Raw genomic sequence first — 56,073 nt, 5'->3', positions numbered from 1 at the left:
GGACGCGAAGGATCTGCTGTTCCAGGGCGTCAAGGTCGACCGCCAGACGGAGGCGACCTGCAACCGGGATGTCGCGATGCCCTTCTATGAGGGGATCGTGCGTGTACCGAAGCGGATGATCCCGCTTCTCAGGGAGGCGCTTGATGTCGCAGAGCTTGAGTAGCTTCGCCGACCTGCTCCGTGCCGTCGAGCGGTCCGCGGTCCACCTGGAGCTGCGCGACGCCTACGACATGGGGAACGAGACGGCGGGCTTCGAGGCGTGGAAGCAGGGCCACCGACTCGACCCGGCCGACTGCGCGTCGTGGTGGCGCCCCTGGCTCGACCTCGTGCAGGACGTGACCGCGAAGGGCGTGCAGATCCGCCGCGCCCGTGTCGTCACGGAGCCTCTCAGCGAGTACATCCGCTACGAGCACTCGTTCACCTTCACCAACGTGGCCGCGGGCGAGGAGGTGCGCTGGCTGCCCAGGAGCAGCTCAACGGGAATCGCCCTCCCCGAACACGACTTCTGGCTCTTCGACGGCCGTCTCGTGCAGTTCAACGTCTTCGACGACGCCGGCCGCTGGATCCGGACCGACCAGACCGAGGAGCCGGTGGCGGTCGCCGGCTGCGTCAGGGCATTCGACGCTGTCTGGGACCGCGCCATCCCGCACGAGAACTACAGCGTCTGACCGCGGACGATCAGTCGGCTCATGGCCACGTCACCTCTCTCCTCGGCCCGGGCCGCTCGCGCCAAGATCGCCGAGCGCCTGAAGCAGTCGATGCTCGATGCAGGCCTGTCGGGGCTGGAGCTGGCTGATCGCTGCGGTTGGCACAAGTCGAAGTCGTCGCGTATCGCCCGCGGCATCACACCGCCCTCGGACGACGACATCCGTGCCTGGTGCGACGCCTGCGGCGTGCCCGAGCTGGCCGCCGATCTCGTCGCGGCGTCGAGGACCGCCGATTCGATGTACGTCGAGTGGCGCCAGCTTCACCGTGACGGTCTGCGGCAGGTCCACGCGAAGACCACGCCGCTGTATCAACGCACCCGCACCTTCCGCGTCTACGCGTCCAACGTGGTGCCCGGCATGCTCCAGACCGCCGATTACGCGACGGGGTTGCTGCGCTCGATCACGACCTTCCAGGGCACGCCCGATGATGTGGAGCGCGCGGTGGAGGCGCGGCTTGCCCGCTCCCGTGTCGTCTTCGAGGTCGATCACGGCTTCGCCCTGCTGCTCGAAGAGGCGGTGCTCTACTACCGGGTCTGCGAGGACGAGGCCATGGCCGCCCAACTCGGGGCGCTGCTCTCGCTCATGGCCAGGCCCAACGTCTCCCTCGGCATCATCCCGTTCGAGGCACGACGTACGGTGTGGCCGCTGGAGGCCTTCTACGCCTTCGACGAGGACCTTGTGGCCGTCGAGACCCTCACCGCGGAGATCAACGTCAGCAGTCCGGGCGAGATCCGGACGTACCTGCGGGCCTTCCACCAGCTCTCCCAGCACGCCCTGCGCGGTGCCGCGGCCCGCACCCGCATCACGCGCGCCCTCGACACCCTCGGCTGAAATCGTGCAACCGGGTGCAACCGCGTGGACCCCTAACTGGTGATTTTCCTAGCGTCGTTGGTGTCCACCGGATCGCTCGCGGCCCTGTCGCGGGTTCCAGCACTCGGAGGGAACCTATGGCGTCGCCCATAGCAAGCACAGGGCTGAAGGCACCGCAGCACCGTACGAAGGCAACGGTCGAGGTAAGCGCGGCCAGGGACTTCGCGTCCCGACCGGAGTCCGTGAGCGAGGCCCGTGCCTTCACCCAGGATGCCCTCGCCGGCCTGGACCTCGCGGTCGACGACGTCGTGCTCTGCGTATCCGAGTTCGTCACCAACGCGGTCCGGCACAGCACCCCACACGGGGGCACCTTTCACCTGAACATCCTTGTCGACCGGGGCAAGCTCCGTGTCGAGTGCCACGACTCCGGAGGCACGAAGCCCACTCTCCTGACGCCTTCGGACGCTGATGAAGGCGGCAGGGGGCTCCTGCTCGTGCAGGCGCTGACCTCCCGATGGGGAGTGCATTCGAGGCCTACCGGCAAGTGCGTGTGGTTCGAGATCGACGGCGATCCGAGCGTGCTGCAAGGGTGCCGGCGCGCTGGGCGGGCCGGCTCGTGAACGTTGGAGAGGCGTCCACGCAAGCGTTCATCCCGGCGCTACTTCCCGTCTGCGGGGCTCTGGCAGATCTGCCCGCCGCTCTCCAGGACGCCGCCCACACCCAGGCGTCGGCCGAAGGCGCCGACCCGGGCGACGTCGAGTCGAAATTGCGCTGCGTCCTCCAGGCGCACCTCGGCGGCGATCACCAGGCGCTCGTGCGTGACCTTGCTGACTCGAAGGACAGCTCCCTCTGGACGGCGTGGAGCGACGGGCAGGACCCGGCCGAGCTGTCGGTGCGGTCCGACTGCCCTGCTCGAAAGGCCGATGGTGCCTGCTGCTCCTTCGCGCACCACCCCGGGAGCCACACCTACGACGTCACCGATCCGTGGAACCTGCCCGTCCACGAGCTCTGATTCCCGCGCCCCTGAGAGGAAGTCCGCCAATGGCCGCTCCCCCCGTCTCCTTACCGGCGTCCGGTGTCGACTGGACCGCGCTGCACAACTTCGCCACCCTGCGCGGCCAGCTCCGCGTCTCCTTCACCCCGCGCTGCAACATCGCGTGCTGGTTCTGCCATAACGAGGGCGACGTGCCGCCGCCGCTGACCCGGCAGGACCGTTCCCACCAGCCGCGGCCTCGGCAGCTCGACGCCGACGAGTACCTCGCTGTCATCGGCTCCCTGATGAACGCCGGTCTGAAGCGCGTGTACTTCACCGGCGGCGAGCCGCTGACCTCGCCGATTGCCCGACCGGTCCTGGAAGACCTGGCCGAGCCCGGACCGGACGCCTCCTACACGCTGATCACGAACGGCACCAGGCTCCGTACCCACCGCTCGTGGCTGGCCAGGACACACCTGGACAAGGTGAAGGTGTCCCTGCACTACTTCTCCGATGCTTCGCTGCGGGCCATCGCCGGGACGCGTATCGGGATCGGCACGGTGCTGGACGGCATCGAGGTCGCCCGCGAGACCTTCGAGCGGGTCGAGCTGAACACCCTGTTGCAGAGGGAGAACGCCCACGAGGTCCGGCTGATTCTCGACTTCGCCTTGGAGCGGCGGCTTCCCGTGCAGTTCATCGAGCTGGTCGGCACCGACTTCAACGAAGGCCGGGCTGCCTCTGCAGTACCGGCCGACGAGATCATCGCGTACCTGCGCACCCTCACCAGCGACGAGCACATCGAGGTCGCCGGGGTCGGTCAGGGCCGCAGGGTCTTCCGTATCGAGGGCATCGAGATCGACGTCATCCACCGCGACCTCGGCCGCCACCACGTCGGCCAGTGCGGCACCTGCCCCGTCCGGTCCCGCTGCGTCGAGGGCTTCTGGGCGCTGCGGGTCGACCACGGCGGCGGCATACAGCCTTGCCTGCTTCGCGACGACCTCCGTGCCGACGTGAACGACCTGATCGCCGACCCCGCCCGGCTCGCCCAGACGGTCGCCGGGCACGTCGCGGCTTTCACGGAGGGGACGCTGTGAGCCTGCCTCCTCCGTACCGGCCGCTGTATCTCGACGGGCCGCAGCACCCGTTCATCGTCCTCGAAGGCGTTTCCGGCATAGGAAAGTCCACGCTTGCATGGGCCTTGGCCGATCGGCTGGGCGCGACATCGCTGCACACCCTCCCGACGCCCCACGCCGGATGGTCGGCACTGATCAACGAACGCTTGCGCGCGCTGCCGCAGTTCGCCTTCTACCTGTCCGGGCTGCTGCACGCCGCCGACTCGATCCGGCTCGCGAGGGCGGTCGGCCCTGTCGTCGCCGACCGTTACGCCTCCTCGGTGGTGGCCTGCCACGCCGCCGTTCACGAGGTCGCCGTCGAGGAGGTCGCCCACCTCCTCGAACCCTTCCGGCCTTACCTGGAGACGCCGACCCGCACCTTCTACCTGAGCTGCTCCGAAGCGGCCCTGCGGGAACGCCTCGCGGTCAAGCGCGACGCCAAGCAGGACGACCTCGACCTGTTCGCCATCCCCGGCCGACTCGCACGCTTGCTGGCCAACTTCCGGACCGTCCAAGCCGCCGACTCCACAGCCGTCGCTCTCGACACTGACGGCAAGTCCCCGGACGACCTGGCCGACTGGATCACACCGCCGACCTGGAGGCCCAGGGTGCTTAACCCCGTCGACACCGACGCCGTGATCAGGGACGGCGGTGCGGTCGGCCGCTTCCCCGGCGAGATCCACGAGGGCGTCGCCTGGTGGCTCGGCGCCGGCTTCGTCGCCCTCACCTCGGCCCCGCGACTGGCCGTCGGCAGCGACGGCGGGCCGGTCACGGCCGAGTTCTTCCGCCGCCTGTGCCGCGGGGCCGTCAACGCCCACCACCACGCCTGCCGCGTCACCGCCATCGACGGCATTGCTGAGGACGTCTTCCTCGCCTACGTCCGAAGCCGACGGCCGCTCGCCAGCGCTTACCTGGCCGCAACCGATGGCCCGGACGGTACGCACCTGGTCCGGATCCGTCTCTACGACGCCGACGACCTGATGCTCCAGGAAGACACCGGACTCGCCGCCATCCGCCGGATGATCGCCGAGGACCGCGTACCGATCCCCGTCAGCGACAGCGCCCGCGGCACCATCGAGCACCTCGCCCCGACCGCTGCGGAGGCGCCCGCGTGATCGACGCAGCCGAGATCATCCGCAGCCGGACCAGCATCCTGTTCGTCACGCTGGACTCCCTGCGCTACGACACCGCCCGCACCGCCTACGACAACGGCCTGACCCCACACCTCGCCTCTCTCCTTCCCGACGGCGGCTGGGAACGCCGCCAGACCCCCGGCACCTTCACCCTTCCCGCCCACATCGCCTTCTTCTCCGGCTTCCTGCCCAAGCTGCCCCAGCCCGAGCAGCCGCCGCGGCTGTGGGAGTGCCGGCCGCCCGCGTTCAAGACCGTCCCGCCGCAGACCTTCGTCTTCGACGCCCCCAACCTCCTGGCCGGTCTTGCCCAGTACGGCTACCGCAGCATCTGCGTCGGCGGCGTCACCTACTTCTCCCGCGAGACCCCGCTCGGCTCGGTCCTCCCCGACCTCTTCGACGAGGACCACTGGCGCCCAGAGTTCTGCTCACCCGAACCCGACTCCACCCGCCACCAGGTCGACCACGCCCTTGAGATCGCCGAACACCACGACGGCCGCCCCGCGTACCTGTTCGTCAACGTCTCAGCCACCCACGTCCCCCACGGCCACTACCTCGGCGACAGCCGCGACACCGCCGCCTCCCAGCAGGCCGCCCTCGCCTACGCCGACGCCCACCTCGCCCGCCTGATCACCACCCTCACCGCGAAGAAGCGCTGGCTGATCATCCTGTGCGCCGACCACGGCGACGCCTACGGCGAAGACGGCTACCACGGCCGCGGCATCGCCCACCCGGTGGTCATGAACGTGCCGTTCGCCGCGATGGTCCGCTGATGGCCGCTAGCCTCGGCCGGTATGAGCGATGCCCAAGCCGTCCGCGACGCGTCCGTCGTCGTAGCCCGGGACCACGACGGCCTCGTAGCTCTCCTCAGCGCCCACTTCGCCGCCCACCGGGGCGACTACCTCTTCCTCCCCGGTGGCCGGAGGGAAGCCGGCGAGACGCCCGAGGAATGCGCACGGCGCGAGTTGCGCGAGGAGTCCGGCATCACCGCCACAACTTGGCGACCACTCGGCTCGTACGCCCTCACCGTCTCCTCACCCGCCCGCGTCCACCTCTACGAAGCCCCCGACCTTACCTGCGGACCGCAACAGCTCACGCCCACCGAACAGGACTTCAAACTCACCTGGTGGCCGATGCCCGACGCCCTCCATGCGGCAACGCACGGTCGGTTCCTGCTCCCTGCCGGCCCTCTGGCCCTTTTCCTGGCGGACCGGGCCACGCGCAGCTGAGCAGGGGCACGCGCCGATCGAAGGGTGATGGCGAGACTGGCGAGAGCGAGCTGCCATGACCGAAGCTGCCTTCCCTCTGGAACAGTTGCGTGCTGCAATCCGCGACATAAGCCGTTGGGCGCCCGGGCAGGACCCAAGGGACGTGGAGGCGTTGGCAGCGACTTTGCGAGCGAAGGCGGACGCGCTGGAGCGGCAGGCCGGACAGGAGCCGGTGACTGCCTCGCGCGATCGTGCCGAAGTCTCGGCCGGCCACGCCGACAAGCTGCCTGCTTCAGCCGAGTCGGGCAAGCCCGGCCGAAGACGGCAACGGCCACGGAGCCTCCACCATGAGCCGCAGGCAGTGACGTGGGCGCGGGAAAAGACGGGCCTGACGAAGCGGGCGCTTGCCCGGACGGTAGGTATCTCCGAGCAGCTCCTGGGGGAGATCGAGTCCGGGTGGCGCAGCGCAACGCCGTCCAACCTGGCCAGGATCGCCGACGCGCTGAACTGCCCGGTCGTGGTGTTGGAACGCAAACGGTGGGAGGCAGCGCCCATCAACGGCGACGGGAATGCGACGGCGGAGGATACGCCTGAGATGGATCCGCGGTCGCCACGGGCTGACTCCGACGCGCAAGGGCGTCGCTTCGGGCCATCGCCGCTCGGGCCAGAAGGCTCGGCGCTGGACGTTGGGCGAGGCGCTGGAGGCGCCAGGTGAGGACTTGGGCCGGGGAGCGGGCGTCGTCGAGGGCTCGTTGGTCGGCTGCCAGGTGAAGAAGGTGGGTGGGGTCGTGGCCGGCCGTTTCGGCGTCGATGAGGGTGGTGGCGAGGGCGGGCCAGGTCGGGTCGTTGAGGATCTGCTCGGCGTGGGTGGGGATCGTCTGGCGTATGCGTTGGGCGTGCCGTTCAGTAGCCGGTCGGGGTGGGCGGCGCTGGTTTAGCGCGGCCAGGGGGGCGGCGGCGGCTTGGTCGTAGGCGGCTTGGAGGTCGGCGAGGGTGCGGCGGGTGGCTTCGACTTGCTGGTTGTGGTGGCGGGCGGCGTGCCAGCGCTGAATTGCCATGGCGGCCAGGATGGCGGCGTCGAGGAACATGGCGATGCCCGCGCCGCCACCGCTTACCGGTTGGCGAGCGATGGCGTGGATGGCGCCTCGGAGGGCTCGGGCGTGGTGGTGGTCGGCTTGGATGCGGGAGCGGCTGGCGCGCTCGAAGTCGATGGCGGCCCGGCGGAGCTGGAGCCGCAGGTCGGCGGGGGCCTGGAGGGGCAGCGCGTCGAGAGCTTCGGCGAAAGCGGCGATGTGGGCCTGAGAGACTGCGTCCTCGGTGCCGGCGAGGTGGTAGGGGATGCGTTCGGTGGCGGCGGTGGCCTGGTGCCACGGGTTGGGCCGACGGGCACCGGCTGCCGTGACCGGTTCGGCGGCGGTGAGGCGGGCGCGGATCTGGGGGTAGGACAGGTCGGGGGCGAGGGTGGAGCCGGAAAACCAGATGGGCTGGCCTGCGGCGTTGGTGTCGCCGTCGAGCGCGACTTTGTAGCCGCGGATGTCGCCGGAAGGGAAGCGGAGAACTTCCACCTTCATGCCGCTGCCGGCCAGGAGGTGGAAGAACTCCTCGGGGCTGGTGGCCACGGCCACGACAGTGCGGATGGTGGCGCGGAGTTGCTCGCGCGGGGTGCTCCGGTGGCCGGTGCGGTGGGCCTTTTCGGTTTCGGCACGTGTGGGGCGTTTAGCGGCAGTGCGGTCTCCCCGTACGACGATGCGCAGGTTGTAGTCGCTCTCAACGGCTTCGAGTTCCTTGTCGGCGCGGAGATAGTCGTTCCAATGGCGGGCGGTTCGCAGGTCGCCGCGGATGGTGGTGGCGGCGATGTGGATGTGGTCGTCGGCGTGGCGGACGGCGACCCAGCGGCAGCCGTCCGGGTCGCCGTCGGGTGCGATGCCGGTGGTGTGGACGATGCGGCGGGCGATGTCGGCCCATTGCTCGTCGGTGAGCACGGGGTCTTCGGGGGCGGCGCGGACCGAGCACTGCCATACCGGCTTGTCCGGCACCTGCTGGCCTTTGCCACGGGCTTGGTTCAGGCGTAGTTCGAGGGAACCCGTGAGCTGCTTCATGGCCGCTTTTGGGTCCTGGTCGCGGCCGGGGTCGGGTGCGAAGCCGTCCCAGGAGGCGACCATGTGCGGGTCGGTGTGGTCCTTGGCCTTCACCGTGTCGTAGAGGTAGCCGAGCAGGCGGCGGATGGCCTTGCCTCGGGTGATCTTCGCGATCAATCAGGCCGCCTTCCGGCCGGCCGCTTGGTGCGCGGCCGTTTCGATAGCGGCGACGGCCTTGCGAACGCTGTGCACGGTGTGTTCGGCCTGGGCCAGGAGCGCGGTGTCGGCCGGATGCGGCTGGCCGCCGGAGTTGAGACGGTGGGCGATCTGGTTGACGTTGCCGCCGATCTTGGCGACCTGAGCGCGCAGAGCGACGAGTTCGTCGATGAGGTCATCGGTTTCGGTGCGGCGACCAGGCAGCGGCTGGGTGCCTTCGATGAAGGCCATGACGACTGCGCCGACCAGGTGGGCGCCGGCGATCTCCATGGCCTTTGCCCTGGCCTTGATGGCGTGGTGCTCGGCTTGGCTGTAGCGGACGTCGACACGGAACATGCGCCGGGTGCCGTCGCGGCGGCGACGGCGGGCGACGCGGCGAATGGCGGCTTCGGCGGCGGCACGCATCAGGCTCGGCGGATCGGTGGGCTCGGCGGCGGCTTCCCCCTCCGGTGCCCCCTGGCGCCGGAGATCCTCCGCCACCCCCGGGGCGGAGGAGCGTGCGTGGGACCGGCCATTGGACGGTCCAGCGCCATACCTTGCTCCCCCGCGAGGCTGGGGGTAGACGTCTCCGTTGCAGGCCGACGTACTGGGCGGGTTGCTCTCCTCGCCTGTGTCATCGTCGGCGTCGTGGTGGCGGGGCATGGGATTCTCCGGCGTCTATCGAGTGCTTCGTGGCAGAGAGGACTGGCCGCTGGGCGAGTTGGCTGGCGGGCATACGGCCTGGGTCCGGGATGGCGCCGTCTTGGGCGGGTGCATGGCGGACCGTGTGGGGCGGCCGGGCGGGGCCACCCCACACGGCCGCTTCACTCGGTACTGGGGTGGGCGCGGGCTTCGTCGCCGGGTTGGAGGGACTTGAGGGCTTCGGCTATGCGCTCGTTTCCTGCGCTGATTCCTTGGGCTTCGATGGCCTCGCGGGCCATAGCGCGGGTGACCTGGCCGGAATCCGGGTGGGCACGGCGGATGATGTCGGCGAGCTGCTTGATCGATGCCTCGGCCCTGCGTCCGCCGCGCCCCGTCTGCGAGCGCTCGCCGGAAGTGCCCTTCGCCTTCTGGCCAGCGCTTTCAGCGTCTGCCGGAACCGGTGCGTTGCCCTGGCCGGTGATGCCCGCAGAGTCCGAAGCTGTTGGGGGTTCGGTTCCGGCCGCTGTGTCTGCCCCGACTGCGGGCTCGTCCCTCGGAGCCGCTGTTCCCCGTGCGGCCGGAATCGCGGCCGGGGCCGCCGGAATCATGGTGGGAGTTCCGGCGGCCGTCGTGTGGCTGTGGCGGCCGATGAGGATGTGCATGTGGGTGGCTCCGGCCAGGGCCAGAGGAGCTATTGCCGACAGGACGGCGACCGTGTGGTCGCCGAGCAGGAGAGTGCGGACGCCGGGCTGGTTGAGGCGTACGGCATGCAGGGCGTTGGCCCACAGGCTGGCGGCGGTGGCGGTGCCGAAGAGGGTCCAGGCGTAGGCGCGGGCGGGCCAGGGCGCGTCGTGCAGAACGAGGAGGGCGCGGACGCCGTAGGCGATGAATCCATCGATGACCAGCGGGAAGAGGTAGGCCAGGTGCGGGCGGATGTGGACGGCGACGGCCATCTGCCGCAGGGAGTCGTAGGAGAGGGCTCCGCCGGCCAGGCCGAGCAGGATCAGCGCGAGCGGATCCCACCAGGACCGGCCACGGCCGGAGGTGGGCTCGCTGTGGGGCGGGGCTTGCAGGGCGGGGCGCGGACGTGCGGTGGCGGGCATGAAGACTCCAGTTAGGGACGGGCTGACAAGCGGGGTGCTCCGGGCATGCCGGAGAAGCGCGCGGCGGTAAGGGCGCACGTGGGTGCGTCAGCGCGGATGAGAGGGGGCGGCGGCTTACGCGGGGCGCAGCCCTCAGGCGGGCGTACGACGCGGCGTGGTGGGGGTCAGGCTCTGGCCGGGAGCCGACCGGCGTCGGCCTGGAGGGCGGCGCGGACCCTGGCCCTGCCGCGAGCGGCGACGCTCGCGGCTGTGGCGGTCTCGTCGGGCTTGTCGGCCAGGCCCGCGCAGGCGCGGCAGATCCCCTCGTGCGGGATCGGGCGGGCGCATGTGGCGCACTCCCCCGACCAGCGCGGCTTGGCCGGGACGACCGGCTCAGGGGCTGGGGGGAGCTTGCGGGTCAGGCGGTCGCGGAGGATCGCCGCGGCGCTGTGGACCTGGGCGGGCAGCCCGCCGAGGAGTGCTTCGGACAGGTCACGGGGACCGTAGCCTCGCTCCAGCCACTCGCTCACCAGGGGTGCCAGGGCCAGGGCCTCGACCGCGCCGAGGCGCAGACGAGGCTCGGGCCGGAGCACCCGGAACAGCGTGGCGACCGCCTCACCGATGGGGCCGTCCGACGCAGGAGCGGTTGCCGGAGGCTTCGTCCCCCCAGCCTCCCCGATACCCGTGCGGTCCTTGCCCGCCAAGGCGGTGTTCGACCGCTGGACGGGGAGGGTGGGTTCTTTCCCACGGTCCTTTACGGGGTTGGTGCCACGGTCATCGGCTGCCGCCACACCGGATCCCGGACGGGTGAGACCCGGAGCGGCGTGCGGGGTGTCGTAGACGTGGGCCTCGCTGACGAACGTCCCGTCGCCGCGTCGGACCCGGTCGACCCTGTAGTAGCCGAGGGCGGTCAGCTCCCGCAGCGCCTTCGCAACCGCCAGGCGGCCCTGCGGGCTGGTGTCGGCCATCCGCCTGCCGTCCTCCGACCAGCCGTCGGGACGGGAGAGAAGGTCAGCCAGCAGGCCGCGGGCGGTGTAGGACAGCCGCCGGTCTTGCAGCAGCATGTTGGGCAGGACCGTGAAGCCGCGCGCATGGCGGCTACGATGAATCTGCATGAGGAGCGCAATCTCCTTGTGCCGGACCCCGGAGCGTTCCAGCGCTGCCGGGGTCACCTTATTGAGTTCTTCGGTGACAGAACGTACCACGCAAAGCAGGCCCAATCGCCCTGTTCGCGAAAGCAATTGATCACGCATCAGACGGTAGCGATCGGCCGGGCCCAGTTCCCGCCTGCACCAGACGCAGGCGCCGGAAAGGGCCAGTGGATGGGCGTGATCAGCGGCGCGATCACGGCGGGAGTGGACGGGAAGTCCGGAGAGCGTCGGCCGCTCGGGGCAAGGGGACCGCGAGGGCGCGGCACTCGGCGGTCGGGACGTAGGCTGATACACAGTGCCTCCTCACTCGGGCGCCACATCGGCTGGCAGGCCAGCGGCGCCGGTAGATCGTTTGGGCGGTCGTCCGGGAGTCCTCTCGGCCCTTGGTGCTCCAACACCAAGGGCCGCTCGCGTATCCAGGCCTCGGTCAGGCTGCCTGGACGTACGTGGTGCTGGAGAGCAGGTCAGCGAGCCGGGCGGCGCTGCGCGGACTGATCGTCGTGACGAAGCCGGCGCAGACGCGTTGCAGCGCGGCCTCCCGCGCCTCGTCCGTCACCGGACGGCAGTCGGAAGCAGTGGGCTGGATCGGGGCAGGCCGCGGCTGGGGTTCGGGCATAGGTGTGTCCTCGGAGCGGCACGAGGCTGGCAGGCCGTGTGCCGTGGCGTTGAGCGGGCGGGCGGTCGTCATGCGCTCCGGCGGGTGGTGGTCCAACACCACTGGGCCGGGCGGCCGTCGGCCGGAGGTCTGGCGAACTCCGTGCGGCGGATGACAACAATGATCCGCAGAAAACGCGTTTTGCCTGACGGTACTTTCCGGGTTATAGAGCGGACCGGAACACCGCACCCTCGGACTGCCCTCTCCATGACTCCACCGTCTCTCCCATCGATCTCACGCTCCCTGACTTGCCATCGGACAGCGCCGTTGCACGCGAAACCCAGGTCCGGCTCGCGCATCGGAGCTGAAAGTGCCACGCGACCGTGGACTGGGTGAGGCCGCGAAACCGTGATAGAAGCCGACGGCCCAGCCCTGACGGGCTTCGTTCACGTTCGGTGGCTCAGGTCAGCTTCAGCGAACTGGCCCGCAAGCGATCCACCGTCACGCTCGAATAATTCCCAAGCGGCGGAGGGCAGGTGGTTCGTATGATCGCGAGCGGGATGGGGCTCGTAGCGCAGTGGTTGTCGCGCCTTCACAGCATGTGGGAGGACGCCGGTTCGAATCCGGTCGGCCCAATCCCGTTCCTGCGTGGGGTCGGCCTCTTTCCGGGATCCAGGCAGCGCTCGTTCCCGGCTACTTCAGGAGTCGGAAGCCCGGCTGTCGTACCCAGGTCCTGAGGAAGTCGGCTGAGCCGTACGCGGCGAGCCACGGATCGGTCAGCGTTGCGGCGATGCCCGGAGGGCCAACCACGATGGGTACCTGGTCCTTCCGAAGTTCGACGTTGGCGATGCCCCCGATCAAGTCCATCACTGCAGCGGTCAGCAGAGCCGTCACGACGTGGTCGACTGGGCTGTTGCAGAACGCGCCGATGTCGACGGCGTGGGTCGGTGCGAAGCCGATAAGGGGTTCCTGGTCGACCTCGTCGGCATGCTCGGCCTCGAAGACAGCCTCGTCGCCGATCCCGGGGCCCATGAGGGAGACCAGCAAGGGGCGACGTCCGTCTTCGCCCCAGGTGTCCGTGACACCGAGGCTCTCCGCGCGGATGTGCACGTCGTACTCGCCGAGCCGCGTCTCCTCGCAACGCACCGACGAGCGGACCAGGAACTCGTGGACTCGCAGGATTGCCGCGCGCGAGGGAGCCTCAGCCAATTCGATCACCAACACGGGTCCGCTCATGGCTCGGAGAGTAGTCAGGGAGGATCACCATCCCCAATGGATTACTCAGCGTGCACGCTTCTCAAAACCCGAGCCAGAGCGCGAGTCGATCGTGGCTCACCTTCCGTGATCCGTGGCTGTGCTTCACCGGTCAGATCCCGAAGAGTGCCTCTTCTTGCGGCGGGACCGGAGGGTCAAGGACATCACGGAGGCGGGTGATGTCCTGGCGCCATTTCCGCCCATCCGCAACGTCGTCCCACAGCCCTGCGATTTCCGACGACTCAGCCACCACCTGGTCCAGGGCTTCGACAGCGATCGCCCGGAGGTCTACCGGGAACTCCGGCAGCGGCTCCGACGGACCGTAGTTCGAACACGCGGGCTGGCCGTCAGGGTGCTGCGCGACGACCAAGGCTGCTGCGGCAACGGCTCGCTCGGCGTCAGGGGTTTCCAGAAAATCCGTGGCATCGGCGGCGCGTTTGAGGACTCTGCGGATCATGGGCTCTCGCTCTTCCAGGGCTGCCTCGTCCAGGTCGCCGGCGAAGTCGGCGGCGGTGTCGTTGTCGAAGGGGCCTATGTCCCAGGTGCCCACGTGATCTCCTCGCGTAGCGTTCCGGGGATCCTCGCAGTGGCCACCGACAGTCCAGCCTGGGGCGTGCCTGCGCCACACAGCAGGCGGCGGGTGGTCATCGATTGGAGCCCACGGGCCATTCCCTTGACGTCGCGCGGCGCAACGGCATCACGCATGACCGCATACGGGAGACCGCGACAGCCGTTGTCGGGGTACTCCTCTGAGTGCTCCAGCAGGTACAGCCGCATGTGCGCCAGTCAGCAGTCGGCTGCCTGGCGGTTTAGGCCGACTGCGTTGTGATCACGCACCGAAGCCGTCGTCTGGGGCGTCGGCTTCCGGAGGCGTGCACTCATGGGTGGAAACCCAGTGGCCGGCGCTGTCCAGAAGGGTGTCGGAGCCGGCATCTGTCCGGAAGGTGAAGGTGGTCCCCGTCGACTCCACCTGTAGGGCCAGCTGTCCCGACGGCTGGTGGAGTGTCACTGGATCGAAGCGGCAGCCGATCGAATCGAGCTCCGCTGTGACCTGCGCGTAGGTGAGGTGTCCGGCGGACGTGGCGAGTGACTTCGTCTCTGGGACGGGAAGTTCGATGGCGTCTCGCCAGGTCTGCACGGTGATCATCGTGACGCGGCGGCATCGGCACACGCAGAACTCGGCGTCTCCGTATGAGAACAGGTGGGGCCAGCGCCGCAGCCTGCTCACCCGGCCGATGTCCCACGGCGACCCGAGCGCCGCCGCGACGTCGTTGAGTTTCGCGCCGCAGCGCAGTGGGCCGATGGCTGCGGTGGAGCCGAACTCGGCCAGGGTCCGAAGCACGTTCACGCAGCGGAGCGTGCCATCTGGCCTGCTTCAACGTCCACCGGGTTCGATTCGCCTATCCGTATATTGCGGTGAGGTGGTTTCAGCAGGTCTCCTCGCCGATGCGTGACGGCCGGTCTTGCGACCCCCGCCTCGTCACCCCACCAGAAACGGTGCACTTTCGTCCGTACGAAAACATTTGCGGACCTGGCAAGATTTTCGTAGACGGGGATCATCTGGGTGCTGAGGTCGGCATGACGGGCAGCCTTTGAGTGTGCTCTGTTGAACTGCCGTACTTGTTACCGCCCTTGGCGGGCGTGTTGGTTCTCTCGGTCGACGGCTCTGCGGACCACAACCACGACGCGCGTTCGTAGTCGACCGGATGCCGGTGCAGCGCCGGCTGCGACCTTTTCTTCTCTCGCGGCAGCGGCATCGACTGCTCGTGCGGGTTGAGCTGAGCGTCAGGCAGCGGGAAGCGCAGCAGCAGCAGCAGCGATCTTGGCGGCGACGGCGTCGAGCGACGATTCCTTTGTGCTCAGCCCGGAATGGGACGCGAGCATGGGGCTGACGTCGTAGAGCTCGTCGAAGGTCACCCCGTGCGTCACGGGCACGACGCGATTGGTGTTGAGCAGGACGGCGAGTTCCTTTTCGGCGATGCCCTCGTTCTTGATGCTCTCAAGTAGGGATGGCGTGACCAGCACGATGCCGATGCGGGAGTTACGAAGCCCTTTGTCGATCTCGCGCATCTGCAGCGAACCGAGCGGGATGTCTTCCTCGCTGAACCACACCGTCGCGCCACTGGTCTTCAGGTGGCCGTAGAGCTCCTTCGCGCTGCCCTCACGGTCGTTCCAGGCGTGGCACAGGAAGAGGTCTCGCTTGTCCGGGTACTTCTGGGCCTGTACCGCAGCCTTCTCGGCGTAGGGCTCGACCGCCTGCCACTCGGTCGGGGTGTACGACACCGTCCTGCCGGACCTGGTGCGACGCGAGGTCCCACCTCCGGACGAGCCGTACGACGAAGACCGGCCTCCGCCGCCGCTGCTGTACGAGGAGCCCGACGGGTATGACGACCGGGAGTACGACCTTCCCCAGTTGCTGCACGCTGGGCAGTTCGCGGCTCCACTCGCGGTGCGGTGGCCTCGGGAGGGTGCTGTGCATTGCGCCATGGCCCCATGGTAGAGGGAACCACCGACACAGTGTCGTAGTTACTGCTGCTATCCGCACCCATGCCCCTCGTCACCGCTATAGCGGGTTCTGATCGATCCGGATCCGGCCCCAGTCCATGTATCGGCCGAGCTTCTTCGGTTCGCCGATCACAACGCCCGAGAACAGGAACCGCAGCACCGCGTTGCGGCGCTCGTCCGTCATCTCGTCGGCTTCCCAGGCTGCCCGAGCGCCCGTACCAGTGAGGCCGTCGAGCAGCACCATCGGTCGGATGACCACCTTGCGCTGTGCCTTGGCGATGCGGTCGGTGATCTCCTTGCGCATCTTGCGGTACTCCGCCGTGGAGAGCTCCTTCGCCGTCCACATGTCGTTCAGCTCGGCGAGCTGGCGCTGGTCGTCCTCCACCTCCTCGGCCGTGTCCTCGGCGAGGTTGCTCCTCACAAGCCGACCGTCCACCCGGAGTTCGCCGAGGAGCTTGACGGCGGCGTCGGTGACGAAGTCCTCCAGCGTCGGGGCCACGATCGCCCGGGAGCACTTCTTCTCGTCGTTCCGCCCGCGCCGATTGCACTGGTACGCGGGTCCCGCCGTCTTGGCCGTACCCGACATCAGGGTGCCGCAACGCCCGCACATCACCAGACCGCGCAGCAGGTAGTACCGCTGCGGGGGCTTGCTGAGCGCTTCCCTGTGGGCTGCCGATCGGAACGCGCGCCGGGCCCTCACCTCAGCCCACACTCCCGTGTCGATGATCGCGGGCCAGGTGCCGGGGCCGACCTCCTCGCCCTGGTGCATGCGGATGCCAGCGACATGCCGTGAGTCGAGTAGGCCGCGCACCGTTCCGGCGCTCCACGCCTTGCCGCCGGCCGTCCGGATGCCTCGCCGGTGGAGGTCCTTCGCCATCGGGGCCGCGCCTTCGCCCTTGAGGTAGCGGTCGAACACCTCGCGGACGATCTCCGCCTCGTCCTCGACGATGGCCATGCCGTCCTTGCTGTAACCGAACCGCCGCATGCCGCCCTGCGGCTTGCCCTCCCGGGCGCGGTCCTGCATCGCGGACTTCAACCGCCGCGAGGTGTCGTCGGAGGAGCGGCAGGCGTGCGCGACCTCGATGCGGAGGATGAAGCGGTCGTCCGGGTCGGACAGGTCCCGCCGGTTAGCCTCGCCGTGGAGGGTGATCGCGTGGTCGTCCGACACCTGGAGCAGCTCTTCCAGGTCTCGGGGCTGCCGCATGAGCCGGTCGGGGTGGTAGGCGATGATGTGCCGGAAGCCACGCTCCCGGGCGTCGTCCAGCAGGCGGTCCCACCCCGGACGCTTCCGCTTTCGGCTCCACGCCGATCGGCTGTTGTCCACGAAGACGTGGGCCGGATTGATGACGAACCCGCGACGCTCGGCGATCTCCCGGCAGATCCGCTCCTGACGGTCGACGCCCGTCTGATCGTCGTCGTCCGCCTGGGATATGCGGCAGTAGATCGCCGCCGGCTCACCGGCGACCGTCGTGCTGGGGGCGCCCTTGGTGGGCCTGTTGTACGGCATGCGAATGAGTGTATGAAAGCGGAGTGGCCTGGGTGACGGGGTCGCGCGAACTGGTCGCGGCGGTACGCACGGCCAAGCAGTTCCTCACGTACGTGGCCTCGGGCCCGTTCCAGTACGCCGTCGCCGAGGCCCTCGCCCTCCCCGACGCCTACTACACCAGCCTCCGCGACGACCTCCGGGCCAAGCGCGACCTGCTGGCCGACGGCCTCACCACCGCCGGCTTCGAGGTCTACCGCCCCCAGGGCACGTACTTCATCACAACGGACATCGCAGCTCTCGGCGACAAGGACGCCCTCACCTTCTGCCGCTCCCTGCCCGAACGCTGCGGAGTGGTCGCCGTCCCCAACTCCGTCTTCTACGACGACCCCGACGCCGGCCGCACCCAGGTCCGCTTCGCCTTCTGCAAGAAGCAGGACGTCCTCGCCGAAGCCGCATCCCGCCTCCGCAAGGCATGCAACGGCTGAGCGCCGCCCTTACAAGGCGGAGGTCGACCGCGCTGACGCGCGCCGGGCGGCCTTCGTCACGACGACTGTGTACATGTCCTCACGTGATCGGGCTTCGCTGCCGGGCTGCTTTCCGTGAACCGGTCCTGAGGCGGGCACTTCGTCAGCGGGCGTCCGCCTCGGGGCGCGGGAGTTCGTCGAGGTCCAGGGTGAAGGTGCGACCGTCCGCGAGGGGGATGGCGAGCTTGCCGGTGCCGTACTTGTGGGTATGCGCAGCGATGTAACCGGTGCCGGTCGGCTGAGTGTGGAGGACGACTTCCTGGGCGTACGGGTCGACCACCAGGTAGACCGGAATCCCGTAGCGGCCGTACTTGGCCGTGCAGTCGTCGTAGTCCTTGCGTGCCGAGGACATCGAGACCACTTCCGAGATCAGCAGGACGTCTTCGAAGCTGTAGCGTTTGCCTTCCCGACGAGCGTCCTCCCGAAGGATCGCCAGGTCGGGAGCCGAGTTCTCGTCGGCGGGAAAGTCGATGTAGACGTCCGAGGTGACCTTCGCGTGGCGGCCGAGAGCGAGAGCCGAGTCGATCTGCATCGACTTGATGGTGCTGGAGTGCTCTTCGCTCTGCGGGGTCATGATCACCTTTCCGTCGGCCCCGAACAGGACCGTGTACCCCTCGGGGAACTCGGTGTGCACGATCGCGTCGACGGTCATGGACGGCTCCTTCCGGTGTGTGGATCAGAATACGGCGACGAGCCCGGCGTCACCGGACTCGATGAGTCGGAAACGAGGTCGATCGCACCAGGTGCTTCAGGCCGACCGCCGAGTATGGACGACCACCCCTCGCATGTGCTCCTGATCAGCGGGCGGTACGTGCCTCGAGCCAGCGTCCCGCGGAGGTCTCATCCACCGAGTAGAACGCCTCCGCTGTCTGCTTGCCGTTCACCTCTCCGCCCCAGGTGAAGGTCATGGGCCAGTTCCCGCGGCCGTAGTGCGCGTGGATGTGCCGCGTGAGAGCGGCTAGCGATCCGCGCAGCTGCTCACGCTCAATGCCGAGCCGATCGACGAGGTCCGTCGTGCTGAATCTCCTACCGGGGTGCCCGGCCAACACATCGAGGACCGCCGTGACCCGGCCGATCGACGGCAACGTGGTGGCGGCCAGGGAACGGAGGTCTGCCACCCCCCACTCGGCATACGGCCGCTCCGCGTCCGGATCGGTGCCCTTCGTACCTCCGGGCAGGGGGCTCTCCGCTCCGGGGTCTGTGCTCCCGTCCAGTTCGGCGATGAACGCGTACACCTTCACGACGTACTCCTGCGGCACGTGAACAGGTACGAACTGCCGGTCTCGGTCTTCCACGGCCCGACCTCTCACCTAGTACGCCATCTACTCATTCAGTAGACAGTATGCATACGAGAGGATGCTGTCTCCTGTCACTTGTAGACGTAATATGCCAGGGACTTCAATGCGCCCTTTGACGAGTCCCCGACCGGGGCGTGAATCAGCTTGACGACGCCGAAGAGCCGCCAGTCCGAAGTGGCCACGCCGTCCACCTCGAAACGCTCAGTACCGCGATGACCGAGGCGTCGGCTCCGCAGGGTGACGGGCCGGGTCTGTCCCTTATCTCAACGAACGAACCAACGAGCGTTCACCCGAATGAGTGCACGAACAAGGCGTTGCCTGGGTGACCGGCTCTCCCAAACTGGTCGCCGCGGTCCGCACGACAAAGCAGTTCCTCACCTACGTCGCCTCAGGCCCCTTCCAGTACGCCGTCGCGGAGGCCCTCGCGCTGCCCGATGCGTACTACCTCGGCCTCCGCGACGATCTGCGCACCAAGCGCGACCTGCTCACCACCGGCCTGACCGACGCCGGCTTCCGCGTCCACGCCCCCAGGGCACCTACTTCATCACCACCGACATCGCCGCCTTCGGCGAGACCGACGCCCTCACCTTCTGCCGTTCCCTGCCCGAACGCTGCGGAGTGGTCGCCGTCCCCAACTCCGTCTTCTACGACGACCCCGACGCCGGCCGCGCCCAGGTCCGCTTCGCCTTCTGCAAGAAGCAGGACGTCCTCGCCGAAGCCGCCAACCGCCTCCGCAAGGCATTCAACGACTGACCCGGCGCAGGCGGATCATTGGCGCAGGGGACGGCCGTTCATGCCCGTTCGGGCTGTGAGGACGCCGCCGAGGCCCGGTGAGCAGCCCACCCCGCCCAGTCCGAAGAGCAGAGCGGTCGCGAACATGCCGCCTTCTGCAGCGCCCTGACCAGGGTATTCCGCTTTCGCGGCGCCCGCGTGCGTTCTTCGTTTCCCTGCGGAATCGAGGGACAGGCCGACGCCCCCGGCCATACGATCTGACTTTCACCATTCACAAAAGGATCCCATGACTCGCATAAACAGACGGCGTGTTTCATTGCCACGCCTCGTCAGCACCGTCTCCGCGCTGTGTGTCGCGGCCACGGGCTTCGCTCTGGGAGCGGGCACGGGAGTGGCGAACGCTGCAGCGACCGAGCGTTTGCAGGTGTCGGCCGGCTTCGATCGCACCGTGCCCGTGCGCGACACCGGAAACGGGGCGGACTACCGCCCGCTCAGCGTGCAGTTCTTCGACGTCACGGGCAACACGTTGCGCGGCGTGAAGGTGTCCGTCGACGGCTCCGGGCTGCACGGCTTCGCGGAGCTCGACCTGCCGAGCGGCTGCGCGTACACCTCTGCCGATCACCTGCACGAGTCCTGCGACCTGGGCAATGTCCGCGGGGGGTCGGGCCGGTTGGCGGTCGGCGTACGTGCCCTGACTGCAGCAAGTGCCGGGCAGACCGGCAGTGTCGCCTTCAAGGTGACGGCGGCCAACGGCACGGACGCGAGTGCGCAGAACGTCGGCGTCACGGTCGGGGACGGCCCCGACCTGGTCGTCAACGACCTCGGCAGCTCCTACAAGGTCACGCCCGGCAGCACCGCCGCGCTGCCGCTCCGATTCGCCAACGCGGGCAGCCGCGACGGCAAGGGCATCGTGGTCTTCGTCCACGACCAGTTCGGCAACGCGGAGGTGCTGGGCAACTACAGCAACTGCCTGTACGAGCACTCCGGCAACGGCCAGCGCGGCGCGTACTGCACCTTCCCCGACGCGGACATCAAGCCCGGCCAGCAGCTCCAGCTGTCCGACCCCTTCACGATATCGACCCCCGCCGGGGCGCACGGCGACGAGATCCAGTACGGCGCCGGACTCACCGACGACGACTGGGTCGGCAAGCCGGAGGGCACTGCCGGGACCGGCGGCGAGCTCACGCTGGTGCCGGTCCCGGCCGCGAAGACCACGAAGATGTACAACCCGTCCATCGACATCGACGCCGAGAACAACCTCTACTACACGCGGCTCGACACCGGCACGGTCACCGACATCGCGGGCGTCAACCGCAGCCTCAACGCAGTCATCGGCCGGCCGAGCGCGATCACCTTCGAAGCCCGCAACTCCGGGACCACCACCATCAGCGGGTACGACGAGAACGTCGGCGGCAGCGTCGGCGCCTACCTGGAGTTCCCGTCATCGGTACAGGTCAAGGAGGTACCGAAGGAGTGCCGCACGTCGCCGGGCAGTCCCGAGGAGCTGTCGGCCTACCCGCAGGGGAAGAAGCCGGTCCTGTACTACTGCGTGCGCACTGTCACCCTCGAACCCGGGCAGAAGACCGGCTTCACGTTCCAGATGGTTCCGCTGAAGGCGGAGTCCGGACAGTACGCCGGGATGTATGTGTTCGCGTCGGAGGACCAGACGGCCGACCAGCGCAACAACTCCGCGCACGTGGCGATCAACGCGACGACCGCCGCGGCTTCGCCCACGCCTACGGCCACGGCCACGGCCAACACGCCCTCCGGAGACGGCGACCAGGGCGGTGAACTCGCCGCCACCGGCTCCGGTGCCACGACCCTGTGGACGGCAGTCGGCGGCTGCGTCGTGCTCGCTGCCGGTGCCGCGACCCTGATCGGCACACGCCGACGCTCCGCGGCCCGCCGGGGCTGAGGCACCGCACGACGGGCCCGGCGGACACCGCCGGGCCCGTCGGTGATCCGGCACACGACATCCACACGACGAAGCAGTTCCTGACGTATGTGGCTTCGGGTCCGTTCCAGTACGCGGTCGCGGAAGCGCTCGCCCTCCCCGACGCGTACTACACCGGCGTCCGCGACGACCTGCGCGCCAAGCGCGACCTCCTCGACGCCGGCCTGCGCGACGCGGGCTTCCAGGTCTACGAGCCCCAGGGCACCTACTTCATCACCACCGACATCGCCGCCTTCGGCGAAACCGACGCCCTCACCTTCTGCCGCGCCCTCCCCGCCCGCGCCGGCGTCGTCGCCGTCCCCAACTCCGTCTTCCACGACCACCCCACCGCCGGCCGCACCCAGGTCCGCTTCGCCTTCTGCAAACGCCACGACGTCCTCACCGAAGCCGCAGGCCGCCTCCGGAAAGCCTTCAACGGCTCAGCGCCGCTCACCGAACCAGCACGTGTGGTGGACCACTGGGATAGAGACCTGGACACGGAGTCCATCGGTCAGAACGACTCTCCGGCGAGGGCTCAGGCTCCGAGCTGGCGTCGGCGCCGTTCGCGGGTGCAGGGCGAGTGGGGAGTGCGCGGGGTAGCGGCCGCAGGATAGGCGAGCGGATGACTCGGCTACATGCACCACCAGTGGTACATGGACTACGATTGGTACATGTCGATGAAACGTACGAACGTCTACGCGGACCCTGAGGATCTCGCGATCATCAAGGAGGCCGCTGCCCGCCGCGGTATCAGCGAAGCCGAGATCATCAGGCAAGGCATCCACCTTGCAGCCATGGCGAACCGGGTCTGGGACGAACCACTTTTCTCCCGGACCTTCGAAGGGCCTGGGCGTACTCCGTCCAAAGAGGACGTCCGCAACGCCGTGGCTGATGCCGTCCGGCGCGAGGGCGGCTCCGGAGTGACAGCGTGATCATCGTCGTGGCCGACACCTCGGGCCTGCTGGCCGCGCTGGACTCCACGCACCCCGAGCACCAGGGAGCCAACGAGGCGATCATGGCCGCCGGCCTCCTCGTGATGTCCCCGCTACTGCTCGCTGAGATAGACCACGTCGCGACCCGCGAGCTGGGACGGGAGGCAGCCGTCAGCGCGATCGACGACATCCGGCGGTGGATGCGAGCGGGCCGGATCGTCGTACCGGAAATCACCGAGGCCCACCTCTCCGCCGCACAGACCCTGCGAGCCCGGTATGCGGCGCTCAACCTCGACCTCGCGGACTCTGTGAACGTCGCCCTCGCGGCTGAATACGACACGGACGCCGTCCTCACCCTCAACCGCCGCGACTTCCGCGCGGTTCGCCCGCTCGGTCGCCACAAGTCCTTCCGCCTTCTACCTGACGACTTGCCCCTGTGACCAAAGGGGTGTGTGAAGAAGGAGTGGCCTGGATGACGGGGTCGGCGGAGCCGGTCGCGGCGGTCCGCACGACGAAGCAGTTCCTGACGTAGGTGGCTTCGGGTCCGTTCCGGTACGCGGTCGCGGAAGCGCTCGCCCTCCCCGACGCGTACTACACCGGCGTCCGCGACGATCTGCGCGCCAAGCGCGACCTCCTCGACGCGGGCCTGCGCGACGCGGGCTTCCAGGTCCACGTCCCCCAGGGCACCTACTTCATCACCACCGACATCGCCCCCATCGGCGAGCAGGACGCCCGCACCTTCTGCCGCGCCCTCCCCGCCCGCGCCGGCGTCGTCGCCGTCCCCAACTCCGTCTTCTACGACCACCCCACCGCCGGCCGCACCCAGGTCCGCTTCGCCTTCTGCAACACGACGTCCTCACCGAAGCCGCAGGCCGCCTCCGGAAAGCCTTCAACGGCTGAACGCCGCCCATCGCAGGGCCGAGGGCCGGAGAGGCCAGCTGGTTGTCGCACCGCGGGAATCGACGTACAATTTCTTGTACAAGTAGGAGGTGGACCATGAAGACCATGACGTACTCCGAGTCACGCGCGCGGTATGCCGAGGTGCTCGACTCCGTCACCGACGACCGCGAAGAGGTGGTCATCACTCGGGCCGGGCATGACCCGGTCGTCATCGTCTCCCTCGAAGACTACGAGTCCCTGAAGGAGACGGCCTACCTGCTGCGGAGTCCGGCAAATGCCCGGCGCCTGCTGGCATCCATCGACGAACTCGAAAACGGCGGCGGCACCGTACGCGAGCTGGCGACCGACGAATAAGGGCCACGCGATGAAGATCACCTTCTCCTCCCGCGCCTGGGAGGACTACCTGTGGTGGCAGCTTCAGGACCGGAAGACCCTGAAGCGCATCAACACACTCATCGCGGACATCGCCAGGAATGGGAACGAGGGAATCGGAAAACCGGAACCGCTCAAGCACGGATTCCAGGGTTACTGGTCGCGCCGGATCAATGACGAACACCGACTGATCTACAAGGCGACCGAGGACGGCGGCCTGATCGCTCAGTGCCGCTACCACTACGAGAGCTAACGGAACCCACTTTCGCGCGTCCCGTGCGCGACATGCGAATGAGTGTACGAACGCGGAGTGGGCTGGGTGACGGGTTCACCGGAACTGGTGGCCGCCGTCCGCACTGCCAAGCAGTTCCTGACCTACGTGGCCTCGGGCCCGTTCCAGTACGCCGTCGCCGAGGCCCTCGCCCTTCCCGACGCGTACTACGAGCACTTCCGCGAGGACCTGCGCTCCAAGCTCAACCTCCTCGACGCCGGCCTGGCCCCCGGCACCGACGCCCTGACCTTCTGCCGCACCCTCCCCGCCCGCGCCGGCGTCGTCGCCGTCCCCAACTCCGTCTTCCACGACCACCCCACCGCCGGCCGCACGCAGGTCCGCTTCGCCTTCTGCAAACGCCACGACGTCCTCACCGAGGCAGCAGCCCGCCTTCACGGATGGCAGCGTGGGCCTGTTGTCGGTCGCCTCCCCTATCGTGCGGGCAGCGCATCGTGGAGGGAGCAGGGGTGGGATTCTCCGGGGATCTGGTCTTTGGCCGCAGGGAGTACCCGCTGGTGGAAGCGCCGGTTTTCAGCGACCTCCATGAGGAGGTTCGGGACGGCATTCACGCAGGGTGGCCTCGGCCTGGCGGCTGGCAGACGCTGCAACTCGACCACGGGCTGTGGGAAGCAGCGGACCTTGCCGCGCTGGTCGAGTGGACCGGAGCCGCGGCCTGTTGTGCCTCCGTCTAGACAGCGACACTGCGCTGGTCACCGGGCTGGGGACCGACGGCCGGGAGTGGGATGCCTACCTGCACTTGGAGTTGGTGGCGGCCGGCGAGGCGGGAGACCTCTGGGCTGAGGAGCCCGAGGGCATGGGTGACATGAGCATATGGGTGACCACACCCGCCTACGCGGCAGCCACCCGGCGCAAGCTGGCTGAACTGGACGCCACGGTACCGGCCGATGCGCGGGCGGCCCTGGCCTGGGCGGCCAACGCGGGCTTCCCCGGCAGGGCCGACCCGGCCTCGATCGAGGCCGTTCTGCGCTCCCACGGGACCTTCGTGGAGGAGACGTTCACGACGCTTCTCGACAGGCTGGGCTTCCCTGCTGCGGTAGAGCCTGCCGGCCACCTCCGGTCTGACTGATCTCTTCTGGTCCGCCCGAGAACGGGAGGCATCGAGCGGCACCGACGGACCTCGGCAGGCGGAGGTCTACGGCAAGGTCGAGCCGACGGCAGCGCTGGCTCTCCTCGGGAAACTGGACCTCCCGGCCGACACCGAATACGTGGAAGCACTGCGCACGGTCCTCTCCGCAGGCCACACGAACCACTACCGGGACCTGCAGGCGTGGACCGCGGTCATCCACGCCCGTCCGTAGCCGCCGTGCGGATCTCTCGATGCCGAGGCCCAGAGGCGCAATGGTTCACCAAGCGAGGGGACCTGGCGTGCCCGACAGACCGCGGCTGGCGGGAGCCGGTGAGCACGACCACTACGTGCAGGTTCACTGCGAACTCCGCTACGAGCCAGTACGTATTCTGCCGGACGACCTGCCTCTGCAATGAGTCCATGAAAGTAGCGTGGGCGGATGGACCGGAACCAGCGGGCCGTCGGCGCCGTCGTCGGGTCGGCAGTAGGAGACGCGTTGGGTGGGCCCTTCGAATTCGGCCCGGCCGGAGCGTTCTCCGCCCGTTTCCCTGGCGGCGGCGACATGGAGATGTGCGGAGGCGGTGGCTGGGAGCCCGGTGAGGCCACCGACGATACGCAGATGGCGGTACACCTCGGCGAGTCCCTGCTGGAACGCGGCGGGCTGGACCTGCCGGACGTCTTCGCACGGTTCCAGCGGTGGGCGGCCGCCGATCCGAAGGACATCGGCCTGCAGACCGAGGACGTCCTGACCAACGGCGAAGCCTGGGACGCCGCAGCAGCAGCGCACTTCGCGAGCAATCACCGCGCCGCCGGGAACGGTGCACTGATGCGCGCCACGACGTCCGCGGTCCACTTCGCCGCTCAGGGCCGGCAGGCGAGTATGGACGCCGCACGCGAGATCTCCGCCCTCACCCACGGCGACCCGGCCGTCTGGGAGGGCACCGCGATCTTCCATGAGCTCGTACGCGTGGCACTGGAGGGTGAGGACGCGCTCGCCGCCGTCCCTTCCGCGCTCGCGCAGGTCCGCCCGGAGCACCGGGACCGGTACGCGGTCGTGCTGCACCCGCGCTGGCACCCGGATCAGGCCACCGAGTTCAACGGCGCCGTCTGGCCCTGCCTCGGCTCCGCGGTCTGGGCCGTACGCACCACCACCTCGTACGAGGGTGCTGTACGGGCAGCTGTGGACCTCGGCGGCGACACCGACACCGTCGCCGCGGTCGCAGGCGGCCTCGCCGGAGCGATTCACGGATTCGACGCCATACCCACCCGGTGGACCGCGGCAGTGAATGTCCCCCTTCCGGGGGCGGGAGAGCGGGTCCTCCGGCTTTCGGACCTCGCCCGTCTCGCCCTGCGCCTTGCCGACCCGTCGACCGGCTGGAACGCGTGTCTCCGGGATGTCAGGTCCACGCGGCCATGAGGTCTTCGGGCGTCAGGCTGCGGACGCCCTGTGCGGTACAGCCGCTGCGGGCGACGGCAAGGAGCGCCAGGTCGATTTCCGGATCGTTCGTACGGGTCCAGTAGCCACCGACCGTATGGGTGCCCTCGGGCAACTGCTCGTCGGTCAGGCGCCACAGGGCCTCGCGGAGCACAGGTTCGACGGCCCGGCCACGCCACGCCACGCCACGCCACGATGTCCAGCTTGCGCGAAGGGATTCGCGGACACGGTCGCCGCGCCCTCGTTCGATCAAGGGCATGCCCGGACCGACGAAGGCGAGCCAGAAGCGCAGGTGGGGGTCGTCGATGCGAGAGCGGGTCTCGCGACTGGGCCTGCTGGACAGAGATGTGTCCGCCGCGACCATACGGCGGGTGGTGAGAGGTTCGAGAGACCGTTTCACAGAGCCCGGATTGAGGTCGCCGGCTGCGCGGCCGATGAGCGTGAAGGTACGTTCTCCGAGCCCGACGGCTCCGAGGACGGTACGGGCTTGACCCTCTGCGGGGTCTCCGCGGCCAGGCTGCGCTCGCCGCTTTTTGTGAAAGTCGCCCTGCTGCAAGTCTTGGCCAGCTGTCCTTCCCCGGGGCGCCCTGGAGGAAAGGGTGTGCGAAAAAGGCGTGGTCTGCCCGGGAGGGCGGTGTCCGTCGTAGGCTGAGGCGGCCGAACACGGGAGGCAAAATGGCGCGGTATCTGATCTCCTTCGACGACGGCGCGATGGACTTCCCCCGGGAGGAACTGCCCGCGGTGGCCGAGGCGTCGCACAAGGTGGTGCGGGAGGCGCAGGACGCGGGCGTGTGGGTCTTCGGCGGTGGGCTGGAGAGCCAGCAGGCGAGCGTCGTGGCCACGGACGGGACGGTCAGCGACGGCCCGTACCCGGAGACCAAGGCGGTCATCGGCGGGTTCTCGATCATCGATGTGCCCTCACGTGAGGACGCCCTGCTCTGGGCGGCCAAGTTCGCCGCCTCGTGCCGCTGTGCACAGGAGGTCCGGGAGATCATGCCCGATCCGGCCGTCTGACAGCCGACGGCCCGCTGGGAGTTGGTGCCGATCCTGCGCCGGTGGTCCGAACGGGGCCGGCCCGGCAGCCCACAAGCCGCAACCTGTGCCTACCCGGCCTCCGGCCCTTTCGGGTGAGCCGGCGCCGTGACCGGCGGGCCGTCCGTCGTGGCGTAGCCGTGGAGGAAGGCCCGCACACCGGCGGTGACCATGGCTCGTAGCGCGTCGGGGTCGTGCAGCTCGGCCCGGTCGGTGAGGTTGTCCGCGGAGACCAGCAGCATCAGGTGGCCTGCCGCCCGCCGGGAGTCGGTGATCCGCAGCTCGCCGCGTTCTGCGAGCCGCCGCAGCCGTTCGGCGAGCGCGCTGCGGGTGCGGCCGGGGCCGGTCTCCTGCCACAGCGCGAGTGCGGCCGGCGGGATGTGCTCGGCCTCGGCGTTGATCTGGCGGATGAGCGCGAAGTGCGGGGCAAGGTCGGAGGTGAGCACTCCCAGCCAGGCCAGCCCGAAGTCGATCAGGTCCTGTTCGAGGTCGACGACCTTGCCCAGGTGGCGGTCGATGAGGTCGACCATCGTGTCGGCGACGCGCTTCGTGCTGTCCTGGATGACCGTCTGGAAGAGGTCGGCCTTGTCGGTGAAGTGGTTGTAGATGGTGCGGTTGGACACGCCCGCCGCCGCGGCGATCGCGTCCTGGCTGGCGCGGGTGTAGCCGTCCCTGGCGAACAGCGTCAGCGCGCCGGCCACGATCGCCCGCCGCTTGTCGGGCTGCCCGACCGGCTTCTTTCTCTCCGTCACGCCATCGAGGCTACTGGACCGGCTCCACGGATTGCACCGGTCATTGCACCTGTTGCACCGATCGACGTAACATCTACACCGAGCGGTGCAATGACACAGCGAGGAGTGGGTCATGACCAGGATCGGAATCATCGTCGGCACCACGCGCCCCGGCCGCCGCGGCCGCGCCGTGGCCGAGTGGGTCGCCTCGGCGGCCTCCCGGCGGCACCCGGAGGCGGAGTTCGGGATCGTCGATCTGGCCGACTTCCGCCTGCCGCTGCTCGACGAGGAGCTGCCCGCCATGGCAGGCCGGTACGCCCACCCCCACACCCGGCGCTGGGCCGAGGCGATCGCCCGCTTCGACGGCTTCGTCTTCGTCACCCCGGAGTACAACCGCTCCATCCCCGGAGCGCTGAAGAACGCCCTGGACTTCCTGTACGCCGAATGGAACAACAAGGCCGCCGGGATCGTCGGCTACGGGGTGCACGGCGGTACCCGGGCGGCAGAACACCTGCGGCTGATCCTGGCGGAGCTTCAGATCGCCACCGTCCGCAGCCAGGTGGCGCTGTCCGTGCACCGCGACTTCGCCCCGGCCGATCCGGCGGGCACGGCAGGCACGGCGGCGGGCACGGCCGGCACGGCAGGCACGGCAGGCACGACGGCAGGCACGACGGCAGGCACGGCAGGCACGGACCAGCACACCGCGCCGGGCGGGGTTGCCGCCGACCCGCACGGGCACGCCCCACTCGGCGCCCTGCTGGACGACGTCCTGGCCTGGGCCCGCGCGCTGGAGCCGATCCGCCAAGGAGTGCCGTCGTGACCACTCCCCCCATCCCCGCGGGCCCACTGCCGCAGGAAGCGCTGGACGACCTGGCAGGCGCGGTCGCCGCCGACGCGACCGTCGCCGGGCTCGGCGAGTCCACCCGCTTCGCGCACGACACCTCCACCCTGCGCGACCAGGTCTTTCGACGCCTGGTCCGCGACCACGGCTTCCGCGCCCTGGCCCTCCAGGACGACGCGGCCGCCGCCGCGCGGCTCGACGCTTACGCCGCTGGCGGTCCGGGCACCGCCGAGGCGGCGCTGGCGGGCGCCTGGCGCCCCTGGCGAACCGCCGAGACGGCGACCGCGCTGGAGTGGATCCGCGGCTTCAACCGGGCCCACCCCGCCGACCCCGTCCGCGTCTTCGGCGTCAAGCCCGCCCAGGCGAGCCCGGCCGACTACGACGCCGTGCTCGACCACGTACGCCGCACCGCCCCGGAACGGCTCGCGGAACTGGCCTCGCACCTCGACCCGATCCGCACCGCGCACGACGTCGACGAACACGTGCAGCGCGCGAGGGGCACGCACCCGGGGCGCCCTTTCGCCGAGCACGCCCGCGACGCGCTCGCCCTCGTCGCCGACCTGCCCGGCGAGGCCGCCGCGGCCCGGATGCGCCTGATCGCGGAATTCCACCAGCGCAGCGTCGCAGGACGCGCCGACTACGCGGGCGACGCCGGGGTCTGGGCGGAAACGATCACCGGCTGGCAGCGCCGCACCGGGCACCGCGTGGCCCTCTGGGACGGCATCGCGCACACCTCTGCCGCCCCGGTCACCCTCGGCCTGGCACCGGGGCGCGGCCCGCGGCCCACCGTCGGCAGCGTGCTGCGCGGCCACTACGGCACCGGCTACGTGTCGGTGGCGATCGGCTTCCACCACGGCGACCTCGGTGTCGCCGAGGTCCCGGCCCCCGCCGCCGACTGGCTCGACGCCCGCCTGGACGCACCCGGCCGCGCCGCCCACTGGCTCGACCTGCGCACGGACGGCCAGGGCCGGCGGTGGGCGGGACCTGCCACGGCACGTGTCATCAGCGGCGTCTACGAACCCGCGCGGGACGCGGCAGAACACCTCGTCGTCGACTCGCTGCCCGACGCCTTCGACGTACTCGTCCACGTCCACCGGGTGTCGCCGGTGCGATGGCTGGCCTCCTGACCGCCATGACCGCCTGCCCCCTCGAACCCGGGCGCCGCGGCCTTGCCGAGGTCCGCCACTCCCCGAGTCCACCGGCCCGCGGGAGATGTCCCCCGGCGGCGCCCGCGCGTCCGGCACCCGGCATCCGGCATCCGAGCCCCGTCAGGCGAACCCCGTCAGGCCATCCCCGTCAGGCCATCCCCGTCAGGCGATCGCGCGCAGCGCTTCCGCGGCCGACCGGCAGAGCTCCTCGTCCGCGAGGATGGTGCCGCCGTACCGGCGTTCCGCGGTCGTCACGGCCTCGAGCAGCGGCACGGCGGCCGCGGCGGGCCGGCCGATCCGCCCCAGTACTGCGGTGGCCCGCAGGACCAGCGGGCTGACGCGGTGGTCGGCCAGCGGCCGCAGCGCCGGGAGCAGGACCCCGACGGCGGTGGCGGCGTCACCGGTGACCCGCCACCAGGCCTCGGCGGCACCGACGCGGGTCCACTCGCCGGGAGCGTCGAGGAGCGGCCGGATGTCGTCGGCGTGGCGGGCGGCGAGCGGACCGAGGTCTGCGAGATGGCTCAGCACCGGGTGCCCGAAGCCCGCGCGCACCGCCGCGCCGATGACGTCGAGTGCCGTCTGCGGATCGCCGGTGAGGCGCCAGTGCGCCCAGGCGGCGGTCTGGGATCCATGCCATCGGGGCCCCGTGCAGGCGCCGATGTACTGGCGAGGGGGCCGCCGCGATCCGCGGGCGAGCGCGGCGAGCACCTCGGCCGCCGCTCCGGCGGCCGGGCCGATCCGGCCGAGGGCTTCTGCGGCGGGCCTGGCCTGCGGGGTGTCCAGCAGTGCGACGACTTCCGGCACCGCCTCCGCGGCCCTCGGCCCCCACGCGACGAGGATGCGCAGCACCTCGGGAACCCCGCGGGCGTCCGGACCTTCGCCGAGTCGCCCGCGGAAGGCCGGCAGCAGTTCCGGGGCCCAGCGCGCGGGCGGCAGCCCCGGCTTGAGGTCATGGTCGCCGAAGCTCTCCCGGTACCAGGGCAGGGCCCGGTCGTCATCCGCACCCACCAGTGCCTGTATGGCCCTTTTGGCATTCGACGCCCACACGTCCGGCAGGGACGGGTGCCGCTCGACGAAATCGACCAGCCGATCCGCGTACGGCGCAACGGCCGATCCGCCGTCGGCGAGGATGTCGAGCGCCCCGGCGGCGACCCAGTTCCCATCGTCCAGCCCGGCGACGACCATCTCCCACAGCTCCGCGGACGGCCTTCGCCAGTACCGCAGTTGCGTGGCCACCGCCGCCAGGGCATCCCGGCGCAGGCCCTCCTTCTGGTGCCCGGACAGCGCGGCGGCCAGTGCGACGGCCTCCCGTGGGTGCTCTCGCAGCCGCTCCGCGGTCTTGCTCACCACTTCATGGCGCCGGGGCCATGCCGGCACATCGGACAGTGCTTCCACACCGGTCTCGGCGAAGGCCTCGCCCGCCGAGAGGCCCAGTCCCGCGGCACCGGCAGGTGAGGCCATCGGCGCGACGGCCCACACCGCCCCTGCGCGTACCAGGGCCTCCGGGTGACCCGACCACCGCAGGAACCAGCTCTCCTCGACCACGGCCCCGGATTCCGACAGCCGCCCCAGGGCGATCAGTTGGGAGACCAGCGCCGTCCGGTCGGCCTCCGCCTCGGCCTGGTTTCGCAGCGCGTCCCGCACCTCGGCGTCCCCGCTCGCTGTCTCCCCCAGGAACCACGCGGCGCGGACGCGAACGCCCGCATCCGCGTCCGCGAGCAGCGGGACGACGTGCGAGCGGCCCGCCACGAGCGAGGCGAGGGCTTGCCGGTCCGCCGGCCGCGGGTCGGTGCGTGCCCGGTGGGTTCGCCAGGCCAGGAAGTCGAGCACGTGGCGGCGGTACGACCGGTCGAGGTCGGGAAGCACTTCGAGCAGGCCCGCTGCGATGGGAGGGAACAGCGGATCGCCTGTCGACCAGTGCAGGCGTTTCACCAGCCGCGCCCACGAGGTGCTCACGCTTTCCGGCGACCGCATCCCGCTCAGCAGCCGTGGCACCTGCTCCTGCCCGGCAGGCACCCCCTCCAGCACGTGCCAGTGCACTGCGGCCTCCCCCTCGTCCATGCCCGCCCCCTGGCCTCCGCTTCGGCGGGCGCCGGACTCGGAGTCAGGGCGCGGGAGTTCGCCGAGGTCGGGAGGACGTTCAGGATACGGCGGGCAGCCAGGCGGTCCATGGTGCGCCGGTGCGGGCGCGCGGCCGGCGGGGGTGCGGGGAGGGGACGCGCCGGAGGCCCCGCTTGCCGCTGGTCCAGGGGCCTTGGGGGCCGGCCGGACGGGGGATCCGAGGATTCGGGTCCCCCGTCGGGTGTCAGTGTGCGGGTTCGAGCAGGGCGACAGCGGCGGTGGTGTGGGCCGGCAGCAGGGCGCCGGTGAGCCAGCAGGTGGTGGCGTCCGCGAGCCGGAGGGGCGTCCAGCGGCCGGAGGCCGGGCGGTCGGGGAGGGTGACGGCGTCGATCTCGGCGGGGCGGCGGTGGCCTGTGGCCCGGTGCAGCGCCTGGCGGGCGGTGAGCAGCCAGGTGGCCGTCCAGATGTCGGGCAGGGTCCTGCCGGAGAGCCGGACGGGGTCGTGGCGGGCAAGGGTGTGGTCCGGTCCGCGCAGGGCGTCGCGGCCCGCGCTGGCGGGCAGGGCGGCGACCCCTACGGCGGCCTCGCCGGGGACGGCCGCCACCACGGTGAGCCTGCCCTCCCCTGCGTCGGCGCTGAGCGCGGCGGTGCGGCCACCGCGCAGCCGCAGCAGGTCGTGTTCGCGGTTGCCGCAGTGGCGGCAGCGCGGGCTGTGCGTGGTGTCGGCGCAGCGCACACCGAAGTGCCTGTCGAGGACGCCTGCCAGCGGTGCCCGCGGGTCGAGGGGCGGCAGCAGCGGGGCGGTGGACCAGCGTAAGTGGATGCGGTCGGAGTCGGTGAGGGGCGGGGGCGCGTCGTCGGGGACGGCGCGCATGGCGACCAGGCCGGGCGGCTGGAAGCGGGTGCGGGGGCGGCTCAGCAGGACATGGGTGGTCGGCACGGGTGGGGTCCTGTCGTGTGAGGGGGCGGGGTGCGGGTGCCCTCGCCCGGGGGCGCTCCGTGCGGGTGCGGGCCGTGCGGGCTCTGCGGGCTCTGCAGGTGGGGGCCGTGCGGGCCGTGCGGGTACGGGTCGTGCGCGCCGGGTGGGTACGCACCGCGCGGGTACGGGTCGTGCGCTCCGTGCGGGCTCTGCAGGTGCGGGCCGTGCGCACCGGGTGGGGCGGTGGTCCGCCGCCGCCCGGTCACGCCCCGGTGGGGCGGTGGTCCGCCGCCGCCCGGTGCCGGCGCTGGGGCCGGCACCTGTACGACGGCATGGCGGACCACCGCCCTCCGGCTTCGGCGCCTCGGCGCCGCCGGGGTGGTCCCCGGCAGCGCGACCGGGCGCTACGCGCGGTCGAGGAGGTCGGCGAGCAGGGCCGCGCGGAGGGTCACTCCGTGCTGGACCCCGTCGAAGTACCGGACGTTGGCCAGGTCGTCGACCTCTGCGGGGAGTTCGTCGCCGCGCGGGCCGGTGTGGAAGACCTGGACGGGCGAGCCTGCGAGCAGGGCGCGGGTGAAGCGGTAGCGCTCGGGCAGCGGCTCGCGGTCGCGGGTGGCTGCCGCGGCCGATACGTGGAAGTCGGGCAGTTCGAACGGGATCATGCTGATCGCGTCGACCTGGCGGACCATGTCGGTTGCGGATTCGGCCAGTTGCCAGCTCGCGTGGTGTGCGCGCAGGACGCCGGTGACGTCCTCGGGCAGCGTGTGCCCCTCGGGTGCCAGGAAGGTGACCCGGCTCGCGCCGCACGCGGCGACCGCGTAGAGGATGGAGCGCAGCGTCCGGCAGGCGGGGTCGCCCACGAGGCCGATGTGCGCGCCGTCGAGGGAGCCCAGTCGCCGCCGCATCATCCAGGTGTCGAGCATGGCCTGGGTGGGGTGCTCGCGCTCGCCAGTGCCGGCGCTGATCACCGGTACCGGGGAGTGGAGGGCGGCGCGTTCCGCGGCGTCGTCGTCGGTGTGGCGCAGGACGAGGACGTCGGTGTAGCCGCCGACGATGCGGACGGTGTCCTCCAGGGTCTCCTGGAAGAAGTCCCCGGCCCGGGTGGTGGCCGCGTCGGCGAACCCCACGCTGGCCCCGCCGATGCGGCGCATCGCGGTCTCGAAGCTGAGCCGGGTGCGGGTGCTGTTCTGGTAGAAGAGGACGCCGAGCAGGGTTCCCTGGGCCAGCGTGCGCAGCTCCTCGGGGCTGCGGCGCTCCAGGTCGTCGGCGAGGGCGAACAGTTCCTCGAACCGCTCGCGCCGCCAGTCGCGTACGGCGACGGCGTGCCGGTTGCCCGGCCTGCTGAGTAACCCGGTCACTTCCTCACCACCACTTGCCGTGCACGGTCTTGGCCATCCACTTCTGGGTGTCGAGCATGGCGTAGCCGGGTGTGACGGGCAGCGGTTCCGCGCCGGGGAGCTGGTCGAGGCCGGTGATGGCCTGTGCCAGCCGGCTGGCCAGCATGCCCTGGGCGAGCGGCGGGGTGCTGGCCAGGATCGGGCACTCGCGGTCCTCGATGAACCACTTGTCGAGCATGGCCGTGCCCGGGTAGTCCGGCATCTCCGGGATGAAGCGGCTCAGCAGCCGGCGTACGTTCTTCTCGTCCAGCGGCTCGTCGACCGGCACACCGAAGTACTCCTCGGCGGTCATCGAGTCGCGGGTCCACTTGAAGAAGAAGGTGCGGTGCCCGAAGACCGGGGTGAGCATCATGAACTGCGGGCGGGTGGAGCGCCGGAAGGCCTGGTGCAGGGTGTAGCGGGCCGCGATCTCGTAGAGCTCGATCTTGTCCAGGACGTAGTCGCAGTCCTCGACGAACTCGTCGGCCGTCTCGGGTGTGATGCCCTCGGGGTACACCTCGATGTTCGCGTCACGGGCGGTGTTGTAGACCTGCTCGGCCACCACCTCGGCCTTGTTGCGGCCCACCGTGTCGATGCTCGCGCCGAACTGCCGGTTGATGTTGGAGAGTTCGAAGTGGTCCGGGTCCGCGAGCTTGAAGTTCCGCACGCCCAGGCGCATCAGGCGGTCGGCGGTGGCTCCGCCGATGCCTCCGCAGCCGGCCACGCCGACCACGGCGTCCCTTAACCGGAACTGCCTTTCGAGCTGCTCCTCCTCGGTGTCGCCGAGCCAGCCGAGGTTGCGCTTGACGCGCTCCAGATAGAACTTCTCGTCGTAGGTGCTCTCGTAGCGTGTTCGGGTGGTCACGTTCTTCTCCCTTGCAGGGGTTGGGAACCGGGCTTCCGGGGGACGTGTCCGCCACCCCGGGGGGTGGTGCGATGGGGCGCCTGCCCGACCGATGTCGCGCCAATACTCCCGTTTGGGTAAACTTCCACGTTTCGTCCCCCGCCTGAATGTGACGGTCGGTCAGCTCATAGGCCGCGCGCTTCAGGCGGCTTGTGGAGGCTCCAGGCGGGTCGTCAGGTCCGTGCCGAGCCAGGCGGAGATGCCGTCCGCGGCGGGCTCCAGGAGCTTCACCGCACGGCTGCCAGGGGCGCGTTCGACCCACCGCGCGTCCACCATCGCCTGGAAGAGCGAGGCGCCGACCGCGCCGCTGAGGTGGTGGCGCTGCTCGGTCCAGTCCACGCAGTAGCGGACCAGCTTGCGGCGGGTACGCGGGCGGCCCACGCCGATCCGGGCGAGCAGCGTCCAGCCGTCGTCGGTCACCTCGTAGTCCAGGTCCTGCCCGGTGTGCGACAGGCAGTCCTCGCGGGCGGTCTCCGGGTGGAAGAGGCCGTCCCCGCCGGTGACCGCCCCCCGCTCGAGCAGCGCGGCCATGATCTCCACGCCCAGCCGCCCGGCGAGGTGGTCGTAGCAGGTGCGGGCCACCCGCAGGGCGCGCTGCCGGGTGCCGGCCCGCAGGGAGCGGATCGGCGCGGTGGGCGCCAGCCGGGCCAGCGCCTCCAGGGCGTAGGCCACTTCGGGCGCGGCCAGGCCGTAGTAGCGGTGCCGGCCCTGGCTGCTGACCCGCAGCATGCCGCCGTCCACCAGTTTGGCGAGATGGCCGCTGACGGTCGACGCGGAGACCCCGGTCTCGGCCGCCAGCATCGACATGGGCAGCATCCGCCCGTCGAGCAGCGCCAGCAGGATACCGGCCCGCGTGCTGTCGCCGATCAGCGCTGCCGGGCGGTGGAAGTCGGCTTCTCCCTGGCTGAGGTTCGGCATGGCAGGAGCTCCTTTGCGTCGTCGGTGGACGTGCTGGGTGCGTCGCGGTGGACGCCGAACCAGGCGAGGGCGGCCGCGGCGAGGAAGCCGCCGCCCGCGACCGCGGAGCCGGTGTGCATCCCGGGTACGAATCCGCTCCGGTCCGCCACCAGCGCGCCCAGCAGCGCGATGCCCACCGCGCTGCCGACCTGCCGGCTGGCGTTCATCACCCCGGAGGCGAGCCCGGCCCGGCCCGGCGGGGCCTCTTCGACCGCGGCGGACATCGCGGCCGGCATGGTGAAGGCCATCCCGAAGCCGATCGCGGCCAGCGGCGGCACGAGCCACAGGTACGGCGTGTCCGCGCCCGTCGCCAGCAGCCCGGCGAAGCCCGCAGCCCCGATCAGCATGCCCGCCCACATGGGGGTGCGGGGGCCGGTACGGGCCGCGGTGCGGCCGCTGAGCGCGGAGGCGAGCGCGGCCATCGCGGTCTGCGGCAGCAGCGCGAGCCCGGCCTCGAGCGCGGACCAGCCGCGGACCTGCTGGAAGTAGAAGGTCATGACGAACAGCTGGCCGTAGAACCCGGCGTTCATCAGGAAGCCCACCAGGGTCGAGCTGCTCAGCGTCCGCGAGCGGAAGACGTCGAGCGGCACCATCGGGTCCGCGGTGCGCCGCTCGACCAGCAGGAAGGCCGCCGCGGCGAGCACCGCGAGCAGCGCCGCGACCAGCACGCCGCCCGCAGCCCAGCCACTGTGGCCCGCTTCGATCAGCGCGTACACCGCCGCGGCGAGCATGACCGCGCCGGCGAGCTGGCCGGACCTGTCCATGCCCCGGCCGCGCTCGGGACGCGGCGCCACGACGTGACGAGCGGTCAGGAACAAGCCGAGCAGGCCGACCGGCACATTGACGAAAAACACCGCCCGCCAGCTCAGTGCGGCGGTCAGTACACCGCCCAGCACCGGGCCCGCCGCGGCGGCCACGCCGCCCACCCCGCCCCAGACGCCGATCGCGCGGGTCCTGTCACCCTCGTCCTGGTAGGAGGCGTGGATCAGGGCCAGCGACGTCGGCACCATCAGCGCCGCGGACAGGCCCTGGAGGACCCGCATCGTCACCAGCACCCACAGCTCGGGGGCCGCACCGCAGCCGATCGAGGTGACCACGAACAGGCCGAGGCCCACCTGGAAGACCGGCTTCGCACCGATCCGGTCGCCGACCGCGCCGGCCGACAGCAGCAGTGCGGCGAAAGCGACGGTGTAGCCGTCCGCCACCCATTGCAGGCCGGCCAGGCCGCCACCCAGGTCGTGCCCCATCCGGGGCAGCGCCACGGACACCGCGGTGGCGTCCAGGATGACCATGAAATAGCCCGTGCACAGCGCCACGAGCGGGACGAAGGGCCTGGTCGGCCGCCGCTCCCGCACCTTCTCCCGCTCGTCACCGCCGGGTACGCTCTCCATCGAGTTTTCCCTTCCGGACGTACCGCCGGACTGCCGGACCGTGCCGGGCACGCGACGCCGCGTGCCCTTCCTCCACCATAGGAAGCGCCGACTTCGGTGCACGCCGAAACGTGCCGCGCATGCCGCCGGGAAAGCGGCCGGATCGGGAGGGCGGACCCTCGCCGCTCCCCTGCCGACCGGGGGCAGGTCCGGGGCAGCAACTGGCAGGTCCGGGGCAGGTCCGGTCCACCGGATGTCCGAGGCGGCCGCTAGAGTACGGCGCCGTGGACGCCGCTGATCTTGATTACCGCACCCGGACGGGTTCCGGCTGCATCCCGTCGTACGTGGTCTCCCGGCTCCTGGAGCTGGGCCATGCGGAAGAGGTGGCCCACCAGGCCGGGCACGGGGAGTGGTACTGCGCGCGGGAGCAGGCCCGGCTGCTCGGGGAGCGGGATCGGCAGGCGGAGGCGCTGGAGGTGCTCGCCCCGTACCTCGCCACGGGCTGGTGGAAGGCGGCCGAGGCCTCGGCGGAGCTGCTGGAAAGATTCGGGCGGGTCGAGGAGGCGATCGGGCTGGTCCGCCCGCACGCGGAGGCCGCGGACCGCTCCGCACTGGGATTCCTCGCCGGACTGCTCGCCAGGCACGGCCGGGGCGACGAGGCGTTCGCGCTGCTCAGCCCGCACATCGGGGACTGGTTCCTCGCTGCCGCCCTGGTCGACGTCGCCGAGGGCGCGGGCCGGGACGAGGACGCGGCGGCACTGCTGACGGCCCGTGTCGAGGCGGGCCACCGCTGCGGCTCACCGTCCTGCCGCGGCCACGGCGTCGCGCCGGACAACGCGGTGGACCTGCTGGCGGCGATCCGCGAACGGCAGGGCCGCATCGACGAGGCGATCGACCTGCTGGACACCCGGGTCACCACCTCGGTCAACGGGCGCGACCAGCTGGCCGACCTGCTGGCCCGCCACGGCCGGATCGAGGAGCTGCGGGACTACGCGGCGGCCGAATACCACGGGCACGCCGCCGAGCGTCTCGCGGAACTGCTGGAGGAGCAGGGCGACGTGGACGGTGCCATGGCCGTCTACCGGCAGCCGGGGGACTCGCCGGCCCGCAGGCGCCGCGGGCCCCTGCGTCTCGCGGAACTCCTGGCCAGGCACGGCAGGGGCGACGAGGCGATCGCGCTGACGCGCGCGCTCGCGGACTCCCCCGACGGCGCGGAGGACTGGCTCGTCGAGACGCTGTGCACCCTGTACGCCGACCAGGGCCGCGCCCGGGACGGCCTCGCCTTCCTCGACGCCCGCGCGGTACGCGATGGCGAGGAGGACTGGGACGCGTTCATGAGGCGGCTCCCGCTCATGGTCGCGTGCGGCGAGCGGGAGCAGGCGATCGAGCGGGCCTTGGCGCACCCCGAGAGCGGCACCTGGTACGCGGCCGAGCCCATCGCCGGGCTGCTGGCCGAGGCCGGACGCACCGGGGAGGCCGTCGCCTACCTCGAACGGCACGCCCCTGACAGCTCGGCACTGGCCTGGCACCTGATCGGCCTCGGCCGCGTCGAGGAAGCCGTGGCGATCCTCCAGGCCAGGCCCGGTCAGGCCTGACCGCAGGGGACGGGAACACCGCAGGAGGCGTCCCCGTCCTGAAGGCCGCACGCCCGCCCGCGCCGCGGCGACGACGCGATGGGCCCTCGGCGACGACGCGGTCGGTCCTCGGCAGGGGCGCGCCGCCTCTTGCGTCGGGCGGGCCGCCGGTCCCGCGGGACCGGCGGATCCAGTCCGACCCCCGGTCAGTCCGTGGCCCTGGTCAGTCCGTGCCCGCCGGTCAGTACGACCCCCCGGTCGGTCCGTGACCGCCGGTCGGTCCGTGACCGCCCGTCAGTCCGTGCCCGCCTCCATCGCCGCGCGGTCCAGCACCTCTTCCTCCGCGGTGACCTCGCCGCGGGAGGCGATGGCCTCGGCGCCGCCCTCCGGCATCCGCGGCATGGTGCCGATCAGCCCGGTGGCGGCCGCCTGCGCGGCACCGATGACGGGGCTCTCGGTGCCGATCAGGCCGAGCTGGACGTACTGCTCCAGCTTGGCGCGCGAGTCGGCGATGTCGAGGTTGCGCATGGTGAGCTGGCCGATCCGGTCCACCGGGCCGAAGGCCGAGTCCTCGGTGCGCTCCATGGACAGCTTGTCCGGGTGGTAACTGAAGGCCGGGCCTGCGGTGTCGAGGATCGAGTAGTCCTCACCGCGCCGCAGCCGCAGCGTCACCTCGCCGGTGACGGCCGCTCCGACCCAGCGCTGCAACGACTCGCGGATCATCAGCGCCTGCGGGTCGAGCCAGCGGCCCTCGTACATCAGCCGGCCCAGCCGGCGTCCGTCGTCGTGGTACTGGGCGAGGGTGTCCTCGTTGTGGATCGCGTTGACCAGGCGTTCGTACGCCGCGTGCAGCAGGGCCATGCCGGGGGCCTCGTAGATGCCGCGGCTCTTGGCCTCGATGATGCGGTTCTCGATCTGGTCCGACATGCCCATGCCGTGGCGGCCGCCGATGGCGTTCGCCTCCATCACCAGGTCGACCGGGGAGGCGAACCTCTTCCCGTCGATCGTGACCGGGCGGCCCTGGTCGAAGCCGATCGTCACGTCCTCCGCGGCGATCTCCACCGACGGGTCCCAGAAGCGCGCGCCCATGATCGGCTCGACGGTCTCGACGCCGGTGTCCAGGTGTTCGAGGGTCTTGGCCTCGTGGGTGGCGCCCCAGATGTTGGCGTCGGTGGAGTACGCCTTCTCGGTGCTGTCGCGGTAGGGCAGGCCGCGGGCCACGAGCCACTCGGACATCTCCTTGCGGCCGCCGAGTTCGGTCACGAAGTCCGCGTCCAGCCAGGGCTTGTAGATCCGCAGGTGGGGGTTGGCGAGCAGGCCGTAGCGGTAGAACCGCTCGATGTCGTTGCCCTTGAAGGTCGAGCCGTCGCCCCAGATCTGTACGTCGTCCTCCAGCATCGCCCGGACCAGGAGGGTGCCGGTGACGGCGCGACCCAGCGGGGTGGTGTTGAAGTAGGAGCGCCCGCCGGAGCGGATGTGGAACGCCCCGCAGGTGAGCGCGGCCAGTCCCTCCTCGACCAGCGCCGCCCGGCAGTCGACCAGGCGCGCGATCTCGGCGCCGTAGGCCTTCGCCCGGCCGGGCACCGAGCCGATGTCGGGCTCGTCGTACTGGCCGATGTCGGCGGTGTACGTGCAGGGGATGGCGCCTTTGTCGCGCATCCACGCGACCGCGACGGAAGTGTCGAGGCCGCCTGAGAAGGCGATGCCGACGCGCTCGCCGGCCGGAAGGGAGGTGAGGACCTTGGACATAGGAAGAGTATGCATAGACTCGCATGATCATGATAATGCGAGTCGGCCCGAGCCGGAGGTCACGATGGCACGGTGCACCGGTACGGGGCCCGCGCGGCCTCTTACAGGCTGATCCAGTAGCGGCGCTTGAGGCCCGCGGCGGTCGTGCGGGTGTCCTCCAGGACACCGCCGTTGCGCTCGATGCTGCGTGCCGAGGCGATGTTGTCGTCGTTGCAGGTGACCAGGACGCGGGCCAGGCCGAGCGCGCGGGCCTCGGTGAGGACTGTCCCGAGGGCCCAGCCGGCCAGGCCGCGCCGGCGGGCCGAGGGGCGGACGTTGTAGCCGATGTGGCCGCCGACGTCGAGCAGGAAGTCGTTCAGCCGGTGCCGCAGATCGATGGCGCCCAGGTAGGTGTCGCCTTCGACGATCCACCAGTGGGTGGCGTGGACGCGGCCCTCCCCCACGGGGACGGATTCGTCCGCCTGCACGCGGAGGAGTTCGACCCATGCGGAGAAGGCCTCGGGGTCGGCCAGGTCGGTGTCGGGCACGAGGTGCATGCCGCCGCCGTCCTGGTGGGCGCCCGCGGGCCACTCGTCACGCGCCGCGAGCCATGAGGAGTGGAGCCGGGTCGTGGGCGCGATCAGTTCGGGCATGCGGGGGACGCTACACCGCGCCGCTCCCGCGCGGATCCCCCGCAAGGGCGGAGGTGTCGACGGAGGGTCAGACGTTCGCGGTGCAGGGCAGCGCCGCGGGGTCGTCCAGGGGGAGCAGCGCGATCCCGCCGGGCGGCATGGCCGCGAACAGCGCGGTGGCCGCCGGGTCCTCGGGCACCCCGCCCTCGCACCCCTGGAAGTATTCGGTCATGAAGATCCTGACCGGCTCCGACGGTACGGCCTCGGCGCCCGCCAGTTCGGGTGCGGTGGTGAGCACGCCCAGGATCACGCCAGGCACCCGGGGGGCGCCGGTGCGCAGGGAGGGCTGGAAATAGGGGACGTCCAGGGCGCGCGTCCCGTGCCGGGCGTAGAAGCGCAGCCGGGCCGTCGGGTCGCCGTACGCCGGGTCGGGCGTGTGCCCTGCCGGATGCTCGATCTCGGCGAGGGTGAGCAGCGGGTGGACCCGCTCCTGCCAGCCGGTGTGGATCTCGGCCATGAGGGTCCCGCCGACGCCGGAGGACCGCAGGTCTTTGCGCACCGCCATGTACGACAGCAGCAGCACACCGCTGTGCGACGACCACTCGGCGACCGCGGCGCCTTCCGGCCGGCCGTCGCGGATTACGGCGGAGATCCACAGGAATCCCGCCTCCATGCCGGCGCGCACCTCCGCCAGGGTCATCAGCTCGTAGGCGGGAAAGGTGGGGGCGAGGAGTTCGTCGTAGACCGCGTCCAGCAGCGGGCTGTCCAGCCCCACGTCGCTGACCTGCATGTCGCCTGCCTCTCCCGGACGCCCGGTCATCATGTCGCCCGGTGGTGATGGTGGGGGGTGCGCCCGTCCCGGGGCGCGGTGGGCCGGCTTCCGTACGCGGCGCCCTTGCGCGCCGCACCGCGGGGACCGGGGCTCAGCGTGGCAGACCGGGCGCCACCGGCGGGCCGGAATCGGCCGACCCGCGCCGCCGTCGTCGTCCGCGTCGGGCCCATCAGTGGTCCGCCGGGTCGCGCAGCGGCTCCTCGACGGACTTCTCCAGCTCGTCGCCCATGTGCCGGATCACCCACTTGGCCGCCCTGGCGAACTCGGTCAGGTCGGTGCCGAGGTCGGCGGCGTCCGGCGGGTCGGGTATCCCGAAGGTGTCCCCTGGTTCCCGGCCGACGTAGCGCCAGTACGGCGCGAACAGGGCCCGGCTCCTTCGCTTGGCGGCGGCGACCTCCTCGGTGAGACCGGCGTCGAGCGCCTGCCGCTCGCGCTCCCCCAGGCGCGTGAGCACGCCGCGGTGGAGGGAGTCGGAGTACCGGTTGGGATATTGCCCGTAGGTCTCCTGGCGCACGTGGTAGGCCAGGGCGCGAAGCCCGGCGCGGGCGTAGGCGTCGAAGGCGCGCCGCGGGTCGTTCTCGGCCCAGGCGATGTCGGCGAACGTCTCGGCGAGCCACAGCGGCAGTTCGTTGTCCTCCTCGTCCGCCGCCAGGTCCTCGAGACCGTCGAGGAGTGCGCGGGCGCGCGCCGGGTCGGTGCCGGCCCACAGGTCGCCGATCTGCCAGGCGGCCCAGTTGCCCATCCACAGCTCGTCCTCGTCCGTGCACGCGTCGAGGCTCGCCCGGTACCAGACGGCCGCCCGCTCCCGGTCCTCCTCGGTGCCGCCGCTGCCGAACCAGACGGCGTCGCCCTGCAGTTGGCAGTGCAGGATGTAGATGCGCCGCAGGTCGGGGTCGGCCGGGACGCGCCCGCACCGCAGGCGCAGGTCCCCGGCGATGTCGTTCAGTGCCTCGGCCGCCTGCTCCCACATCTCCTCGTCCCGGCCCGGCGCCTGGTTGGTGCGGCCGGCGACGTAACCGGTGCGCAGCTGGTCGAGCCACTCCACCCAGCGCAGGTCGCGGTCGGCGGGCAGTGCCCGGTAGGCGGCGACGAGCTGGTCGCAGTAGCTGGAGGGCACCTCGGTGTCCCACCAGAAGAACGCTTCCACGAACAGCCGGATCATGGCCCGCTTGCTGCTCTCGAAGTCCGCGCGGGGCAGATGGGCGGCGTGGTAGAGCCACTCCTTGGAGTCGCGCTGCCAGGCCGGGTCCTCGTAGCGCGCGCCTGCCGCCATCCAGGACCCCTCGTCGCGCTCGGCGTCGAAGTTCATCCCGGCCCGGTAGTGGCGCTCGATCGTGGCGTGCAGCCCGGCGTACTCCGCGGGCCGGGTGCGCAGGAAACGGCGGTCCAGGTTCTCCCGCAGGTAGTCGTGCAGCCGCCAGCCCTCGTTCACGTCGTCGTCGAACGGGGTGACGAAGGCGCACCCTGACAGCCAGTCGTAGAGGCGGGACGCCTGCCGCTCGGTGACGCCCTCCGTCTCGCCCAGCACCGCGACGAGGATCGGGGCGGTGCAGCGGCGCAGGACCACCAGCGGGTCGAAGAGGGCCACAGGACGGCCCACGATGCCGGCCGCGTAGTGGTCGACGTAGGTGCGTACCGCCTCGAAGGCGCCGTCGTCGTCCCAGTGCCCGGCGCCGCCCAGCATCAGCAGGCGCACCTCGGCCGCCGAGGAGTCCGCGGGCAGCGAGTCGCGGACGATCGCGCTGCACACCGCCACGCCGATCGGGTGGCCCCGGGTGAGCAGGGCGACCTCCTCGGCCGCGGCGCCGGCCGCGGCCTCCTGCCACCCCGCGCCGACCAGGCGTTCGGCGACGAAGGCGGTGGTCTCCTCGTACGGCAGCAGGCCGAGGCCGATCCGCCGCCCGCCGGTCGCGGGACCCTCGCCGACCGCGGGACGCCTGCCGTGCACGACCACGGCGGTGGACAGGCCGCGCAGTACGGCCAGCAGCCACTGCTCGACCGGGGTCCCCGCCACGGCGTGCACATCGTCCACGAGCAGGGCCGTAGGCCAGGTCCTGGCGAACCTGTCCAGCAGCTGGGTCAGCTGCCCCTGCATCTCGGTGAGCCGGGACCGCGGCCGCTCGGGCGCCGTCCCCTCCGCCGCGGCTGCCGCGGCCGCCAGGGCCGCCTCCTCGACACCGGTGACCTGTACGTGGCTCGAGTCCTCGACGCGGACGTCCAGGTTGACGTTCGCGGTGATCGACGGCGCCGGGGGGCGCACGTCGCGCACGGCGAGCAGCGCGGTCTCCAGCTCCCGGCCCGCGTCCGCGTCGAGCAGCGGCTCCTCGTCGTCGTCGGGTGCGTAGGCCCGGTGCACGTCGGCGACGATGGCGTCGATGAGCTGGCGGCAGGCCGCGTAGTCGGCCATCTCCCGTTCGGCGGGGCCCAGCGACCCCGCCGACCCGTACTGCGGGGCTCCCGCGGTGATGAACAGCACGAGCCGCCCGTCGTCCTTGAGCCCGGCGGCGACCTCGTCGAGCAGCAGCGTCTTGCCGCAGCCGCTGTCGGCGACGATCTCGAAGTGCACGGGGCTCCCGCCGGTGCCGCGGGCCGCGGCCAGCACGGTGTCGCGGGCGCGGGCCAGCGAAGGGGTGTACCGGCCGGCGGCGACGTCCGCGGCCGGCTCCGGCGCGAGCGCTGCCGCCGGCGGCACGGCCACGGCTGCCACCGCCGCCACGGACGGCTCCGGATCCGCGGGCGCGGACGGCCCGGGGTCCGCCGGCACGGGCTCGGGCGGCGCGGGCGGCGCGGGCTCGGCGGCCGGCGGCCCGGCGACCGGGGCCGTGGGGTGCGTCGCCGCCGGACCTGAGGCGATGTCGATGTCGTGGGACGACCTGAGCCGCGCCTTCACCTCGCCCCTGGCATTGCGCACCTTCACCCGGCCCGTGCCGCGGGCCCTGAGGTCGGTCCTGGGCTCCGCCCCCGCGCCTTCCCGCCCTGGCCGGCGGACCCACAGGTGGGTGGCGAGCGAGACCACGTACGCGCCCAGCATCAGCGACACCACGAGCAGGAAGGTCCCGCCGCGCAGGACGCCCGCGCCCTCCACCAGGAGCATGGCCCCGAACCCGGCGAGCAGCACCGGCTCGCCCTTCAGCCCCTCGGCGACGCCGGTCAGCGCGTCCGCCATGGCCGACAGGATGCCGCCGCCCGATTCCGACGGATCACCTGCCCCGGGGTCCGGAGGTGCTAAGGACGAGCCGGGATCGGACATGCGATTCTCCGCGGTGGGTGAGACGTCCTTGGTCCTCGCACCATATGACCCGCCGCCGCGGCACGTCAGCGGATTCGCATTTCACGCGAAGCCCGGCTGTTCCGCTGCGAAAGCCGCACCGCAGCCGCGCGGGAGCCCGGCCGTCCCGCGCGCGAGAGCCCGGCCACACGGGCCGGGCTCTCGTCGTTGCGGTGGAGCGTCGTTGCGGTGCGGGCGTCGTCGCGGTGCGGGCGTCGTCGCGTTGCGGGCGGGGGACTAGTCCCAATGCCGTGTAGTTAGCGGTGTGTGTTTGGTGTCAAGGCGTACGGGTGGTGAGGATGTCGATGCTGATCGTGGCCTTGTAGCTGGTTCTGTCGACGGTGCCTTTGGCGTTGTATCTCGAGATGGCGCGTTTGACGACGCGTGGCCGGGTGCGGATGCGCCGGTCGGGCATGAGGTCGGCCAGGACCCGACGGCCGATGGTGCCGACGAGGTCGACAGCCGTGCTGATGACGCCCGTGGCCTGAACGAGCAGGTCGCGGGCGGTGTTCAGGGCGATGGAGAAGCTGGCCCGGTCGGGGTCGGCACCTGGGCGGGTGGCGGTGGCATCCGCCATGGCCAGTCGCAGGACCTGGTAGGTGACCAGCAGTGCGAAGACTTCCTGGGTGACGCCGGCAGGGGTCCGGGCGCGAAGGACCCGGCCGCCGAGAATGGTGGACTTGATCTCCAGGTAGGAAGTCTCGACCTCCCATCGCTCGTGGTAAAGCCTGATCAGCTCGGCTGCGGGGTGGGCGTGGGGGCCGGCCAGGGTCGTGACCAGGCGGTAGGCGCCGGTGCGGCGCCCCTGAGAGGTGCTGACGGTGATTTCGCAGTCGATGACCCGAACCGCGACGGGTCCTAGCCTGGACAGGTAGGAGCCGTCGGGGAAACGTTCCAGGACCGGAAGTCTGCGGTGCTCTTTCACACGAACGAGGACGTGAGCGCCCGTCCGCGTGATCGCCTCAACCAGGGCCTGGACGGCGAAATTCCGGTCCAGCAGCACGATCATGCCCTCGCGCAGGCTGCGGACCAAGCGCGGGGCATAGGACGTTTCTCCGATCGTGGTCGGCCCGAACACCGCATCCAGGACGGTGCGGGTGCCGCAGGACACCAGGACCAGCAGACGGAGTGAGGGGTATCCCGCCCCGCCGTTGTTGCCGCGGTGCTTGATGAACTCGGCCTGGTTCGCCGGGCTGTCGGGCACGGCCATCAGCGTGCCGTCCATCGCGCAGACGAGCAGGCCACGCCACCGCGTTCCCACGGCGCCGATCCCGGCGGCCGGTCCGCGCAGCAGGTCGAACAAGCCACGCAGCGGTCGGGCCCCGACCCGCCTGCGGGCCTGCGCCAGTGCGCTGGCCGTCGGAGTCGCTGTCGCCAGTCCTTCCAGGCCGGCCGTCAGCCGCTTCCACACCTGCGTCCAGCCGATCCCGGGAAACAGTGCCCCGGCCATCACCAGGTACACCACCACACGGGAAGGCAAGTCCCGTATCCGCTGCTGGGTCCCGCCGGCCTCGGCCAGGACCTCGTCGACCATCTCGAACGGGACGAGCTGCGTCAGCTCCCCCAGATGACCGGGCGCGAACGGTCCCGCAGCAACCGCTACCTCGTGACAAATGACAGACTTGGCGTCCAACGGAGCTCCTGCTGAACAGTGATCTTGGTCGACACGGTTCTAACAGGAGCTCCGTCTGTGCTTCAGACCGCTTGACACATCAGCCCCACGCCTAACTACACGGCATTGGGACTAGTCCTCCGCGGGCCCGTCCGCGGGACCGTCGCCGTCGGCGTCGCTGTCCGCGTCCTTGGCCAAGCCGAGGGTCTCCACGACCCACTTGTCGAACTCGATCGACGCCCGCACCCAGCTGACCGTGCTGGACACGAAGTGCTCGAGGCCGACGCCCAGGCCGACCAGCAGCTGGGCCTCGCCGATCAGGCGGACACTGCCGTCGTCGTGCGTGTGGGTGTAGACCTTCGGCCACAGGGTGCGACGGTTCCAGTCGTCGATGACCTCGTGCAGCTGCGGCTTGTCGTCGACCGAATACGGACGGTCGTAGAAGGTCCTGACGGCGAAGACCTGCTGGTCCCCCTCGCCCCGGAACATGAAGTAGGTGCGGAAGTCCTCCCACGGGGCGGCGATGTCGCCTTCCTCGTCCACGAGGTGCTTCAGCTCCATCTGGTCAAGCAGCTGCTTGACCAGGTCCTGGTCCGGAATGACCACACTTCCGTTGGATCCGGTCGGGTCGGGGTCCGGCTGGCCCCCGAAACTGGGAATCGAGGACGGGTCGATGCTCACCGTGAAGTCCCTTCGTAACGTCTCCCTGCCATACTCCCTCATCCGCAGCCGCACGTCACAACCCCGGGCGGCACGCATCGCGCGCACCGCCCGATCCCGGCGTTATTTGCGCAGGTCGGGAGCTGTGGCGGCGCCCACGATCAGGCCGTCGAGCGCCCGGTCCACCCTTACCGTCTGCCCGTCGGCGACCTCCCCCGACAGCAGGGCGCGGGCCAGCGGGTCGCCGATGGCGGTCTGCACCAGGCGGCGCAGCGGCCGGGCGCCGTAGGCCGGGTCGTTCCCCTCGTCGGCGAGCCAGTCGAGGGCCGCGTCGGTGATGTCGAGGGTGAGCCTGCGGTCCCGCAGCCGGGCGGCGAGCCGGTCGGTCTGCAGCCGGGCGATCCGGCGCAGCTCGTCCTTGGACAGCGCGTCGAAGACCACGATGTCGTCGAGCCGGTTGAGGAATTCCGGCTTGAAGGAGGCGCGGACCGTGCTCAGCACGTGCTCGCGCTTCTGATCGCCGCTCAAGGCCGGGTCGATGAGGTACTGGCTGCCGAGGTTCGAGGTCAGGATGAGGATGGCGTTGCGGAAGTCGACGGTGCGGCCCTGGCCGTCGGTGAGCCGGCCGTCGTCGAGCACCTGGAGCAGCACGTCGAAGACCTCGGGGTGCGCCTTCTCGACCTCGTCGAGCAGGATCACGCTGTACGGGCGGCGGCGCACCGCCTCGGTGAGCTGGCCGCCCTCCTCGTAGCCGACGTAGCCGGGAGGGGCGCCGACCAGCCGGGCGACGGAGTGCTTCTCGCCGTACTCGCTCATGTCGATGCGGACCATGGCCCGCTCGTCGTCGAAGAGGAAGTCGGCCAGCGCCTTGGCCAGCTCGGTCTTGCCGACACCGGTCGGGCCGAGGAAGAGGAAGGAGCCGGTCGGGCGGTCGGGGTCGGCGATGCCGGAGCGGGAGCGGCGCACCGCGTCGGAGACCGCGCGGACCGCCTCGGTCTGGCCGATCAGCCGGCGGCCCAGCTCGTCCTCCATCCGCAGCAGCTTCTGCGTCTCGCCCTCCAGCAGCCGGCCGGCCGGGATGCCGGTCCAGGCGGCGACGACGTCGGCGATGTCGTCGGGGCCGACCTCCTCCTTGACCATGTTCGTCGAGGGGCCCTGCGCCGCGGCCTCCTCCTCCTCGCGGGTGGCCTCCTCGAGCTCGGCCTCCAGCTTGGGCTTCTCGGCGTAGAGCAGCTTGGAGGCGGTCTCGAAGTCGCCGTCGCGCTGGGCGCGCTCGATGCGGGTCCCGATGTCGTCGAGCCGCTCCTTGAGCTCGCCGACCCGGTTGAGCCCCTGCTTCTCCTTCTCCCAGCGGGCGGTCAGGCCCCGCAGCTCCTCCTCGCGGTCGGCGAGGTCCTTGCGGAGCTTGTCGAGTCGCTGCACGGAGGCGGGGTCCGTCTCGTTCTTGAGCGCCATCTCCTCCATCCGCAGCCGGTCGACGGAGCGCTGGAGCTCGTCGATCTCGACCGGCGAGGAGTCGATCTCCATCCGCAGCCGGGACGCCGACTCGTCCACCAGGTCGATGGCCTTGTCGGGCAGGAAGCGCGAGGTGATGTAGCGGTCGGACAGGGTCGCGGCGGCGACCAGCGCGGAGTCCGCGATCTGGACCTTGTGGTGCGCCTCGTAGCGGCCCTTGAGTCCGCGCAGGATCGCGACGGTGTCCTCGACGGTCGGCTCGGCGACCAGCACCTGCTGGAAGCGGCGTTCGAGGGCCGGGTCCTTCTCGATCCGCTCGCGGTATTCGTCCAGCGTGGTCGCGCCGACCATCCGCAGCTCGCCGCGGGCCAGCATCGGCTTGAGCATGTTGCCCGCGTCCATGGCGGAGTCGCCGCCGGCGCCCGCGCCGACGACGGTGTGCAGCTCGTCGATGAAGGTGATGACGCGGCCGTCGCTGTCCTTGATCTCGGCGAGCACCGCCTTGAGCCGCTCCTCGAACTCGCCGCGGTACTTCGCACCCGCGACCATCGCGCCGAGGTCGAGCGAGACCAGCCGCTTGTTGCGCAGCGACTCGGGCACGTCGCCCTTGACGATGCGCTGGGCCAGGCCCTCGACCACGGCGGTCTTGCCGACACCCGGCTCGCCGATGAGGACCGGGTTGTTCTTGGTGCGGCGGGAGAGGACCTGGACGACCCGGCGGATCTCCTGGTCGCGGCCGATCACCGGGTCGAGCCTGCCCTCGCGGGCCGCCGCGGTGAAGTCGGTGCCGTACTTCTCCAGCGCCTTGTAGGTGCCCTCGGGATCCTGGCTGGTCACGCGCTGCCCTCCACGGGCGGTCTCGAAGGCGGTCAGCAGCTGCTTGCCGCCGGCCCCCTGACGGGTGAGCAGCTCGCCGGCCTGGCCGCCCTTGACGGCGATCCCGATCAGCAGGTGCTCGGTGGAAAGGTACGCGTCCCCCAGCTCCTTGGCCCGCTCCGCGGCGTCCGCGATGACCGCGAGCAGGTCGCGGTTGGCCTGCGGCGGCGCCACGGTGGAGCCCTGCACCTTCGGCAGCGCCTTCACCAGGCCGGCGGCCTGGTCGGAGACCGCGGCGGGGTCGGCGCCGACCGCCGTGAGCAGGTCGAGCACGTTCTCGTTGTCCGCGCCGCTCAGCAGGGCGAGCAGCAGGTGCGCGGGCGTCAGGTCGGGGTTGCCCTCGGAGACCGCGCGGGTGTTGGCGGCGTTGAGCGCTTCCCGGCTCTTGTTGGTCAGCTCGGCGTCCACGGGGCCAGGTCCTCCTCAAGGTGCTGTCGTCGGTCCATTGTGCTGTCCGCGACTGGCGTTGCGCAGCACGTTGCATGACTACTTGCGTAAAGGAACATGAACGATATTGAGTCTATTCCACTCAACTTCGGCTTGGCACCCCCGACACGGCCGTACGCCCCCGCACCGGCCGCCTTCCCCGCCGGGGTTACCGTCACGGCATGGCACCACGCGATCCGCGCGCCCCCGAGGCCGGCTACCTCGCCTTCTGGCGCGAACACCACCTGTGCACCCTGACCACACTCCGTCCTGACGGCTCCCCGCACGTCGTGCCGGTCGGCGTCACCTACGACCCGGAGGCCGGCCTCGCACGGGTCATCACCAACACGGCGAGCGCCAAGGCCGCGCACGTACGCGCCGCGGGCCCCGGCGGCGCGCGGGTCGCGGTCTGCCAGGTCGACCGCCGCCGCTGGGCGACCCTCGAAGGCCTGGCCACGGTCTCGGAGGACCCGGCCCGCATCGCCGACGCCGTGTCCCGCTACGCCGAGCGCTACAGCCGCACCCCCGCGCCCAACCCGCGCCGCGTCGTCATCGAGATCGCCCTCACCCGCGCGATGGGCAACGCCTGAAACGCCTCCGCCCCGCCCCGCGCGAAGGGCACGGGGCGGGGCGGAAAGGCCGGCCGGGGCGGACGGCCCCGGCTCAGGAGCCGTCGCGCCTGGGACGCCACACCACCAGCGCGCTGGTGTGCTGCACATCCTGATACGGCACCAGGTCGCGGCGGTAGGACGCGTGCACCGCCGCCTCCCGCTGCTGGATGACCGCGGCTGCGCCCTCCACCGCCGCGGTGAGCTCAGCCACCCGCGACTGCAACGCGGCGACCTGGTTCTCCAGTTCGATGATCCGCTTGATGCCGGCGAGGTTGATGCCGTCGTCCTGCGAGAGCCGCTGCACCTCGCGCAGCTGCTCGATGTCGCGGGCCGAGTAGCGGCGGCCGCGCCCGGCCGTGCGGTCGGGCGAGACCAGGCCGAGGCGGTCGTACTGCCGCAGGGTCTGCGGGTGCAGGCCCGACAGCTCCGCCGCCACCGAGATGACGTAGACCGGGGACTCCTCGGTCAGCTGGTACGGGTTGCGCGCGCGGGGACCACCGGGGCCGCGGGGGCCAGGTCCCATACCGTCCATCCGGCCGTCGACGCTCATCCGTTCACGCTCCCTTTGCCGCCTTGAACAGCTCGGCCCGCGGGTCGGCGTCCGAGGTCGCCTCCCGGTAGGCCTCCAGCGCGTCCAGCGCCTTGCCCTCGGTCTTCTCCGGCACCGCCACCTCGACGGTGACGAGCAGGTCGCCCCGCGAACCGTCCTTGCGCACCGCACCCTTGCCGCGGGCCCGCAGCGTACGCCCGTTCGGGGTGCCGGGGGGGAGCTTGAGGGTGACCGGCGGGCCGCCCAGGGTCGGCACCTTGACCTCGCCGCCCAGCGCCGCCTCCGCGAAGCTGACCGGCACGGTCACCGTGAGGTTGGCGTCCTTGCGGCCGAAGACCGGGTGCTTCCCCACGTGCACGACGACGTAGAGGTCGCCCGCGGGTCCGCCGCGCTCGCCCGGCGCGCCCTTGCCGCGCAGCCTGATCCGCTGCCCGTCGGTCACCCCGGCGGGAATGCGGACCTGCATGGTGCGCGAGCTCTTCGCCCGCCCGCTGCCATGGCAGACCTCGCAGGGGGTCTCCGCGATCAGGCCGCGGCCCTTGCAGTCCACGCACGGGTCGGTGAGCGAGAAGCCGCCACCGCCGCCCCTGGAGACCTGCCCGGTGCCGACGCAGGTCGGGCACACCCGCGGCGTGCCGTTCTTGTCGCCGGTGCCCGAGCACGCCTTGCAGGGCGCCTGCGAGGACATCCGCAGCGGCACCGTGGCGCCGTCGACGGCCTCGGTGAAGCTCAGCGTGACCTCGGACTCGATGTCCTGGCCGCGCCTGGGCTGCACCCTGGTGCCGCCGCCGCGGTTGAACAGGCCGCCGAAGACGTCGCCGAGACCGCCGCCGAAGCCGCCGCCCTGGCCGCCGGTCGTGGTGGTGCCGCCCGGCCCGCCCTGGGCGCCCCCGAAGAGGTCGCCCAGGTCGAAGTTGAAGCCGCCGGTGCCGCCCGCGCCAGGACCGGGGCGGAAGCCGCCGTTCCCGAACAGCGCGCGGCCCTCGTCGTACTCCTTGCGCCGCTTGGCGTCGGAGAGGACGTCGTTGGCCTCGGAGATCTCCTTGAAGCGCTCCTCGGCCTTGGCGTCGCCCTTGTTGGCGTCCGGGTGGAACTCCCGGGCCAGCTTCCGGTACGCCTTCTTGATCTCGGCTTCCGTGGCGTCCTTGGGTACGCCGAGGACCTTGTACAGGTCCTTTTCCAGCAGGTCCCTACTGATGCTCATCCCCGGCGTCCCTCCTCTCCGCTCTCGTCACACCGTCAGCCCTGGTCCGGGCCACCGGTCTCCTCGTCGTCCGCCGTCTCCGCCGCCACGTCGGGGTCGTCCGCCGCGTCGTCGCCCTTGCCGGCCCCCGGCTGGGGCTCGGCGACCGCGACCCTGGCGGGCCGCAGATTGCGCTCTCCCAGGCGGTACCCGGGCTGGAGGATCTGCACGCATGTGGTCTGCGTGACATCCGGCGAGTAACTGTGCATCAGGGCCTCGTGCACCAGCGGGTCGAAGGGCTCGCCCTCCTTGCCGAACTGCTGCAGCCCCAGCTTCGCCGCCACCGTCTCCAGCGACTCGGCGACCGACTTGAAGCCGCCGACGAGCTCGCCGTGCTCCCGCGCCCGGCCGATGTCGTCGAGCACCGGGAGCAGCTCCGTGAGGAGGTTGGCGACCGCGATCTCCTTGACGGCGATCCGGTCCCGCTCCACCCGGCGGCGGTAGTTCTGGTATTCGGCCTGGAGCCGCTGGAGGTCCGCGGTGCGCTCGCTGAGCGCGGTGCGCACCTGGTCCAGCTGAGCCCGCAGGGCCGTCAGCTCCTTGGCGTCCCCGCCGCCGGCCCCCGGGGCCGCCTCATCGGCGGCTCCGGCGTCCTTGGCGGCGTCCGGCTGCTTGTCGCTGGCCTCGGAAGGGACGTCGGGCTCCGGCTCGAAGCCCTTCGGCTCCTCCGTCACGCGGCACCGTCCCTCTTGTTGTTCTCGTCGTCGACGATCTCGGCGTCCACGACGTCGTCGTCGGCGGGACCTGCCTGGTCGGCACCGGGCTCACCCGGGCCCGCCTGGGCGCCGGCGGCGGCGCCGTCCGAGTTGGCGTACAGCGCCTGGCCGAGCTTCTGGCTGGTGGCCGCGACCTTCTCGGTGGCCTCGCGGATCGCCGCGGTGTTCTCACCGTCGGTCGACTCGTTCTTCAGCTTCTCCTTGAGGTCCGCGATGGCGGCCTCGACCTCGGACTTCACGTCCTCGGGGAGCTTGTCCTTGTTGTCCGCGATGAACTTCTCGGTCTGGTAGGCCAGCTGCTCGCCCTGGTTGCGGGTCTCGGCGGCCTCGCGGCGCTTGTGGTCCTCGTCCGCGTACTGCTCGGCCTCCTGGCGCATCCGGTCGACCTCGTCCTTGGGCAGCGAGGAGCCGCCGGTGACGGTCATCCGCTGCTCCTTGCCGGTGCCGAGGTCCTTGGCGCCGACGTGCATGATGCCGTTCGCGTCGATGTCGAAGGTGACCTCGATCTGCGGCATCCCGCGGGGGGCGGGCGGCAGGCCGGTCAGCTCGAACATCCCGAGCTTCTTGTTGTACGCGGCGATCTCGCGCTCGCCCTGGTAGACCTGGATCTGGACCGACGGCTGGTTGTCCTCCGCCGTGGTGAAGATCTCCGAGCGCTTGGTCGGGATGGTCGTGTTGCGCTCGATCAGCTTGGTCATGATGCCGCCCTTGGTCTCGATACCGAGGGACAGCGGGGTGACGTCGAGCAGCAGGACGTCCTTGACCTCGCCCTTGAGCACACCGGCCTGCAGGGACGCGCCGATGGCGACGACCTCGTCCGGGTTGACGCCCTTGTTGGCGTCCTTGCCGCCGGTCAGCTCGCGCACCAGCTCGGCCACGGCCGGCATGCGGGTGGAGCCGCCGACCAGGACCACGTGGTCGATCTCGGACAGCTGGATGCCGGCGTCCTTGATGACGTTGTGGAACGGGGTCTTGCAGCGCTCCAGCAGGTCGCTGGTCAGCTGCTGGAACTGCGCCCTGGTGAGCTTCTCGTCCAGGTGCAGCGGGCCCTCGGCGGACGCGGTGATGTAGGGCAGGTTGATCGAGGTCTCGGTGGACGAGGACAGCTCGATCTTGGCCTTCTCCGCCGCCTCGCGGAGCCGCTGGAGCGCCATCTTGTCGCGGCCGAGGTCCACACCGTGGCCGGACTGGAACTGCTTGACCAGGTAGTCCACGACACGCTGGTCCCAGTCGTCGCCACCGAGGTGGTTGTCGCCGTTGGTGGCCTTCACCTCGACGACGCCGTCGCCGATCTCCAGCAGGGACACGTCGAAGGTGCCGCCGCCGAGGTCGAAGACGAGGATGGTCTGGTCGTCCTTGTCGAGGCCGTACGCCAGCGCCGCCGCGGTCGGCTCGTTCACGATCCGCAGCACGTTCAGGCCGGCGATCTCGCCGGCCTCCTTGGTCGCCTGGCGCTCGGAGTCGTTGAAGTACGCGGGGACGGTGATCACCGCGTCGGTGACCTTCTCGCCCAGGTACGACTCCGCGTCCCGCTTGAGCTTCTGCAGGATGAAGGCGCTCATCTGCTGCGGGTTGAAGTCCTTGCCGTCCAGGTTGATCTTCCAGTCGGTGCCCATGTGGCGCTTGACCGACCGGACGGTCCTGTCGACGTTGGTGACAGCCTGGCGCTTGGCCACCTCGCCGACCAGCACCTCGCCGTTCTTGGCGAAGGCGACGACGGACGGCGTGGTCCTGGCGCCCTCTGCGTTGGTGATGACGGTGGGCTCGCCGCCTTCGAGAACGCTGACGACGGAATTAGTCGTGCCCAGGTCGATGCCGACCGCACGTGCCATGGTGAAATCCTCCTGCTGACTTGAGTGGAACTGACTCAAGGGTGCCTGAGTGATTTTCTTCTGTCAACAGAGGTGAGTCGAGGCGACTCAACTTAGCGGCGCGGGCCCCGCGCACCTGGGGTTAGGGGTCCGGGGCCGGCCGCAGCGGCCGGTCCGCCCGCAGCGCCGCGAACAGGCGGTCGGCGGCGGTCCTGCGCAGCACGTCGCCCGCGCCCGGCGCCGTGGGGAGCGTGACCAGGGTCACCCGGTCGGCGGGCAGCCTGCGCAGGGTGCCGGCCAGCCCGTAGAGCGCGGGCAGCGAGCTGAG

At 70.8% G+C, this 56,073-nt stretch carries 53 protein-coding genes and 6 pseudogenes (2 of these 59 running past the window's edge); 27 read left to right on the top strand and 32 right to left on the bottom strand.

Going from position 1 to position 56,073, the window contains the following annotated elements:
• The 10 genes and pseudogenes from ACGFMP_RS04670 to ACGFMP_RS04625 form a co-directional block, all read left to right on the top strand.
• Positions 1–163 carry the 3' portion of a hypothetical protein gene (locus ACGFMP_RS04670; protein WP_393670218.1) on the top strand. 71 nt of this gene lie to the left of the window's left edge, so 163 of the gene's 234 nt are visible here — the last part of the coding sequence; its start codon lies beyond the left edge, outside the window; the stop codon is at positions 161–163.
• Positions 144–668, top strand: a complete 525-nt coding sequence (locus ACGFMP_RS04665; RefSeq protein WP_393670217.1) for a DUF6879 family protein — start codon at positions 144–146, stop codon at positions 666–668. Before ACGFMP_RS04670 ends, ACGFMP_RS04665 begins: the two co-directional genes overlap by 20 nt.
• Positions 669–689: 21 nt before the next feature.
• Entirely contained in the window at positions 690–1,538 is an 849-nt protein-coding gene (locus ACGFMP_RS04660) for a helix-turn-helix domain-containing protein (protein ID WP_393670215.1), read from the top strand.
• Between the two features lie 143 nt (positions 1,539–1,681).
• Positions 1,682–2,137 carry an ATP-binding protein gene (locus ACGFMP_RS04655; RefSeq protein ID WP_393670333.1) on the top strand — a complete coding sequence of 152 codons (456 nt, stop codon included), beginning with the start codon at positions 1,682–1,684 and terminating at the stop codon, positions 2,135–2,137.
• On the top strand, positions 2,134–2,529 hold the full coding sequence (locus tag ACGFMP_RS04650) for a hypothetical protein (protein WP_393670214.1): 396 nt from the start codon (positions 2,134–2,136) through the stop codon (positions 2,527–2,529). Before ACGFMP_RS04655 ends, ACGFMP_RS04650 begins: the two co-directional genes overlap by 4 nt.
• 29 nt (positions 2,530–2,558) lie before the next feature.
• Positions 2,559–3,584, top strand: coding sequence for a radical SAM protein (locus ACGFMP_RS04645; protein WP_393670213.1), 1,026 nt, complete (start codon positions 2,559–2,561; stop codon positions 3,582–3,584).
• Complete coding sequence (locus tag ACGFMP_RS04640; protein WP_393670212.1) at positions 3,581–4,717, top strand: hypothetical protein; 1,137 nt, start codon at positions 3,581–3,583, stop codon at positions 4,715–4,717. The genes ACGFMP_RS04645 and ACGFMP_RS04640 overlap by 4 nt, the downstream gene beginning before the upstream one ends.
• The gene (locus tag ACGFMP_RS04635; protein WP_393670211.1) at positions 4,714–5,505 is read left to right on the top strand and encodes an STM4013/SEN3800 family hydrolase; all 792 of its coding nucleotides are present in this window, start codon (positions 4,714–4,716) and stop codon (positions 5,503–5,505) included. Before ACGFMP_RS04640 ends, ACGFMP_RS04635 begins: the two co-directional genes overlap by 4 nt.
• A 21-nt stretch (positions 5,506–5,526) precedes the next feature.
• Positions 5,527–5,961, top strand: coding sequence for an NUDIX hydrolase (locus ACGFMP_RS04630; protein ID WP_393670210.1), 435 nt, complete (start codon positions 5,527–5,529; stop codon positions 5,959–5,961).
• 55 nt (positions 5,962–6,016) lie between these two features.
• A pseudogene (locus ACGFMP_RS04625) lies at positions 6,017–6,454 on the top strand (helix-turn-helix domain-containing protein); the annotation flags it as partial.
• A gap of 40 nt (positions 6,455–6,494) precedes the next feature.
• Here ACGFMP_RS04625 and ACGFMP_RS04620 read toward each other — a convergent pair.
• From ACGFMP_RS04620 to ACGFMP_RS04575, 10 genes are all read right to left on the bottom strand, one after another.
• Positions 6,495–8,195 carry a relaxase/mobilization nuclease domain-containing protein gene (locus tag ACGFMP_RS04620; RefSeq protein WP_393670209.1) on the bottom strand — a complete coding sequence of 567 codons (1,701 nt, stop codon included), beginning with the start codon at positions 8,193–8,195 and terminating at the stop codon, positions 6,495–6,497.
• Entirely contained in the window at positions 8,196–8,714 is a 519-nt protein-coding gene (gene mobC, locus ACGFMP_RS04615; protein ID WP_393670208.1) for a plasmid mobilization relaxosome protein MobC, read from the bottom strand.
• A 323-nt stretch (positions 8,715–9,037) separates the two neighbouring features.
• The gene (locus tag ACGFMP_RS04610; RefSeq protein WP_393670207.1) at positions 9,038–9,958 is read right to left on the bottom strand and encodes a DUF2637 domain-containing protein; all 921 of its coding nucleotides are present in this window, start codon (positions 9,956–9,958) and stop codon (positions 9,038–9,040) included.
• Positions 9,959–10,122: 164 nt separating this feature from the next.
• Positions 10,123–11,052, bottom strand: coding sequence for a hypothetical protein (locus tag ACGFMP_RS04605; RefSeq protein ID WP_393670206.1), 930 nt, complete (start codon positions 11,050–11,052; stop codon positions 10,123–10,125).
• A gap of 463 nt (positions 11,053–11,515) precedes the next feature.
• Positions 11,516–11,704, bottom strand: a complete 189-nt coding sequence (locus ACGFMP_RS04600) for a hypothetical protein (RefSeq protein WP_393670205.1) — start codon at positions 11,702–11,704, stop codon at positions 11,516–11,518.
• Positions 11,705–12,376: 672 nt separating this feature from the next.
• Positions 12,377–12,919, bottom strand: coding sequence for a DUF6368 family protein (locus ACGFMP_RS04595; RefSeq protein ID WP_393670204.1), 543 nt, complete (start codon positions 12,917–12,919; stop codon positions 12,377–12,379).
• Positions 12,920–13,049: 130 nt separating this feature from the next.
• Positions 13,050–13,487, bottom strand: a complete 438-nt coding sequence (locus ACGFMP_RS04590) for a DUF4259 domain-containing protein (protein WP_393670203.1) — start codon at positions 13,485–13,487, stop codon at positions 13,050–13,052.
• Positions 13,488–13,766: 279 nt separating this feature from the next.
• Complete coding sequence (locus tag ACGFMP_RS04585) at positions 13,767–14,285, bottom strand: hypothetical protein (RefSeq protein ID WP_393670202.1); 519 nt, start codon at positions 14,283–14,285, stop codon at positions 13,767–13,769.
• A gap of 437 nt (positions 14,286–14,722) precedes the next feature.
• On the bottom strand, positions 14,723–15,220 hold the full coding sequence (locus tag ACGFMP_RS04580) for a toll/interleukin-1 receptor domain-containing protein (protein ID WP_393670201.1): 498 nt from the start codon (positions 15,218–15,220) through the stop codon (positions 14,723–14,725).
• A gap of 280 nt (positions 15,221–15,500) precedes the next feature.
• A complete protein-coding gene (locus ACGFMP_RS04575; protein ID WP_393670200.1) occupies positions 15,501–16,949 on the bottom strand; it encodes a recombinase family protein in 1,449 nt (482 codons plus the stop codon).
• Positions 16,950–16,972: 23 nt separating this feature from the next.
• On the opposite strand from ACGFMP_RS04575, the pseudogene ACGFMP_RS04570 reads away from it, so the two are divergent.
• Positions 16,973–17,413: pseudogene (locus ACGFMP_RS04570) on the top strand (aminotransferase class I/II-fold pyridoxal phosphate-dependent enzyme); the annotation flags it as partial.
• Between the two features lie 142 nt (positions 17,414–17,555).
• On the opposite strand, the gene ACGFMP_RS04565 reads toward ACGFMP_RS04570, so the two are convergent.
• A complete protein-coding gene (locus tag ACGFMP_RS04565) occupies positions 17,556–18,104 on the bottom strand; it encodes a Uma2 family endonuclease (RefSeq protein WP_393670199.1) in 549 nt (182 codons plus the stop codon).
• Positions 18,105–18,249: 145 nt separating this feature from the next.
• On the bottom strand, positions 18,250–18,747 hold the full coding sequence (locus ACGFMP_RS04560) for a DUF6416 domain-containing protein (protein WP_393670198.1): 498 nt from the start codon (positions 18,745–18,747) through the stop codon (positions 18,250–18,252).
• A gap of 316 nt (positions 18,748–19,063) precedes the next feature.
• Here ACGFMP_RS04560 and ACGFMP_RS04555 point away from each other — a divergent pair.
• From ACGFMP_RS04555 to ACGFMP_RS04505, 11 genes and pseudogenes are all read left to right on the top strand, one after another.
• Positions 19,064–19,503 (top strand): annotated as a pseudogene (locus ACGFMP_RS04555) (aminotransferase class I/II-fold pyridoxal phosphate-dependent enzyme); the annotation flags it as partial.
• Between the two features lie 427 nt (positions 19,504–19,930).
• Positions 19,931–21,397 carry a hypothetical protein gene (locus ACGFMP_RS04550; protein ID WP_393670197.1) on the top strand — a complete coding sequence of 489 codons (1,467 nt, stop codon included), beginning with the start codon at positions 19,931–19,933 and terminating at the stop codon, positions 21,395–21,397.
• 65 nt (positions 21,398–21,462) lie between these two features.
• A pseudogene (locus tag ACGFMP_RS04545) lies at positions 21,463–21,843 on the top strand (aminotransferase class I/II-fold pyridoxal phosphate-dependent enzyme); the annotation flags it as partial.
• Positions 21,844–22,086: 243 nt separating this feature from the next.
• The gene (locus ACGFMP_RS04540) at positions 22,087–22,347 is read left to right on the top strand and encodes a CopG family transcriptional regulator (RefSeq protein WP_393670196.1); all 261 of its coding nucleotides are present in this window, start codon (positions 22,087–22,089) and stop codon (positions 22,345–22,347) included.
• Positions 22,344–22,787, top strand: coding sequence for a PIN domain-containing protein (locus tag ACGFMP_RS04535; RefSeq protein WP_393670195.1), 444 nt, complete (start codon positions 22,344–22,346; stop codon positions 22,785–22,787). The genes ACGFMP_RS04540 and ACGFMP_RS04535 overlap by 4 nt, the downstream gene beginning before the upstream one ends.
• A gap of 23 nt (positions 22,788–22,810) precedes the next feature.
• Positions 22,811–23,247, top strand: a pseudogene (locus tag ACGFMP_RS04530) (aminotransferase class I/II-fold pyridoxal phosphate-dependent enzyme); the annotation flags it as partial.
• 96 nt (positions 23,248–23,343) lie between these two features.
• Positions 23,344–23,601: a type II toxin-antitoxin system Phd/YefM family antitoxin gene (locus ACGFMP_RS04525; RefSeq protein ID WP_393670194.1), complete on the top strand. Its 258-nt coding sequence runs from the start codon at positions 23,344–23,346 to the stop codon at positions 23,599–23,601.
• Between the two features lie 10 nt (positions 23,602–23,611).
• On the top strand, positions 23,612–23,872 hold the full coding sequence (locus tag ACGFMP_RS04520; protein WP_393670193.1) for a Txe/YoeB family addiction module toxin: 261 nt from the start codon (positions 23,612–23,614) through the stop codon (positions 23,870–23,872).
• Positions 23,873–23,929: 57 nt separating this feature from the next.
• Positions 23,930–24,283, top strand: a pseudogene (locus ACGFMP_RS04515) (aminotransferase); the annotation flags it as partial.
• Between the two features lie 421 nt (positions 24,284–24,704).
• The gene (locus ACGFMP_RS04510; protein ID WP_393670192.1) at positions 24,705–24,977 is read left to right on the top strand and encodes a hypothetical protein; all 273 of its coding nucleotides are present in this window, start codon (positions 24,705–24,707) and stop codon (positions 24,975–24,977) included.
• A gap of 439 nt (positions 24,978–25,416) precedes the next feature.
• A complete protein-coding gene (locus tag ACGFMP_RS04505; RefSeq protein ID WP_393670191.1) occupies positions 25,417–26,394 on the top strand; it encodes an ADP-ribosylglycohydrolase family protein in 978 nt (325 codons plus the stop codon).
• On the opposite strand, the gene ACGFMP_RS04500 is transcribed toward ACGFMP_RS04505, so the two are convergent.
• Positions 26,375–26,776: a DUF234 domain-containing protein gene (locus ACGFMP_RS04500; RefSeq protein WP_393670190.1), complete on the bottom strand. Its 402-nt coding sequence runs from the start codon at positions 26,774–26,776 to the stop codon at positions 26,375–26,377. The genes ACGFMP_RS04505 and ACGFMP_RS04500 overlap by 20 nt on opposite strands.
• A 311-nt stretch (positions 26,777–27,087) precedes the next feature.
• Here ACGFMP_RS04500 and ACGFMP_RS04495 point away from each other — a divergent pair, with 311 nt between their 5' ends.
• Positions 27,088–27,426, top strand: a complete 339-nt coding sequence (locus ACGFMP_RS04495) for a YciI family protein (protein WP_393670189.1) — start codon at positions 27,088–27,090, stop codon at positions 27,424–27,426.
• An 89-nt stretch (positions 27,427–27,515) separates the two neighbouring features.
• Here ACGFMP_RS04495 and ACGFMP_RS04490 read toward each other — a convergent pair whose 3' ends face one another.
• Complete coding sequence (locus ACGFMP_RS04490; protein ID WP_393670188.1) at positions 27,516–28,196, bottom strand: TetR/AcrR family transcriptional regulator; 681 nt, start codon at positions 28,194–28,196, stop codon at positions 27,516–27,518.
• Between the two features lie 112 nt (positions 28,197–28,308).
• On the opposite strand from ACGFMP_RS04490, the gene ACGFMP_RS04485 reads away from it, so the two are divergent.
• Together ACGFMP_RS04485 and ACGFMP_RS04480 are read left to right on the top strand one after the other, a co-directional pair.
• A complete protein-coding gene (locus ACGFMP_RS04485; RefSeq protein ID WP_393670187.1) occupies positions 28,309–28,995 on the top strand; it encodes an NADPH-dependent FMN reductase in 687 nt (228 codons plus the stop codon).
• Positions 28,992–30,143, top strand: coding sequence for an erythromycin esterase family protein (locus ACGFMP_RS04480; RefSeq protein WP_393670186.1), 1,152 nt, complete (start codon positions 28,992–28,994; stop codon positions 30,141–30,143). The genes ACGFMP_RS04485 and ACGFMP_RS04480 overlap by 4 nt, the downstream gene beginning before the upstream one ends.
• 183 nt (positions 30,144–30,326) lie before the next feature.
• Here the strand turns inward: ACGFMP_RS04480 and ACGFMP_RS04475 are convergent, their stop codons facing one another.
• The 6 genes from ACGFMP_RS04475 to ACGFMP_RS04450 form a co-directional block, all read right to left on the bottom strand.
• Entirely contained in the window at positions 30,327–32,225 is a 1,899-nt protein-coding gene (locus ACGFMP_RS04475; protein ID WP_393670185.1) for a hypothetical protein, read from the bottom strand.
• A 244-nt stretch (positions 32,226–32,469) separates the two neighbouring features.
• Positions 32,470–33,165 carry a hypothetical protein gene (locus ACGFMP_RS04470; protein WP_393670184.1) on the bottom strand — a complete coding sequence of 232 codons (696 nt, stop codon included), beginning with the start codon at positions 33,163–33,165 and terminating at the stop codon, positions 32,470–32,472.
• A 383-nt stretch (positions 33,166–33,548) separates the two neighbouring features.
• Positions 33,549–34,502 (bottom strand): hypothetical protein, encoded by a 954-nt coding sequence (locus ACGFMP_RS04465; RefSeq protein WP_393670183.1) that lies wholly within the window; start codon positions 34,500–34,502, stop codon positions 33,549–33,551.
• 4 nt (positions 34,503–34,506) lie between these two features.
• Positions 34,507–35,385: a ThiF family adenylyltransferase gene (locus ACGFMP_RS04460; RefSeq protein WP_393670182.1), complete on the bottom strand. Its 879-nt coding sequence runs from the start codon at positions 35,383–35,385 to the stop codon at positions 34,507–34,509.
• A gap of 180 nt (positions 35,386–35,565) precedes the next feature.
• Positions 35,566–36,342, bottom strand: a complete 777-nt coding sequence (locus tag ACGFMP_RS04455) for an ArsR/SmtB family transcription factor (RefSeq protein WP_393670181.1) — start codon at positions 36,340–36,342, stop codon at positions 35,566–35,568.
• On the bottom strand, positions 36,291–37,772 hold the full coding sequence (locus ACGFMP_RS04450; RefSeq protein WP_393670180.1) for an MFS transporter: 1,482 nt from the start codon (positions 37,770–37,772) through the stop codon (positions 36,291–36,293). The genes ACGFMP_RS04455 and ACGFMP_RS04450 overlap by 52 nt, the downstream gene beginning before the upstream one ends.
• Positions 37,773–38,035: 263 nt before the next feature.
• On the opposite strand from ACGFMP_RS04450, the gene ACGFMP_RS04445 reads away from it, so the two are divergent.
• Positions 38,036–39,346: a tetratricopeptide repeat protein gene (locus ACGFMP_RS04445; protein WP_393670179.1), complete on the top strand. Its 1,311-nt coding sequence runs from the start codon at positions 38,036–38,038 to the stop codon at positions 39,344–39,346.
• Positions 39,347–39,619: 273 nt separating this feature from the next.
• Here ACGFMP_RS04445 and argG read toward each other — a convergent pair whose 3' ends face one another.
• The 7 genes from argG to clpB form a co-directional block, all read right to left on the bottom strand.
• Positions 39,620–41,074: an argininosuccinate synthase gene (argG, locus tag ACGFMP_RS04440; protein ID WP_393670178.1), complete on the bottom strand. Its 1,455-nt coding sequence runs from the start codon at positions 41,072–41,074 to the stop codon at positions 39,620–39,622.
• Between the two features lie 101 nt (positions 41,075–41,175).
• Positions 41,176–41,706 (bottom strand): GNAT family N-acetyltransferase, encoded by a 531-nt coding sequence (locus ACGFMP_RS04435; protein WP_393670176.1) that lies wholly within the window; start codon positions 41,704–41,706, stop codon positions 41,176–41,178.
• Positions 41,707–41,773: 67 nt separating this feature from the next.
• The gene (locus ACGFMP_RS04430; protein WP_393670175.1) at positions 41,774–42,475 is read right to left on the bottom strand and encodes an N-acetyltransferase; all 702 of its coding nucleotides are present in this window, start codon (positions 42,473–42,475) and stop codon (positions 41,774–41,776) included.
• Positions 42,476–42,686: 211 nt separating this feature from the next.
• On the bottom strand, positions 42,687–45,683 hold the full coding sequence (locus ACGFMP_RS04425) for a hypothetical protein (protein ID WP_393670174.1): 2,997 nt from the start codon (positions 45,681–45,683) through the stop codon (positions 42,687–42,689).
• A gap of 379 nt (positions 45,684–46,062) precedes the next feature.
• Entirely contained in the window at positions 46,063–47,418 is a 1,356-nt protein-coding gene (locus ACGFMP_RS04420) for an IS4 family transposase (protein WP_393670173.1), read from the bottom strand.
• Between the two features lie 111 nt (positions 47,419–47,529).
• The gene (locus ACGFMP_RS04415) at positions 47,530–48,078 is read right to left on the bottom strand and encodes a YbjN domain-containing protein (RefSeq protein ID WP_393670172.1); all 549 of its coding nucleotides are present in this window, start codon (positions 48,076–48,078) and stop codon (positions 47,530–47,532) included.
• 102 nt (positions 48,079–48,180) lie between these two features.
• Complete coding sequence (clpB, locus tag ACGFMP_RS04410; RefSeq protein ID WP_393670171.1) at positions 48,181–50,796, bottom strand: ATP-dependent chaperone ClpB; 2,616 nt, start codon at positions 50,794–50,796, stop codon at positions 48,181–48,183.
• 200 nt (positions 50,797–50,996) lie between these two features.
• On the opposite strand from clpB, the gene ACGFMP_RS04405 reads away from it, so the two are divergent.
• The gene (locus tag ACGFMP_RS04405; RefSeq protein ID WP_393670169.1) at positions 50,997–51,404 is read left to right on the top strand and encodes a pyridoxamine 5'-phosphate oxidase family protein; all 408 of its coding nucleotides are present in this window, start codon (positions 50,997–50,999) and stop codon (positions 51,402–51,404) included.
• Positions 51,405–51,477: 73 nt separating this feature from the next.
• Here ACGFMP_RS04405 and ACGFMP_RS04400 read toward each other — a convergent pair whose 3' ends face one another.
• The 5 genes from ACGFMP_RS04400 to ACGFMP_RS04380 all read right to left on the bottom strand — a co-directional run.
• Entirely contained in the window at positions 51,478–51,975 is a 498-nt protein-coding gene (locus tag ACGFMP_RS04400) for a heat shock protein transcriptional repressor HspR (RefSeq protein ID WP_393670168.1), read from the bottom strand.
• A gap of 4 nt (positions 51,976–51,979) precedes the next feature.
• On the bottom strand, positions 51,980–53,179 hold the full coding sequence (dnaJ, locus tag ACGFMP_RS04395; RefSeq protein ID WP_393670166.1) for a molecular chaperone DnaJ: 1,200 nt from the start codon (positions 53,177–53,179) through the stop codon (positions 51,980–51,982).
• 35 nt (positions 53,180–53,214) lie between these two features.
• Positions 53,215–53,892 carry a nucleotide exchange factor GrpE gene (gene grpE, locus ACGFMP_RS04390; RefSeq protein WP_393670164.1) on the bottom strand — a complete coding sequence of 226 codons (678 nt, stop codon included), beginning with the start codon at positions 53,890–53,892 and terminating at the stop codon, positions 53,215–53,217.
• Positions 53,889–55,766, bottom strand: a complete 1,878-nt coding sequence (gene dnaK, locus ACGFMP_RS04385) for a molecular chaperone DnaK (RefSeq protein WP_393670163.1) — start codon at positions 55,764–55,766, stop codon at positions 53,889–53,891. The genes grpE and dnaK overlap by 4 nt, the downstream gene beginning before the upstream one ends.
• Before the next feature lie 121 nt (positions 55,767–55,887).
• Positions 55,888–56,073 carry the final stretch of an LCP family protein gene (locus ACGFMP_RS04380; protein ID WP_393670162.1) on the bottom strand. It continues 663 nt past the right edge of the window, so 186 of the gene's 849 nt are visible here — the last part of the coding sequence; its start codon lies off the right edge, out of view; it ends in the stop codon at positions 55,888–55,890.

Source organism: Streptomyces sp. NPDC049040, assembly GCF_043197715.1.
Lineage (GTDB): Bacteria > Actinomycetota > Actinomycetes > Streptomycetales > Streptomycetaceae > Actinacidiphila.
This window is presented reverse-complemented; position numbering and strand designations above follow the sequence as displayed.

Bases quoted from the DNA above. Each gene is read 5' to 3' on its own strand.
- ACGFMP_RS04400 (WP_393670168.1), bottom strand. From the start codon at position 51,975: ATGAGCGTCGACGGCCGGATGGACGGTATGGGACCTGGCCCCCGCGGC.
- ACGFMP_RS04505 (WP_393670191.1), top strand. From the start codon at position 25,417: ATGGACCGGAACCAGCGGGCCGTCGGCGCCGTCGTCGGGTCGGCAGTA.
- ACGFMP_RS04510 (WP_393670192.1), top strand. From the start codon at position 24,705: ATGGGTGACATGAGCATATGGGTGACCACACCCGCCTACGCGGCAGCC.
- ACGFMP_RS04455 (WP_393670181.1), bottom strand. From the start codon at position 36,342: ATGCCGAACCTCAGCCAGGGAGAAGCCGACTTCCACCGCCCGGCAGCG.
- ACGFMP_RS04520 (WP_393670193.1), top strand. From the start codon at position 23,612: ATGAAGATCACCTTCTCCTCCCGCGCCTGGGAGGACTACCTGTGGTGG.
- ACGFMP_RS04540 (WP_393670196.1), top strand. From the start codon at position 22,087: ATGTCGATGAAACGTACGAACGTCTACGCGGACCCTGAGGATCTCGCG.
- ACGFMP_RS04425 (WP_393670174.1), bottom strand. From the start codon at position 45,683: ATGGCGGACGCGCTGACCGGCGTCGCCGAGGGGCTGAAGGGCGAGCCG.
- ACGFMP_RS04660 (WP_393670215.1), top strand. From the start codon at position 690: ATGGCCACGTCACCTCTCTCCTCGGCCCGGGCCGCTCGCGCCAAGATC.
- ACGFMP_RS04495 (WP_393670189.1), top strand. From the start codon at position 27,088: ATGGCGCGGTATCTGATCTCCTTCGACGACGGCGCGATGGACTTCCCC.
- argG (WP_393670178.1), bottom strand. From the start codon at position 41,074: ATGTCCAAGGTCCTCACCTCCCTTCCGGCCGGCGAGCGCGTCGGCATC.
- ACGFMP_RS04595 (WP_393670204.1), bottom strand. From the start codon at position 12,919: ATGAGCGGACCCGTGTTGGTGATCGAATTGGCTGAGGCTCCCTCGCGC.
- ACGFMP_RS04475 (WP_393670185.1), bottom strand. From the start codon at position 32,225: ATGGACGAGGGGGAGGCCGCAGTGCACTGGCACGTGCTGGAGGGGGTG.
- ACGFMP_RS04485 (WP_393670187.1), top strand. From the start codon at position 28,309: ATGACCAGGATCGGAATCATCGTCGGCACCACGCGCCCCGGCCGCCGC.
- ACGFMP_RS04405 (WP_393670169.1), top strand. From the start codon at position 50,997: ATGGCACCACGCGATCCGCGCGCCCCCGAGGCCGGCTACCTCGCCTTC.
- ACGFMP_RS04565 (WP_393670199.1), bottom strand. From the start codon at position 18,104: ATGACCGTCGACGCGATCGTGCACACCGAGTTCCCCGAGGGGTACACG.
- ACGFMP_RS04610 (WP_393670207.1), bottom strand. From the start codon at position 9,958: ATGCCCGCCACCGCACGTCCGCGCCCCGCCCTGCAAGCCCCGCCCCAC.
- ACGFMP_RS04665 (WP_393670217.1), top strand. From the start codon at position 144: ATGTCGCAGAGCTTGAGTAGCTTCGCCGACCTGCTCCGTGCCGTCGAG.
- dnaJ (WP_393670166.1), bottom strand. From the start codon at position 53,179: ATGAGCATCAGTAGGGACCTGCTGGAAAAGGACCTGTACAAGGTCCTC.
- ACGFMP_RS04525 (WP_393670194.1), top strand. From the start codon at position 23,344: ATGAAGACCATGACGTACTCCGAGTCACGCGCGCGGTATGCCGAGGTG.
- ACGFMP_RS04600 (WP_393670205.1), bottom strand. From the start codon at position 11,704: ATGCCCGAACCCCAGCCGCGGCCTGCCCCGATCCAGCCCACTGCTTCC.
- ACGFMP_RS04605 (WP_393670206.1), bottom strand. From the start codon at position 11,052: ATGCAGATTCATCGTAGCCGCCATGCGCGCGGCTTCACGGTCCTGCCC.
- ACGFMP_RS04575 (WP_393670200.1), bottom strand. From the start codon at position 16,949: ATGCCGTACAACAGGCCCACCAAGGGCGCCCCCAGCACGACGGTCGCC.
- ACGFMP_RS04500 (WP_393670190.1), bottom strand. From the start codon at position 26,776: ATGGTCGCGGCGGACACATCTCTGTCCAGCAGGCCCAGTCGCGAGACC.
- ACGFMP_RS04645 (WP_393670213.1), top strand. From the start codon at position 2,559: ATGGCCGCTCCCCCCGTCTCCTTACCGGCGTCCGGTGTCGACTGGACC.
- ACGFMP_RS04450 (WP_393670180.1), bottom strand. From the start codon at position 37,772: ATGGAGAGCGTACCCGGCGGTGACGAGCGGGAGAAGGTGCGGGAGCGG.
- ACGFMP_RS04435 (WP_393670176.1), bottom strand. From the start codon at position 41,706: ATGCCCGAACTGATCGCGCCCACGACCCGGCTCCACTCCTCATGGCTC.
- ACGFMP_RS04430 (WP_393670175.1), bottom strand. From the start codon at position 42,475: ATGCAGGTCAGCGACGTGGGGCTGGACAGCCCGCTGCTGGACGCGGTC.
- ACGFMP_RS04630 (WP_393670210.1), top strand. From the start codon at position 5,527: ATGAGCGATGCCCAAGCCGTCCGCGACGCGTCCGTCGTCGTAGCCCGG.
- dnaK (WP_393670163.1), bottom strand. From the start codon at position 55,766: ATGGCACGTGCGGTCGGCATCGACCTGGGCACGACTAATTCCGTCGTC.